Source organism: candidate division WOR-3 bacterium, from assembly GCA_039803925.1.
Classification (GTDB): domain Bacteria; phylum Hydrothermota; class Hydrothermia; order Hydrothermales; family JAJRUZ01; genus JBCNVI01.
This window is the reverse complement of record JBDRZL010000019.1, coordinates 1-41,748: the sequence shown is the minus strand read 5'-3', so window position 1 is coordinate 41,748 and position 41,748 is coordinate 1. Positions and strand designations below refer to the sequence as shown.

At 28.0% G+C, this 41,748-nt stretch carries 36 protein-coding genes and 1 tRNA gene; 17 read left to right on the top strand and 20 right to left on the bottom strand.

Going from position 1 to position 41,748, the window contains the following annotated elements:
* The 4 genes from ABIN17_07915 to ABIN17_07900 form a co-directional block, all read right to left on the bottom strand.
* On the bottom strand, positions 1-223 hold a 223-nt coding region (locus ABIN17_07915), incomplete at its 3' end, for a dCTP deaminase (GenBank protein ID MEO0284974.1).
* Positions 224-301: 78 nt separating this feature from the next.
* The gene (locus ABIN17_07910; protein MEO0284973.1) at positions 302-1,441 is read right to left on the bottom strand and encodes a hypothetical protein; all 1,140 of its coding nucleotides are present in this window, start codon (positions 1,439-1,441) and stop codon (positions 302-304) included.
* Between the two features lie 31 nt (positions 1,442-1,472).
* Positions 1,473-1,546, bottom strand: a tRNA-Ile gene (locus tag ABIN17_07905).
* Positions 1,546-3,756, bottom strand: coding sequence for a hypothetical protein (locus ABIN17_07900; protein MEO0284972.1), 2,211 nt, complete (start codon positions 3,754-3,756; stop codon positions 1,546-1,548). The genes ABIN17_07905 and ABIN17_07900 overlap by 1 nt, the downstream gene beginning before the upstream one ends.
* A gap of 64 nt (positions 3,757-3,820) precedes the next feature.
* Here ABIN17_07900 and cysS point away from each other — a divergent pair, with 64 nt between their 5' ends.
* Positions 3,821-5,191: a cysteine--tRNA ligase gene (gene cysS, locus ABIN17_07895; GenBank protein ID MEO0284971.1), complete on the top strand. Its 1,371-nt coding sequence runs from the start codon at positions 3,821-3,823 to the stop codon at positions 5,189-5,191.
* A gap of 1 nt (position 5,192) precedes the next feature.
* Here the strand turns inward: cysS and ABIN17_07890 are convergent, their stop codons facing one another.
* Positions 5,193-6,335: a glycosyltransferase family 4 protein gene (locus ABIN17_07890; GenBank protein MEO0284970.1), complete on the bottom strand. Its 1,143-nt coding sequence runs from the start codon at positions 6,333-6,335 to the stop codon at positions 5,193-5,195.
* 26 nt (positions 6,336-6,361) lie between these two features.
* Between ABIN17_07890 and ABIN17_07885 the strand changes: the two genes are divergently transcribed.
* From ABIN17_07885 to ABIN17_07855, 7 genes are read left to right on the top strand one after another with little or no spacing between them, the layout of a single operon-like run.
* Complete coding sequence (locus ABIN17_07885) at positions 6,362-7,198, top strand: hypothetical protein (GenBank protein MEO0284969.1); 837 nt, start codon at positions 6,362-6,364, stop codon at positions 7,196-7,198.
* On the top strand, positions 7,195-8,505 hold the full coding sequence (locus ABIN17_07880; GenBank protein MEO0284968.1) for a hypothetical protein: 1,311 nt from the start codon (positions 7,195-7,197) through the stop codon (positions 8,503-8,505). Before ABIN17_07885 ends, ABIN17_07880 begins: the two co-directional genes overlap by 4 nt.
* Positions 8,490-12,806, top strand: coding sequence for a C25 family cysteine peptidase (locus ABIN17_07875; GenBank protein ID MEO0284967.1), 4,317 nt, complete (start codon positions 8,490-8,492; stop codon positions 12,804-12,806). Before ABIN17_07880 ends, ABIN17_07875 begins: the two co-directional genes overlap by 16 nt.
* On the top strand, positions 12,806-13,603 hold the full coding sequence (mazG, locus tag ABIN17_07870; GenBank protein MEO0284966.1) for a nucleoside triphosphate pyrophosphohydrolase: 798 nt from the start codon (positions 12,806-12,808) through the stop codon (positions 13,601-13,603). Before ABIN17_07875 ends, mazG begins: the two co-directional genes overlap by 1 nt.
* Positions 13,596-14,123, top strand: coding sequence for an NYN domain-containing protein (locus ABIN17_07865; GenBank protein ID MEO0284965.1), 528 nt, complete (start codon positions 13,596-13,598; stop codon positions 14,121-14,123). The genes mazG and ABIN17_07865 overlap by 8 nt, the downstream gene beginning before the upstream one ends.
* Positions 14,120-15,073: a DUF4837 family protein gene (locus tag ABIN17_07860; GenBank protein MEO0284964.1), complete on the top strand. Its 954-nt coding sequence runs from the start codon at positions 14,120-14,122 to the stop codon at positions 15,071-15,073. Before ABIN17_07865 ends, ABIN17_07860 begins: the two co-directional genes overlap by 4 nt.
* Entirely contained in the window at positions 15,057-16,058 is a 1,002-nt protein-coding gene (locus ABIN17_07855) for a gluconokinase (GenBank protein MEO0284963.1), read from the top strand. Before ABIN17_07860 ends, ABIN17_07855 begins: the two co-directional genes overlap by 17 nt.
* On the opposite strand, the gene ABIN17_07850 is transcribed toward ABIN17_07855, so the two are convergent.
* Both ABIN17_07850 and purH read right to left on the bottom strand, forming a co-directional pair.
* Positions 16,055-16,666, bottom strand: coding sequence for an MBL fold metallo-hydrolase (locus tag ABIN17_07850; GenBank protein MEO0284962.1), 612 nt, complete (start codon positions 16,664-16,666; stop codon positions 16,055-16,057). The two genes, ABIN17_07855 and ABIN17_07850, sit on opposite strands and share 4 nt — an antisense overlap.
* Before the next feature lie 13 nt (positions 16,667-16,679).
* Positions 16,680-18,143 carry a bifunctional phosphoribosylaminoimidazolecarboxamide formyltransferase/IMP cyclohydrolase gene (gene purH, locus ABIN17_07845; protein ID MEO0284961.1) on the bottom strand — a complete coding sequence of 488 codons (1,464 nt, stop codon included), beginning with the start codon at positions 18,141-18,143 and terminating at the stop codon, positions 16,680-16,682.
* Between the two features lie 22 nt (positions 18,144-18,165).
* On the opposite strand from purH, the gene ABIN17_07840 reads away from it, so the two are divergent.
* The 3 genes from ABIN17_07840 to ABIN17_07830 all read left to right on the top strand — a co-directional run bounded on the left by ABIN17_07840 (position 18,166) and on the right by ABIN17_07830 (position 21,519).
* Entirely contained in the window at positions 18,166-20,229 is a 2,064-nt protein-coding gene (locus ABIN17_07840) for a VacB/RNase II family 3'-5' exoribonuclease (protein ID MEO0284960.1), read from the top strand.
* Positions 20,230-20,313: 84 nt separating this feature from the next.
* Positions 20,314-20,763 carry an Hsp20/alpha crystallin family protein gene (locus tag ABIN17_07835; GenBank protein ID MEO0284959.1) on the top strand — a complete coding sequence of 150 codons (450 nt, stop codon included), beginning with the start codon at positions 20,314-20,316 and terminating at the stop codon, positions 20,761-20,763.
* 63 nt (positions 20,764-20,826) lie between these two features.
* On the top strand, positions 20,827-21,519 hold the full coding sequence (locus tag ABIN17_07830; protein ID MEO0284958.1) for a gamma-glutamyl-gamma-aminobutyrate hydrolase family protein: 693 nt from the start codon (positions 20,827-20,829) through the stop codon (positions 21,517-21,519).
* 3 nt (positions 21,520-21,522) lie between these two features.
* On the opposite strand, the gene ABIN17_07825 is transcribed toward ABIN17_07830, so the two are convergent.
* From ABIN17_07825 to ABIN17_07805, 5 genes are read right to left on the bottom strand one after another with little or no spacing between them, the layout of a single operon-like run.
* Entirely contained in the window at positions 21,523-21,894 is a 372-nt protein-coding gene (locus tag ABIN17_07825) for a helix-hairpin-helix domain-containing protein (protein ID MEO0284957.1), read from the bottom strand.
* A complete protein-coding gene (gene hemB, locus ABIN17_07820) occupies positions 21,887-22,867 on the bottom strand; it encodes a porphobilinogen synthase (GenBank protein ID MEO0284956.1) in 981 nt (326 codons plus the stop codon). The genes ABIN17_07825 and hemB overlap by 8 nt, the downstream gene beginning before the upstream one ends.
* 4 nt (positions 22,868-22,871) lie before the next feature.
* Positions 22,872-23,891: a uroporphyrinogen-III synthase gene (locus ABIN17_07815; GenBank protein MEO0284955.1), complete on the bottom strand. Its 1,020-nt coding sequence runs from the start codon at positions 23,889-23,891 to the stop codon at positions 22,872-22,874.
* Positions 23,872-24,732, bottom strand: a complete 861-nt coding sequence (gene hemC, locus ABIN17_07810) for a hydroxymethylbilane synthase (protein MEO0284954.1) — start codon at positions 24,730-24,732, stop codon at positions 23,872-23,874. The genes ABIN17_07815 and hemC overlap by 20 nt, the downstream gene beginning before the upstream one ends.
* Entirely contained in the window at positions 24,720-25,841 is a 1,122-nt protein-coding gene (locus ABIN17_07805; protein ID MEO0284953.1) for a hypothetical protein, read from the bottom strand. The genes hemC and ABIN17_07805 overlap by 13 nt, the downstream gene beginning before the upstream one ends.
* 44 nt (positions 25,842-25,885) lie before the next feature.
* On the opposite strand from ABIN17_07805, the gene ABIN17_07800 reads away from it, so the two are divergent.
* Positions 25,886-28,042, top strand: a complete 2,157-nt coding sequence (locus tag ABIN17_07800; protein ID MEO0284952.1) for a 2Fe-2S iron-sulfur cluster-binding protein — start codon at positions 25,886-25,888, stop codon at positions 28,040-28,042.
* A gap of 14 nt (positions 28,043-28,056) precedes the next feature.
* The gene (locus tag ABIN17_07795; GenBank protein ID MEO0284951.1) at positions 28,057-28,644 is read left to right on the top strand and encodes a DUF429 domain-containing protein; all 588 of its coding nucleotides are present in this window, start codon (positions 28,057-28,059) and stop codon (positions 28,642-28,644) included.
* A gap of 1 nt (position 28,645) precedes the next feature.
* Here ABIN17_07795 and ABIN17_07790 read toward each other — a convergent pair whose 3' ends face one another.
* Positions 28,646-29,350 (bottom strand): metal-dependent hydrolase, encoded by a 705-nt coding sequence (locus ABIN17_07790; GenBank protein MEO0284950.1) that lies wholly within the window; start codon positions 29,348-29,350, stop codon positions 28,646-28,648.
* 23 nt (positions 29,351-29,373) lie between these two features.
* Positions 29,374-30,591, bottom strand: a complete 1,218-nt coding sequence (locus ABIN17_07785; GenBank protein MEO0284949.1) for a glycosyltransferase family 4 protein — start codon at positions 30,589-30,591, stop codon at positions 29,374-29,376.
* Between the two features lie 77 nt (positions 30,592-30,668).
* Between ABIN17_07785 and ABIN17_07780 the strand changes: the two genes are divergently transcribed.
* Positions 30,669-32,129, top strand: a complete 1,461-nt coding sequence (locus ABIN17_07780; GenBank protein ID MEO0284948.1) for an O-antigen ligase family protein — start codon at positions 30,669-30,671, stop codon at positions 32,127-32,129.
* Positions 32,116-33,567 carry an oligosaccharide flippase family protein gene (locus ABIN17_07775; GenBank protein MEO0284947.1) on the top strand — a complete coding sequence of 484 codons (1,452 nt, stop codon included), beginning with the start codon at positions 32,116-32,118 and terminating at the stop codon, positions 33,565-33,567. Before ABIN17_07780 ends, ABIN17_07775 begins: the two co-directional genes overlap by 14 nt.
* Here the strand turns inward: ABIN17_07775 and ABIN17_07770 are convergent.
* Positions 33,546-34,745, bottom strand: coding sequence for a glycosyltransferase (locus ABIN17_07770; GenBank protein MEO0284946.1), 1,200 nt, complete (start codon positions 34,743-34,745; stop codon positions 33,546-33,548). The two genes, ABIN17_07775 and ABIN17_07770, sit on opposite strands and share 22 nt — an antisense overlap.
* Positions 34,746-34,782: 37 nt before the next feature.
* On the opposite strand from ABIN17_07770, the gene ABIN17_07765 reads away from it, so the two are divergent.
* Positions 34,783-36,387 carry an alkaline phosphatase family protein gene (locus ABIN17_07765; protein MEO0284945.1) on the top strand — a complete coding sequence of 535 codons (1,605 nt, stop codon included), beginning with the start codon at positions 34,783-34,785 and terminating at the stop codon, positions 36,385-36,387.
* 14 nt (positions 36,388-36,401) lie between these two features.
* On the opposite strand, the gene ABIN17_07760 is transcribed toward ABIN17_07765, so the two are convergent.
* From ABIN17_07760 to ABIN17_07740, 5 genes are read right to left on the bottom strand one after another with little or no spacing between them, the layout of a single operon-like run.
* Positions 36,402-36,833, bottom strand: coding sequence for a cyclic nucleotide-binding domain-containing protein (locus ABIN17_07760; GenBank protein ID MEO0284944.1), 432 nt, complete (start codon positions 36,831-36,833; stop codon positions 36,402-36,404).
* The gene (gene lgt / locus ABIN17_07755; GenBank protein ID MEO0284943.1) at positions 36,815-37,612 is read right to left on the bottom strand and encodes a prolipoprotein diacylglyceryl transferase; all 798 of its coding nucleotides are present in this window, start codon (positions 37,610-37,612) and stop codon (positions 36,815-36,817) included. Before lgt ends, ABIN17_07760 begins: the two co-directional genes overlap by 19 nt.
* Positions 37,602-39,221, bottom strand: coding sequence for a CTP synthase (locus ABIN17_07750; GenBank protein ID MEO0284942.1), 1,620 nt, complete (start codon positions 39,219-39,221; stop codon positions 37,602-37,604). Before ABIN17_07750 ends, lgt begins: the two co-directional genes overlap by 11 nt.
* A gap of 41 nt (positions 39,222-39,262) precedes the next feature.
* Positions 39,263-40,273: a ThiF family adenylyltransferase gene (locus tag ABIN17_07745; protein MEO0284941.1), complete on the bottom strand. Its 1,011-nt coding sequence runs from the start codon at positions 40,271-40,273 to the stop codon at positions 39,263-39,265.
* Entirely contained in the window at positions 40,270-41,091 is an 822-nt protein-coding gene (locus tag ABIN17_07740) for a hypothetical protein (protein MEO0284940.1), read from the bottom strand. The genes ABIN17_07745 and ABIN17_07740 overlap by 4 nt, the downstream gene beginning before the upstream one ends.
* A 31-nt stretch (positions 41,092-41,122) precedes the next feature.
* On the opposite strand from ABIN17_07740, the gene ABIN17_07735 reads away from it, so the two are divergent.
* On the top strand, positions 41,123-41,748 hold a 626-nt coding region (locus ABIN17_07735; GenBank protein MEO0284939.1), incomplete at its 3' end, for a metallophosphoesterase.

The window sequence follows — 41,748 nt, the reverse complement described above, 5'->3', positions numbered from 1 at the left end:
CTTTAAATTCTACAAAGGACTTTGGATCAAAATTCTTAGGATCTACAAATGTTGAAAAAACATTTGTAAAAATTTTAAATTCATCAGCAATTCTTATATCGTATCCATAAGAAGAGGTTCCGTATGAAATCACATTTTTTGTAACAAGAGTTTCAGAAAAAGGCTCTATCATCCTTGCCTCAAAAGCCATTTTCTTAATCCACTTATCGTTTTTTATTCCCATTTATTAAATTTAATTAAAATAAAAAGGGGAAGGGGAAATTTTTTATAATCCCCTTCCCCCACAAATTTACTTTCTTTCTCAGTAACTTGAAAAGGAATAAAGAATACTTATTGAGGTAAAGAAATTACTTTGTTTTCCTGTAATGAAATAGGGACCATTATATAAAATATCAGGAGAAGCCTGAGCATCTACTCTTAAATTACCCCTCTTATAAGCAAAACCAAGGGCAAGTGGAAGTAGATCCTGTGTTGTAAGACTTAACTTTCCAGTTGGAAAAGAGAAGTAATCATCAGTATAACTTCCCCAGAGATCTTTTCTTGCTGCAAGTCTCAAAAGAAAGTATTTTCCAAGGTCTGCTTCAAGTCCTGTAACTGCTCCAAAAGAAAATCTTCCCTGTTTACCAGCATCACCATAATCCCAGGAGGCACTTGTAATCTGAAATCCTAAAATAAAGTTTAAGACATCTATAGGCTGGGTGTTAATTCCAATATTGAGTCCAAAACTTGAAAATTTATCAGTAAATTCAGAAGTCTGCCCACCCGCTCTTTCTTCTGTGGAATTATCAGAGGTTAAAAAGTGAAAACCAACTACAAGTGAAGTGTATTCTGAAAGGGACCTCATATATCTTGCATCAAAAGAAATATCAGAAGTTCCTTTTGCTTTTGTTGTATCACTAGGTATGGCGCTCTTTACATCAAAAGAGTGAATGTTAAATTTAAAAGCTGCATCAATAAAGTCGGTTTCGGAGAGATAAAAGGTAATGCCTGGATTTAAGGAAATTATGTTTGCACTTTCCTTATTTTTAAAACCAGCACCTGTTGTATCTTCATAGGTTCTACTGTAATTTCCAAATCCAAAATTGAGTCCAAAACCAAGCTTTTCACCTAAATATTTTCCATAAGAGAGCATAAAACCTTTTATAGTTCTGTAAGGATATGTATATACTGGAATATTTAAATAAACTCCAAACACACCCTTTGAATGGTTTTCTCCAAGACCAAAATAACCTTTTAAGTAAGCATTACCTGATATAAGTGTATTTTCATCATAAGCCTCAAGAACAAGATAACCAGGAAAAGAAAGAATCTGGGAAGGATATGTAAGAGCAAGAGCATCATCCTTTAAAAAATCAGCCACTCCACCAAATGTAGTCACTCTTGTCTCTGTAGCAAAAAGCACTCCTAAGAGGAGTGCAAGAGCTCCTAATATTTTCCTCATATATTACCTCCTTTTATTTTTTTATTAATTATGGCCCCGGGTGGACTTGAACCACCGACCTTACGCTTATCAGGCGTACGCTCTAACCACCTGAGCTACGGGGCCTAAAATTTTATAAACTTGTAAATTTTATTGTTTAATTTTATATAATAAGTTCCTGACTTAAAATTATTCAAATTCAAAACCCTTTCTTTAGAAGAAATATTTCCAGAAAGCAATCTCTTTCCAGTTATATCGTAAATTCCATAATTTATAGAACCTCTAAATCCTTTTATTTCAAGATTATTCCTTACAAGTGGAGTTACGTATAACAATTTTACATCCTCACTATTTCTTTCAGCTACAGAAGTTACACCTATAATATAAAGTCCCCTTCCCATCTCATATATAAGAACATAACCACCTTCAAGAGCAAAGATGCCAACAGGTGCTTCAAGATTAATAGGAACCGAATTTATATTTCCATCTGGAATTTTTCTGTAATAAATATTTTTTTCTCCAGTTTGATTGTTAAGGAAAAGAGAATAGATGAATCCATCATAGGATAGTGAAGAATGAATAAGAATTGATGAGTTATTCGGTCTTTTAATAGCCGTATCTATTGTTGAGTTATTTAAATCATAAGACATAAGATAGTTTTTAAAGGTATTAGAATAAAATACAAAGGGAGAACCTTTTACATAGTATAACTCACCTGCATCAGGTAAATATGTTAAAGCTGAAAAATTTAATCCATTAAAACTTGCATATAGAGTGTCACTTTCTTTCAAAACAAAAATTGTATCACCTTCACCAGCTACACTTCTTATAGTACCAGAATAAATTGTGTCAAAAGTAATTCCACCATCTGATGATTTTATGAGAGTTGAATCATTCCATAGATAAAGAGTATTTGTATTTGAACCAGGTAATATATCGTAATAACTTAAAAGAGAACCATTAGAATTTTTTAAAGTAAAACTTTCACCCGCATTATTTGAGAAAAACAAAACTCTCTGGAAAGGAGAAGCAAATATTCTGAATTTAGATGTTAGAAGATAAAGGCTTTTTGAAGAAAAATAAAAATTTTCAACAAGATTGTTACCAAAGAAAATTAAATTACCCTTAAAAGGAAGCTCAGAAAAACTACTATTTATAAGGTCAAAACTTCTATAAACAATTCCTCCATCTGTAATTAAAAAAGTTGTGTCTTTCTTTGATGTAACCTGTCCTGGTCCCAAAAGTAAAACTGCCTTTAAACGATTCTTATACCTTGTCCATGTATTTCCCCTGTTAACAGTGTAATAAACCCCATCATTTGAACCAATATAAAAAGTATCATTCAATTTTGAATTTCTATAGGTGGGTTCAAAGAAAAAGGGAACTAAAGTGGTATCAAGATAGGAATAAGAAAAATTATTACCAAAGGTTCTATAAGCTTTAAAAATACCTCTATCAATTACAGAAGATATTAAAAAGGTATCTGAATTTAAAGGTAAAATATCTATGATAAAACCAGGATAAAGAGGAAAATTTGGTATTAAATTTACATTATTCCAGGTAACACCAGCATCTGTAGTGTATAGAACACCGCCTGATGCAGGATCTAAAAATATAACATTTTGATTCTGAGGAGCAAATCTCAAGGAATAAATATCTCCAGAAAAGGGTAAATTGTAAGCAGAAAAATTGTTTCCACCATCAGTTGAAATCAAAAATTTAGTCTCTTGACCATAAGCTGCAATTGCAACCACCTGTTGGTTAAAGGGGAAAATATCCATAACATAGTTATAATTACCCTGAATCAAATAATTTTCAAGATCTCTAATAAAATTAAAATTATAACCGCCATTATCTGACCTTAAAAGAGAATCACCGGAAATCATATAAATTGTTGAACCAAGCGCATCTAAAGCTCCAATTTTTGAATTTAAACTCACTATATTTAACGTGGCAAAATTATCATCAGTAAAGTAAAAGGACAAGGTATCCCTCAAAAGAAGAAATGTGTTAGATGAAATCATTACCCCGCTTTTACCGAACCTAAAATTTAATCCTGAATACGGTATAGCAATCTCAAAAGTATCACCAGCAAAAACATTCTCACTTTTATGATACTCTAAAAAAGAAGGCAAAACCACCTTTTTTAAATTAACTTCAGAAGTTATAGGATATAAAATTATTCCACCCTCAGGTCCTATGTAAGTAAGAGGATAGAAAGAATTTATTTTTAAATTTGAAAAATTTCGCAAATCCCATTTCCATAAAATCTGCTCTCTCCTGAAATTTAAATCTACATTTATTATATTAAAAGCTAAAAAAATAAAAAAATTCATAATTTTAAAGTTGTTTTTTTTGGGGATTGAACCCTTAATAAACTTTTATATTATAATAAGAACAATGAAAATTTTCAATACTATAAGTAAAAAAATTGAAGATTTTATTCCCTTGGAGGAGGGGAAAGTTAAATTTTATTTCTGTGGAATGACTGTTCAGGATTCACCACACCTTGGCCATTTGAGAGCATTTCTATGTGCTGATATTCTTGTAAGGTTCTTAGAATACAAAGGTTATAAAGTTAAATTTGTTTTAAATATTACAGATATTGATGATAAGATTATTCAGAAGGCAATTAAAGAGGGAAAAGATTTTAGGGAAATAGCAGAAAGATATGAAAGTGAATTTTTTGAAGTAAGTGAAAAGATGAATTTAAGAAAAGCTGATATTTACCCAAGAGCAACTCAACATATAACTGAAATTTCCGAAATTATAAAAAAATTGCTGAATAAGAATCTTGCCTACGAATCTGAGGGAAATATATGGTATGATGTTTCAGAATTTGATGAATATGGAAAATTGTCGGGTAAACCCTTAGAGGAACTTGAAAAAGGAGCGAGGGTTGAACCAGACCCAACAAAGAAAGATCCCCTTGATTTTTCTTTATGGAAAAAGAAAAAAGAAAATGAACCTTTTTTTTATTCACCCTTTGGAGAAGGTAGACCCGGATGGCATATAGAGTGTTCTGCAATGAGTATGAAACACCTTGGTGAAACAATTGATATTCATGGAGGAGGTGAAGATTTAATATTTCCACATCATGAAAATGAAATTGCTCAAAGTAAAGGAGCAACCGGTAAGGAATTTGCAAAATACTGGTTTCACACAGGACTATTAAGAATGAAAGGTGAAAAAATGAGTAAATCAACTGGACTTTTTTTCAGGGCACTTGATGCACTTAAAAGTTATCACCCTGATGTTTTGAGATATTTTTTATTAAAAGCTCACTACAGATCACCACTTGAATATGATGAAAATTCCCTTGAAGAAGCAAAGAAATCATGGGATAAAATAAAAGATATTATTTTTAAAGGGGAAAATAAAGAATTAGAGGGGTTTTCACCTCCAATTAGGGAATATTTAAAAAAATTTGAATCAGCACTTGAAGAGGATTTAAATACACCTAAAGTTTTTGCAATTTTACATGAGTTAAAAAATTTAGCTAATAAACTCTATGAGGATGGTAAAGAAGAATTTTTCGAAGTAAAAAATTTAATGATTTTTATACTTAAAATTTTAGGTTTTAAACTGGATGAGGAAAAAATTAATTCTTCTCTTTTAAATAACCTTCTTTCAACAATAATTGAAATAAGACAACTGCTAAGGGAGGAAAAAATTTTTCATTTAAGTGATAAAATCAGAGAAAAATTAAAAAATTTTGGAATAGAACTTTTAGATACAAAAAAGGGAACAGAATATAAAATTTTAAAATAATTTAGAGAAGTTCTCTTAAATATAAACCGAGATCTTTTCTATTTACACTCTCTGCCCATCTTTTTCCCTCTTCTCCCATCTTCTTTGCAACAGAAGGATTTCTGAGTAAATAAATAATTTTCTCTGCAAGCTCATCTTCATCTCTTGGGTTAACTAAAAAACCTGTAACTCCATTAATTATTGCATCCTTACATCCACCCTCCCCTCCTATAACAGGTTTACCAAAAAAACCAGCCTCTAAAAAAACAAGTCCAAAACCCTCACCCAAAATACCCTTAGATTTTTTTTCAACCCTTGAAGGCATTACAAATAAATCACATATTGAATACCATGCATAAAGCTCATCATCAGAAATTTCTCCTTTAAAAATAACACTTTCTCCCAAGCCTAAAGATTTAGCCATCTCTTCATAATAACTTTTTAAACCCCCAACACCAATTACTATATAAACAGATTCTGGAATTTCTTCCTTAACTTTTTTAAAACTTCTTATTGTTAGATCTACACCCTTATACCTGTTAAACTTTTCTAACCTTGCAACAGTTAAAATAACCTTTTTCCCGCTAACTTCCCTCGAAACTTTTTCAACAATTTCTCTTGAGGGATACCTAATCTCGGGTAATGGATGCCTGATTTTTTTTATCTTTTCTTCAGAAACAAATCTCTTTAAATAATCTTCTGAAAATTTGCTTATTGTTATAACATAATTTGCAAAATTCAAAATATTCTTTATTAACCAGAATCTTCTTTTATCCATAACTTCAATTGCATGTGTCCATTGTATGTATGGAACTTTTAAAATTTTTTTTAAAATAAATGCAGTAATACCACTTAAAACATGCCCTGAATGTATAACTATTTTTTTCTCTTTATTTTTTAAAACTTCTAAAAAAAGAGAAAAGGTTAAAGAAAAAATAAATAAAAAAAGACTTAATTTTTTTGGTAAAAAATAAAAAAATTTATTCAACCTTTTAATTTTATAATTTTGATTAAAATCAAATACTTCTGAACCTTTAAAATAAGGGGCAATTACAGTAAGTGAGTCTGAAGGAAATGTCCCATATATTGAAGAAAGACACCTCGAAATTCCTCCTTTGAAAGGTGGATATTCAGTTGTTATCAATATATAGTGTTTTTTTTCCATTTTTTTAATTATAATATATAAGTCTTATGGTTTTAATAATAATTTTTACCTACTATGCTCTTGAATTTCTAAAGGAATTACCCGATGCAAAAGGAGTATCACTTGGTTTCTCTGATATCTCAGAAAATAATATAAATCTAACACCATTAAATCCCTCCTTAATACCCGATTTTATAAGCTTAAATTTTGGAACCCAAAACTTTGCACTTTTAGCAAATTACTATCTTTTTGGATTTTCTCTTCCCTTTAAAAATATTAAAACGGGTTTCTTATGGATAAGAACCCAGATTGATGAAATCCCAGAATACCCTTTCTTAGAAGAAAATGATACTATCCCTAAATTAAAAACAGGTGAATTTTCAAGTATTGAAGAAGCCTTTTTAATTCCTTTTAAGTTTAAAAAATTAAATCTTGCTTTCCAGTTTAAACTTATTAATAAAAGATTTAAGGATTTAAAAGGAAAGGGAATAGGTTTTGACCTTGGCTTTAAAAAAGATTTTAAATTAAAAGGAATAAACACTTATCTTGGAATTTCTTTAATTGACCCCTTTGGAACTAAAATTTTATGGAACAGAGGAAGTGAAGATAAAGAAAATATTAAAATCTTAACTTTCTTAACCTTTAAAAAAAATTTAAAATTTATAAGTCTCGCATTATCTGGTAAAATCGGATATGATATAGAACTTCTTTATTCATCAGGAATGGAAATAAAAATTAAGGATATTTTTTCAATACTTGCAGGTTATGATAGAGAACCAAGATTCGGAGCTGGTTTTGTCTTTAAAAATTTTGAAATATACTATTCCTTGAGAATTCATGAACTTGGTCTCATAGAAGTAATAAACCTTTCTATAAAAAAATGATTTTATTTTTATTTTTAAACTTTTCCTCAGATTCCCTTTTATATTCAAAGTATGTAAGTGGACACTATTTTTTAACTGATAACAAAAATTTTAGTGTTGCTGAAAAAAATGGATATGCCTTTTTAGTTTTTACAGGATACCCCCATTACCTAAACTCTGATATTTATTATATTTTAAGAACACCAACTACAACCTTTACAGATACACCAATTAAAATTTTTGAAGACCCTCCTTCAACAAGACCGCCTTACGATGGTTCCCCTGTTCTTGTTATAGATTCTTCTTACAATTTCAAACTACATATTTTCTGGAATTCAGAAAGAAATTTAGGAGGATACCCCTTCTGGTGGCAGACTGATATATTTTATTCTTACTCCTCTCCCCCTTATATATATTTCCCTGGTATTGAAAATGTATCAAGGGATACAAATTCCTTTGATCTTTTTCCCAGTGCCACCTGTGACCTTGATAACAGAATCTATGTTGTATACTGGAAAATAAAGCAATGGGAAGAAAGCATTTATTTATCAGAGAGAGATAATTTTGGTAACTGGACCAATAAGAAAATAACTGAAGAAAATGAGATAGCAGAAAATCCCCTTATAATAACTTTAAAGAATAATGATAAGGTGATATTTTACTATGAAGCAATATCAAAAAAAATTTTAGCAAGGAAATTTAAAAATAACATTTTTCAGGGACCCTTTGAAGTTGCAAGAGGATATGACTACTCTGTGAATTTTACCGGTATTGAATTATATATAACTTACATAAGGAATGATTCCCTTTTTTTAAAAATAACAGATTACAGTTTCAATACAAAAAATAATTTATTTTTAGATGAAGGAGAAGGTTTTTACCTTAAAAATCCAACTTCGATTTTCTTCTTTGACACCCTTTTTATTTTTTATGAAAAGGGAAATAACATAAATAGTGATATTTACCTTATAAAATACAAAAATCCTTTAATAGAAAAAAAATTATTTGTCACTTCTCTTGGAAAAAATGAAATTCCGATACCCCTTATCACCTCAGAAAATGAATTTTTTGTTTTTTTTCAAAGCGATAGAAGTAAATATACAGAAACACTTCCCTATGGCTTGAGTCATATCTACTTTAAAAAGAAAACATTTACCTATACGAGTAAAAAAGATAAAGAAAAATTTTTAACTTTTTCATTACCCACTGATAAAAAAGAAATAGAAATCTATAATATTTCAGGGAGAAAAATTAAAGGAAAATTTAAAGATGGAATTTATCTTTTAAAAAATAAAAAAGGAGAAAATTTTAAATGTATCTTGTTTTAATAATTTTCTTAAAAACAGGAATTTTTCTTATTAATGATAACATAAGGGATAAAATTAAGATATATAGAGAGGGATACTTTGGACCTTATAGAATAGCAATTGGAGAATCTAATTTTAATTTTGAAAAAAATTTAACTAATTCAAAAAATCTTGATTTCTATGGAAATATTTTAAAAAAATTAGCCTTAAATCCTTCATATATTGAAGAGTTTAAAAATGTAAATCTGACAAGTTTTTTAGAAACTGACACACCCTTAAATTTACCTAAAAATTTAGTTTTAATTTATACAAAAGATGAAGGACTTTACTCAATAAAGGGATATATGTTATCTTCAAAAGGAATAAATCTTGATACAGTTAATCCAAATTACATAACAATTTTAGGAAAAGAGGGAAAATTACCTATTATAACAAAAGGTTTAAATGATGGTAAATTTGATCCTTTTGATGAAATAATTTTTTATGCAAAAAAGCTAAGTGGTAAAAATTCTTTTTATGACCTTTATTCCTTTGAAAATATCTATATTCTTTTCTTTAACAGAAATCCGAAAGTGGAAATACCAGAAGAAGATGCAAAACCAGATAATGACACTTCATATATAAATAGTGGATTTTTCAAATTCCATTTTGAAGAGGAAAGATATTTTCCTGATCTTGACCCCGCTCATTCTGATACAGAGGATATATGGTTTTTTAGATATTTAACAAAGTTAAAAGAAGAAACTTTAAAAATAAAAATCCCTTTAGCAATTGATTCTAATCTTTATAAACTAAGATTAAATTTTGATTCAGAAGAAACTCAAAGTATAGACTGGATTCATAAAATTTATTTAAAAATTGGAAAATATTTTATTGACAGCTTCATTTATAACTCAAGGAATCCGTATACCATAGAAGTAAATGTAAAAGGATTTATTTTAAATTCTGATTCTTTATTTTTTATATGGGAAAAATCAGATATACCAAATTATTTGAATTATATAGAAATTGAGGGAGAATTTTTGCTTAATTCAAATAAATTAGATAATTTAAAATTTGAATTAAAGAATATAAATAAAAATATTGTTATAAAAGGTTTTAAAAATAAACCTTTATTCTTTATAAATATAAACAAAAAAAATTACAAAAATTTTGAAATCATAAGTTATATTGAAAATGGTAAAACCTATTATGGGTTAAAGGCAAAAATAGATGAAAATTTACCCTCTTTATTTTTTGTAACAGATAAAACTTTATCACCTGATTCTATTATTTTATACAGGATAGAAAAAGATGTTAGAAAGGTAAGTGGTGCCAATGCAATAATTTTATATCATCCTGAATTTAAAGAGTTTGCTGACTCATTAGTACTATTCCACTCATCTCCTAAGGGTGGTAACTATAATATAAAAGCCTTTTCAGTCAAAGATATTTATGTTCAATTTAACTATGGGATAAAAAGTCCCTTTGCAATAAGAAAATTTCTTAAATACTTTTATATAACAAAAGAGCCAAAATTTAATTATTTAATAATCATAGGTGATGCAAGCAAAGACCCAAGAGATATTTTAAAGGGTATTATGAAAGATAAAGTTCCAACCTTTCTATTTCCTTCTACTTTTCAACAATTCCAATCTAACGCTATATTTACAGGATTTTTCTCCTCTGATTTTTACTATTCAAACATAATAGGTGATGACCCATTTCCTGATATAGTTGTTTCAAGAATTCCAGTTCAGAATAAAATTGAAATGAAAATTGTTTTAAGAAAAATAAAAGACTATGCAGATAAAAATTTAGGTATATGGAGAAGGCATTTTATTTTAGCAACAGAAAGAAAAACAGGTCAAGGAAGTGATATATACACACAGATAAATAACTTTCTAAAATCCTTGATGAAAAAAGGAATGACTTATGTTGAACCTGATGAAAACGAAACACCTGAGAATTTAATTAATTACCTTTCTGATGGGGCATCAATTTTTAATTTTATAGGGCATGGAGGAATACACACTTTATGGGTAAAAGGTGCATTCAGACAGGAAGACCTCTGGGAAACAACTAATTATAAAAAATGTTATTTCTTTACAGCCCTATCATGCTGGACAGGAGAATTCGGTATGACAGATGCAAGAGCTTTTGGTGAAGAAATTCTCCTTTTACCTGAAAGGGGAGCTATTGGATCAATTTCCCTTTCTGGAAGTGGAAAAGAACCTGGTAATTTAAACTTTGATATAAGTTCCGATTATACAAAATCAATTTTTATAGGTTATTTAAGAAATTCAATAAATAAAATCGGGGACCTTGTTCTTTACTCAAGAATGTATTTACTGTCAAGATTCTCAATTCTTGATAAATTTGTTGAAACAACTTTAAAAACATCAAATTTACTCGGAGACCCGCTTTTAGATTTACCTGAATTAGAAGAGGTAAATGTTAAATCCGATAAAAATTACTATAATCCTTTAGACAGTGCTTTGATTTATGTTCAAAATCCACAAATTGTTTCAGGAAGTTCAGCTTGGGAAATAATCTATAAAAATTTAAAGGATAAAATAATTTTAAGAGAATTGTATACAAAAGCATTTGATAATGGGGAGATAAAAATTAAATTCCAGATTCCTCAAACAATTACAAGGGCAAAAGCAGAAATATACCTTTATGCCTTTGGTTTAAATCCCTTTAAAGAAATAATTTCAAAGGGGAACCTCAGTGTAAAAATTTTAAATGTTGATTCAATATATTTTAAACCGGACATTTACTCAGAAGATACCTTTAGAGTTTATGCAAAATTAAGTGCTTCTTATCCTCTTAAATCCTGTGAATTATGGTATTCTATGAATGATACCTTAAATCCACAAAATTTAATCAGAGTTACAATGTCAAGAACAAGTAGAAATACTTTCAAAACAAATATAACTCTTCCGCCTTTTGATAGAAAATATTTCCACTATGCATTTATTGCAACTGACACCTTCTTTAATAGCTACTTTTCCGATACCCTTTATTTAAAAAATAAAACTTTAGCTGACCTTGTTTTAAAAAAGAACTTAATAAATATAACACCTTCTTTAAAATTTCCTGAAATAAATTTTCCTTTCACAAATTCAGGTGGAAGGGATGCAAATAATTTTTACATTTTTTATATAATAAAAACAGGAAGCTTCTTAAAAAAAGACTCTGTTTTTATAAATACCTTTAAATCACAAGAAACACAACTTCTAAAAATTCCCCTTCCCTGCAGTACTTATTACAGCTATAAAATAATTCTTGATTATAAAAATAGTGTAAAAGAAATAAGTGAATTCAATAATTCAGATTCGGGTATAATAAGGAATCCTTACATATATGTGGATACCTCAGGTTTTAAAGGTAAAATAAATTTTAAAAATTTAAAATTCAATATGGAATTTTATCCATCTAATAATTTATCAATATATGAGTTAAAAAAATTAAAAAATACTTCAATAGAAGATTCTACAATAAAAATTATAGGAATAAAAGAGAATAACAAAGAGGATACAATCGGTAAATTTATTTTTGAAAATATTAATGAAAAAAAAGATGTTATAATAAAAATAGATAAGGACTCCTTATGGCACAAAATTGATTATGTTTATGATAGTTTAAATAATAAAATTGAGTTCTATTTAAATCAAAAAGGTGAAATTGCCCTTTTTAATACAAATGATAATAAAGGTCCTTTAATTGAAGTTTACTATAAAAACAGAAAAATTGAGGAAGAAAAATTCATGATATCAAAAAATCTTGATTTAAAAATTCTTTTAAGGGATTCTTCAGGAATAGACCTTATCTTTAAAAAACCAGAAATAATATTTAATAATTCAAAAATCAATTATGAAAATTCGATGATAAAAAAGGAAAAGGGAGTTATAATAAATTTAAAAGAAGGACCACTTAAAGAAGGCATATACCCGTTAAAACTTTTAGTTTTTGATGCAATGGGAAATAAAAGTGAAAAGGACTTTTTGGTGGAAGTTTTTGTGCCTTTTGATATATTATATTACGGGAACTATCCAAATCCGGCAAAAGAAGGAAAAACAGTTATATTTTATGAATTAACAAAGGAAGCAGAAAAAATGGAAATAAAAATTTATACAGTTTCAGGAAGACTTATAAAGGAATTTATAACCGATGATGAGGGAAGCCCCCTTAATCTAAAGGGAAAACATAAAGTTACATGGAATTTGAGAGACTTTTATGGAAATAAAGTATCAAAGGGAATATATTTTTTACTTTTAAAGGGTAAAAGGGGAAAAGAGAATAAGAAAATCAAGGCAAAAATTGCAGTGGGTGAGTAATGAAGGATTTAAAAGAATTAATTGAAAAAGAAAAAGAGCCTTTAAAAAAACTCTTAATACTTGTAAAGATTTTAAGAGAAAACTGTCCCTGGGATAAAAAACAGAATTTATACACATATAAAAGAGAACTTCTTGAAGAATGTTATGAGGTGATAAGTGCAATAAATTTCAATGATAGGGAAAAAATAAAGGAGGAGATGGGGGACCTTGTTTTAACAGTTTTCATGATGCTTGATGCCATTGAAAGGGAAAACATAGAGAAAAAGGAAAATATTATACTTAATGTTGTAAAAAAAATGATTGAAAAACATCCTCATGTTTTTGAAGGAGAAAATCTTTCAGAAAAGGAATTTTTAAAGAAATGGGAAATTGAGAAAAATAAAAAGGGTCTTGATATAGAGGATAAAGTTTTCCCAGCACTCTTAATGGCAGAAAAATTATCAAAAAGAGCAGGTAGAATAGGATTTGATTGGAGTAATGCTGATGAAGTTTTTAGTAAATTAAAAGAAGAAATTGAAGAATTAAGAAATGCCATAAAAGAAAAAGATAAGGAAGAGATAGAAGAAGAACTGGGGGATATACTTTTTGTATTAACTAATATAGGAAGACACCTCGGAATCTCAGCAGAGATAGCACTTTCAAAGGTAAACGAAAAGTTTATCAAGAGATTTAATGAAATGCTTTCAATTTCTGAAAAAGAGGGAAAAAACTTTTATAATTTAAGTATAAAGGAAATGGATGAATTATGGGAAAAAGCAAAAAATAATTTAAAAAACAAGGAGAAAAAATATGAATAAAAAATATGGAATTTATATAGATGTTCAAAATTTACAGGCAACCTTTGAAAAATTTAACCAGAGCGTAAGATATGATAAATTCCTTGAATTCATAAAAAATAAATATGGCGAACCCTTCAAAGCAGTCTGTTTTGTCCCCTATAATCCAGAGGATCAGCACAGAAAGAGATTGATAGATGCTCTCTCCTTAATGGGTTATAGAGTTGTGACAAAACAGATAAAACATTTACCTGACGGCTCTTTAAAAGCAAACATGGACCTTGAAATTTGTCTTGAAATTGTTAAAGCCTCTGATTATTTAGAACAAATTATCCTTGTTACAGGTGATGGAGATTTTGTTCCCCTTATTGAAGAACTAAACAGAAAAGGTTGTAGAGTTATAACTATAGGACCAATGAAAGGTGCAACTTCCCTTGAACTTATAAGAGTTTCTGATGAATACTACAATTTAAATGAAATAGAAGAAATAGTTATTCCAAGGGGTTCATCTCAGGAAGAACTAAAAGAAGAAATATATTGAAAAAATTTATATTTTTAATTTTATTAATATCCTGTTCAGATAACATTATAATTTTCAAAGGAGAATTCAATACTCTTTTAATTTCAGCCGGTTCTTTAAAAAATGCAAAAAGATTTCTTAAAAAAAATTTTGAAATTATACAGTTTACACCAAGAGAAGAAAAAATTTTAGAGATCTTGGATATTGATTCTCTTGAAAAGGAGGAAAGATTTCTTTATCGCTATTACATCATAATCTCTACCCCAAACTCAAAAAATTTTGATTTATTTAAAAGCATATTCGGTGAAGTTAAAAGAAGTGGAATTTATATAAGAGAAAACCCTTTTTTGAACGGTTCATCGGCATTGGGTATATATGGACAGAAAGAAGAGGAAATTTTGAAAATTATATCAGAAAAAAAGGACACAATTTTCAATATATTTTATAACAGAATTCTAAAAAACTTAAGAGAACTCTCTTATTTTCCTGGTAAAAGAAAAGACCTTTCTGAAAAAATTTTTGAAAAAACAGGAATTAAAATAGAAGTTCCAGTTGGTTTTAACATATTTAAGGAAGGAGAAAACTTCATAATTATAAATGCCCATTATCCTGATAGATTTATTTTATTCTGGAAAATAAATAAAAAAATAAACCTATTACCTGAAAAGATTATAAGACTAAGGGATAGCTTTGCTAAAGATGTTTATGCTGGTGATAGTGTCATAAGAAAATTTGTTAATTACCAGTATAAAAATATAAATGGTAAAAGGGCAATATATATATACGGTGTATGGGGAAATTATAATTTAAAAGTTGGTGGAGGATTTGAATCCCTTGTCTTTGAAAATAATGGAAATACAATTTTTATTGATATTGGTGTTCATGAGCCAAGAAAATGGAAATTGAAATATTTAAAAATGATGGAGTCCTGGGCTTTTTATCCAGATCTTGAAAATGGAAAGAATAATTGAATTCCTTCTTAACCCATTAAATTATGAGGAAAAACCTGAAAAAATAGAGAGAATTGAAACTCATATATCAATTGTTTTTTTAACTGATAAATATGCCTATAAGTTAAAAAAACCTTTAAATTTTGGATTCCTTGATTATACAAGTCTTGAAAAAAGAAAATATTTTTGTGAAAAGGAAGTAGATCTGAATAAAAGAATGGCTGAAGGTATCTATGAGGGAGTTATTTTTATAGGTAAGGAAAAGGGTAAATTATTTTTCAATAAGGGAGAACCAGTTGAATATCTTGTAAAAATGAAAAGGATTCCTCAAGATACACTTTTATCTTATATGATAGAAAAAAATTTAGCAAAAAAAGAGGATTTATATAAAGTAGGAGAATTTCTCGGAGAATTTCATTTAAAGGCAGAAACAAATGAAAAAATAAGTGAATTCGGAAAACCAGAGGTATTCAGGATTAACACCGATGAAAATTTTACTCAAACAGAAGATTTTGAAGAGGATATTTTAAAGAAAAAAGATTTTGAATTTTTAAAAAATAAAACAGAAGAATTTTACAGAAATTATTATGATTTAATGTTAAAAAGAGTAAGAGAAGGTAAAATAAAGGATTGTCATGGAGATATAAGGCTTGAACATGTCACTTTTTTTGAAAATAAAATAAGGATAATAGATTGTATTGAATTTAACGAAAGATTTAGATTCGGTGATATTTTACTTGATGCAGTTTTTTTAAAAATGGAACTTGATATAATGGGAAAAGAAAAACTCGGTGATTATTTTATAAAAGGGTGGTTAAATAAAGTAGGTGAGAACTTTAAAGAAATTAAACCCCTTTATTATTTTTATTTATCTTACAGAGCATATGTTAGAGGAAAAGTAACAGGTTTTCTTTTAAGAGATAAAAATATAAAGGAAAAGGAAAAAATAAAGGAAAAAACTAAAAAATTTTTTATGATGGCTAAAAGTTATATGAAAAAAATTTAAAAAAGGTTCTTTAAAAATGGATTTTCCAGTTTTTCTTTCTCAATATCTGTTTTAGGTCCATGCCCAGGGTAAAGTTCATAATTTGAAGGGAAGTTATTAATTAAGTATAAAAGGGAATTTTTCATGTCTTTCCATGAGCTTTCAGGAAAATCTGTTCTACCTATACTTCCTGAGAAAATTAAGTCTCCACAAAAAATCTTTTCATCTATTTCATAAAGAAGATGACCCATAGTGTGTCCGGGCACATGATGAACCTTAATTTTTATTTCTCCTATATTAATTTCCTCACCACCCTTGAGTAAAAAATCAGGTTTTTTAAAATCTCCAGGATCAAAACCTAAAAAATTTTTTGTAAAATTTCTTGCAGAATTATAAAGATTTAAATCCTTTTCAGGAATATAAACTGGAATTGAATCAATACATTCTATCATAGGAATACCAAGAACATGGTCAAAATGGGAATGGGTAACAAAAACTGCCTTCAAATTTAAATTCCCTTTTATAAGAATTTCTTTAACACTCTCATAACTTCCACCAGGATCAATGATAATAGCATTCTTCTTTTGATCCCAAACAATATAGGTATTTACATAAAGAGGAGGATAAATTACTTTTTCTAAATTAATGTCTGAAATACCTTTCTTTTATAAAATAAAGGGAAATATCATTTTCATCTGCAGCCTTTACGATTTCCTCATCCCTTATTGAGCCTGAAGGAGCAACTATAGCCACAATTCCCTCTTCACTTGCTTTATCAATTGAATCCCGGAAAGGGAAAAAACCATCAGAGGCTAAAACTGCTTCGAAAGTAGAAAGTCCAAAGCTTTTAGCTTTTGAAAGGGCAATTTCAAGAGCCCTTATTCTTGAAGGTTGTCCTGAACCAATTCCAAGTGTCCTTTTCGCTTTAACAATGCAAACCGCATTAGATTTTACATATTTAACAACCTTTAAAGCAAAAAATAAATCCTCAAGTTCTGACTCCTTTGCTTTTCTTTTGGTCATAATTTCCCATTCTGAAGGTGGTAAAGTTTTTTTCATTCTTTCCTGATAAAGTATCATATCAAAACAGGTTCTTACTTCATATTCAGGAACAAAAAGTTTACTTGAATCTATAACCCTTAAATTTTTTTTATTTTTAAACATATCTAAAACATTTTCTTCAAAGGAAGGAGCAATCACAATTTCAAAAAAATGTGATAAAACTCTTTCAGCAGTTATTTTATCAAGAGTTTTATTAAAAGCTAAAATTCCACCAAAAGAAGATTCGGGATCAGAAAGATATGCCCTTTCAAAGGCTTCATCAAGAGTCTCACCTGAGGCACAAGCACAGGGAGAAGTATGTTTTACAATCACACAGGTAGGTTCATCAAATTCACTTACACATAAAAAAGCAGTTTCAATATCAAGAAGGTTATTGTAAGAAAGTTTTTTTCCCTGAAGGGGCTCTATAAAATCAATTCCATAAACAAAACCCTTTTGCTGAGGATTTTCCCCATATCTTAAATCAAAAACTTTTTTACCACTTAGTGTTAAATATAAAGGGGCACCAAATGCTTTTTTTCTAAAAAACTGAGAAATTACAGAATCATAAAAGGTGACATATTCAAAGGCTTTTGCTGCAAAATAAAATCTTTCTTTTTCCTTTAAACCTTTTTCATAAGATTCAATAAAAAACTCATAGTCAAGGGGATCAACAATTGGTATAACCCTCATAATATTTTTACATGCAGCTCTTATTAAACTAACTCCTCCTATATCTATAAACTCATAAATTTCCTCACCTTCCTTTCCTTCTTTAATTTTTTCATGAAAGGGATAAAGATTAACTATTACTACATCAAAAACATCTCCCTCCTTTGAGAGTATCTTTTCAAAAATAAGTGGATGAAGTGTTTTAATTCTTCCCTGAGCCAGACCCTCTGATTCAACCCCCAAATCAACAAGACCCTTGACTTTTATATTCTTTTTTTCAAGGTATTCCTTTGTTCCTGAGGTGGCATAAATTTCAAAACCCTTTTTTAGCAAATAATCTGACAGAATTTCAATTTTTGTTTTATCAAAAACTGAAATGAGTGCTTTTTTCATAAATTTAATTATAAAATAAAGAATGGAAAAATTAAAAGAAAAAATTTTAAATTACCTTCAAAGAAAAAACAAAAAAGAAGTAAAATTAAAAAAATTAATAAAAATTTTGAACTTACAAAAAGAAAATAAAAATAAGATAATTGAAATTTTAAAAGAATTAGAAAAAAAAGGCACTCTCAAACTTATAGAAAATAAAAAAATAATAATAACTCAAAACAAAATTATTGAAGGAAAAATAGAGGTAAAGCAAGGAGGTTTTGGATTTTTAATTGTTGATAAGGGAAAGGATATATTTATACCCAAAAGATTTTTAAAAGGTGCAAGAGATGGTGATTATGTTAAGGTAGTTATAACTAAATTTAAAGAAAAAGGACCTGAAGGAAAAGTTTTAGAAATTTTAAAAAAATCTTTAAGGAGATTTTCAGGAACCTTGTGGAAAAGATACAGGGATAATTTCATTGAGCCTGATCAAGATTTTCTTCCAAAGAAAATATACCCCCTTGAGAGTGTAGAAGAAATTCCATCAGGAAATAAAGTTGGATTTATACTTATAAACGGGAATAAAGCCAAAGGTATAAAAAATCTCGGTAATCCTTTAGACCCAGAAACCCCCTTTAATCTTATAAAATATATTTATAATCTTCCCGAGGACTATAAGGAAAAATATTTTGATGAAGAGGTTTTAAAAAGAAAAATTAGAGAGGAAATAAAAAGAAGGAAAGATTTAAGGGATTTAGTAACTTTTACAATTGACCCTTATAATGCAAAGGATTTTGATGATGCTATAAGCGCCTTTAAAAATAAAGATGGATATGAATTATTTGTCCATATAGCAGATGTTTCCTTTTTTGTCCCAATGAATTCAAGAATTTTTAGAGAGGTTTACACAAGAGGAACAAGTTACTATCTTTTAGATAAAGTTATCCACATGTTACCAAAAGAATTATCTGAAAAGTTCTGTTCTCTTCAGCCCGGTAAAATTCGTCTTGCTAAAACAGTTCACATTATCCTTGATTTTAAAGGTAATGTAAAAAAATTTGAAATTTATAACTCAATTATAAAATCAAATAAGAGACTTAATTATGAAGAAGCTCAGGATATAATTGATGGTAAAATTAAAATTAAAGAAAAAGAAATCTATAATTCTCTTAAAATAGCAGAAGAAATTTCAAAAATTTTAAAGGAAAGGAGAAGGAAAAGGTTTTCCCTTGATTTTGATTTACCTGAACCAGAAATACTTTTTACAGAGGAAGGAAAAGTTAAACTTATTCAACTTGAAAAAGCAGTATTTACCCATTCCCTTATAGAAGAATGTATGATACTTGCAAATAGGATGATTGCTAAATTTTTTGCTAAAAAAAATTTACCTTTTATTTACAGAATACATGAAGAACCAGATAATAAAAAACTTGAAGAACTTAAAAAAATTTTATCAAAACTTTTAAAAGAAGAAAAACTTAAAAAAATTCTATTAAAAGATGAATTAACTTCCCATGATTTATTTGAAATAATTGAGGGTATCAAAGGTAAAAGGGAAGAATTGATAGTTATAAAAAGTATTCTTAAAGCAATGAAACAGGCAAAGTATTCTGTGGAAAATAAAGGTCATTATGGACTTAAATTAAACTTTTATACTCATTTTACTTCACCAATAAGAAGATTAGCAGATTTAATAGTTCATAACCTTTTAAATTTTGTTATGGAAAACAAAATGAATAAATATCCTGATGAAGAGGAATTGAGGGATATAGCAGAAAGGGCATCAGAAACAGAAAGAACAGCACAAAAAGCTGAATGGGATATTGTTGATATGAAAATTCTTGAACATCTTAAAGGAAGAATAGGTGAAAGGGGAGAAGGTTTTGTAACAAATATAAAAAGTGATGGATTTTTTGTATATGTTCCTGAATTTTACTTTGAAGGATTTGTAAGTATGGATTCCTTACCTTTTAGAGCAACTTTTAATGTTGAAGAAAAAAGAATCTATCTTAAAAACAGAAAAAAAATTGATATTGGTGACAATTTAAATGTTTTTATTAATAGAGTTGATATATATGGAAAAAAACTTATATTAAATCTTGCTTGAAAAATTTAAAAAAAAAATTTATATATAAAATACCTCTCTTTAAAGGGTTCAAATCCCAAAGAGAGGCAAATAAAAGGGGGAAATATGAAGGAAATTATCAAATGGGATCCCTTTAAAGAAATTTCTTCATTAAGGGAGGAAATTGATAAACTATTTGATTCTTTCTTTGGTAGGAGAAGTTTTCTTTTCGGTGAAACAGAAACCTTTGTTCCTGCCTGTGATCTTGAGGAAACAGAAGAATCTTTTATAGTAACTGCAGAACTACCAGGAATGAAAAAAGATGAGATAAAGATTACAGTTGATGAGGATGGTATTACAATTTCCGGTGAAAGAAAAAGAGAAAAAGAGGAAAAAGGAAAATCCTATCATAGAATTGAAAGGAGTTACGGAAAATTCCATAGATATATACCTTTTCCCAAAGAAGTTCAACCTGAAAAAGCAAAAGCTTCTTATAAAGATGGGATTTTAAGAATTGAAATACCAAAGAGTGAAAAGGTAAAACCAAAAGAAATAAAGATTGAAATAGAGGAGTGAATCGAACCTTTTTAAAGAATGATTTCCCCGGGGGTAATTCCCCGGGGATTTTTTTAATATAAATTGAATAAAAAACCTTTAATCGGTGTTACCCCTTCTTTTGATATTCAATCTAACAGATTTTACTTAAATATTAAATATACAAAAGCAATACAGGAAGCAGGGGGAATTCCTCTAATTATTCCGTATACTGATTTTAAAAATGAAATAAAAACTCTTTTAGAAAAATTTGATGGATTTTTGTTAACAGGTGGAGGAGATGTGCATCCTTTATATTATAAAGAGGAGCCTAAAAAAACAAGAGGAGTTGTTCCTGAAAGAGATATTCTTGAAATAGAACTTGTTAAAGCTTGTTTTTTAAATAAAAAACCGATTTTTGCCATTTGCAGGGGCTCACAGGTAATGAATGTGGCAATGGGAGGTAATTTAATTCAGCATATTAATTCAGATATAGAACATGAACAATCAGCAAGTTGCAGTAAGTTAACTCATACAATAATAATAGAGAAAGAAACACTTTTATATGAAATTTTTAAAAAAGAAAGAATAAGAGTAAACAGCTTCCATCATCAAGCTGTAAATAAATTGGGTAAAGATTTAAAAATATCAGCAAGAGCAAAGGATGGAATTGTTGAAGCAATCGAAAGTGATAAACACCCCTTCTTTTTAGGAGTGCAGTTTCACCCTGAACATCTATTTGAGGAAGATAAAATTTTTTTAAAATTGTTTAAAAAATTTGTAGATTCATGCAAATAAATTTTATTTCAAATCTTCTTCTGGAAACTTAAAATATTTTTTTATAATCTCAAGCCTTTTTTCACCCAAACCTTTAATTTCAAGAAGCTCTTCTGGTTTTTTAATTTCTCCCTTCTTATTTCTAAAATCAATAATTTTTGCAGAAAGACGAGGTCCTATAGAAGGAAGATTTACAAGATCTTCAAGTTCAGCAAGATTAAAATCTATTTTCTCAATTTTTTGATTTTGTAAATTAATTCTTTTTTCATAAAAAAATCTTTTAGCCACATCACCCAAAAGAATAATAAATATCAAAAGATAAATTACCTTTTTCTCAGAGTCTGAAGGATATAGGTAATAATAAAAAAAATCTTTTAATTTTTTTAACTTATCCACCTTTCAACCACTTTACTACATCCCTTGCATGATAAGTCAAAATTATATCAGCCCCTGCCCTTTTAATTGAAGTCAAAATTTCAAGAACAATTTCCCTTTCATTTATATAACCTTTCATTGAAGCAGCCTTCACCATAGCATATTCACCTGAAACATTATAGGCTGCAATTGGTCTATTAAACCTTTCTCTAATAGTTTTTATAACATCAAGATAGGCTAAAGCAGGCTTAACCATTAAAATATCTGCACCCTCTTCATAATCAAGCTCTGCTTCAAGTATTGCTTCTCTTAAATTTGCAGGATCCATCTGATAGGTCTTTCTATTACCAAACTGTGGAGCTGATTCAGCAGCCTCCCTGAAAGGTCCATAAAAACTTGATGCATACTTAATAGCATAGGAAAGAATAGGAGTATCTTTAAAACCATTTTCGTCAAGAGCCTTTCTAATTGCCTTTACCATACCATCCATCATTCCTGAAGGTGCTACAATATCAGCACCCGCAACAACCTGTGAAACTGCTATTTTTCCGAGATATAAAAGCGTCATATCATTATCAACATCACCATTTTTAATAATTCCACAATGACCATGCGAAGTGTATTCACACATACAAAGATCAGTAATCAATATAAGATCCTTTTCAAATTTTCTTATTTCCCTTAATGCCCTTTGAATTATACCATCATCAGAATAGGCATCACTTCCCATTTCATCCTTTTTTTCTGGAATACCAAACAGAATAACTGCCTTTATACCTTCTTCTTTTATTTTTTGAATCTCCTCACATAGAACATCAATTGAATATCTATATTGACCTGGCATAGAAGATATTTCTTCTTTTTTCCCCTCCCCTTTAATTACAAAAAGTGGATAAACAAGATCATCTGGAGTTAAAATTGTTTCCCTTACAAGGTCTCTTAAAAATTCCTTTTTTCTTAATCTTCTCATTCTTATAAAAGGAAATTCCTTCATATTTTTAACTCCTTTTTAAAATTTCTTTTAAAAGGTATTTACCTGTAAATTTTTGAGGAGCAAAATTCACATTAAAACCTTTTTTCTCAATATGACTCTTTGTTACTCTTCCTATTGCTAAAATTTCTTTATTTTCTAAAAATTTTTTGTCCTTAAAAATCTTTATAAATGTATCAAAAAGTTTAGGACTTGTAAAAATAAGATGTGTAGCCATATTTAAATATATTTCAAAGATTTTTAATCTTTCTATTTTTTCCTTTACCATATCATAAATTTTAACCTCTTCAACATAATTTTTGTTATTTAAAAGAAAATTTTTTAAATCCTCTCTACCCTCTGTTTTTAACATTAAAATTCTTTTATATTTTTCTTCTTTTAAAATTTCCATTATACCTTCTTGAGAAAATTCTTCAGGTAAAATCGCATCTAAACCAACTTCCTCTAAATTCTTTTTTGTTTCAGGTCCAATTGCTATTATTTTCTTATCAATCAAAAGTTCCCTTAACAAAAAAACATCTTTTATATTTTCTCTTAAAGCATCTATTCCCCTTTTGGAAGTAAAAATTACATAATCCCACTTATCCTTTAAAATTTCTTTTAAATTTTTAACTTTTATAACCTTAAATTTTAAAACAGGAAGAGGAAAGGCTTTTAATTTTTCTTTCTCAAGTTCATTAGCAAAATAAAGAGCTTCAGGCATCGGCCTTACAACACAGAATATTTTTTTTCCAAAATTCTTATCCCTTACATAATAACTTAATTTCAAAATATTATTAAAATTAAATTTACTTAAGATATTTTTCAAACCCTTAAAACCATCAAGAATAAAAAGTGAGTTCTCTTTATTTAAATTTCCTTGAATTTTTTCCCATTTGGAAAAAGGTGAAGCCCATAATATAAAAGGTGGTTTTTTTTCCTCATAATAAATATTTTTATAGTTCTTTAAAAATTGCCATATTTCAGGAAAAAGAGTAAAGGTATTTGTATTCAAGACTAAAAGGGTGCTATGAGAAGATTTTTTCATAAACTTTTTTAACAAGTTCTTCCTTTGTTTTTCCCCTTTCTTTAATTTTTATAAATTCATTACCCTTTTTATATTTAAGAATTAAATTGATTTCTCCATTATCAATAAAGGCATAAGCTCCAAAAGGGACTGAACACCCTATGGAAAGTTTTGAAAGAATTTCCCTTTCTGTTTCTACTTCAATAAAAGTTTTTTCATCATTTATTTCTTTTAAAACATCTCTGTAAATAAAATCTTTTTTAGATTCAATACATATTGCACCCTGCCCTGGTGAAGGCGGAAATTCCTCAATATCAAGCCTTACATACGGGACATTAAGCTTTAATCTTTTTATAGACACTTCAGATATAACTATTGCATCATATTCACCCCTTTCCCATTTTTTTATTCTTGTATCAATATTTCCTCGCAAATCCTTAATAATTAAATCATTTCTTTTTTCAAGTAAAAATTCCCTTCTCCTTATACTACTTGTTCCTACAACTGCTCCCTCCTTCAACTCATATATTGAACTCACATAGGAAACAAGGACATCAAAAGGACTTTCCCTTTTTAAATAACAAGAAATCTCTAAACCCTCTTCTATTTGAGTAGGCACATCTTTGGCACTGTGAACACCAATATCAATCTCTCCTTCTAAAATTTTTCTTTCAATTTCCTTAACAAAAATACCTACTCCGCTTATTTTAAAAAGTGGTTTATCCCTTTCTTTATCTCCTTTTGTTGTAATAGGGACAAACTCTGTTTTAAATCCCTTTTTATTTAAAATTTCCAAAACTTTTTTTGCCTGATTAAAACTGAGCTTTGACCCTCTTGCACCAACCCTTATTACTTTATCCAACTTTCTATTATCTCCTCAATATCCTTCCCACTTCTTAAAGACTTTAATACAGGGTATAAAAGGAATTTTTTAATTTTTGTCTTATCCTCTATATTACTTATTCTCTTATCAACATAATTAAATAATTTTAAAATCTTTTCCTCCCTTATTAACCACTTTTCAAATCTTTCACTTTCCTTTTTTGCTCTGAAAATTATATAGGAAAGCATCTCTTTTTTTTCCTTTACTTTCTCTTCTATTATCTTTTTAAACTCATCTATCTGATGGAATTCAATACCCTTTATATTTTTAATTTCAGGGTCCACATTCCTCGGAAAGCCAAGATCTATTATAAGTTTTGGTCTTTCTTTACTTTTTTCTAAAAAGTCTCTATCAAGTAAATATCCATCGCTTTCAGTTGCAAATATAACAGCATCGTAATGTTTTACATAAAAGGGTAGAGTTTCCCTTGAATATAAAATTGCATCAATATTCGCATGTTCCTTTAAAAATTTTGCTCTCTCTATACTTTTAGTAGCAACATGAAAGGGAATCCCTTCTTTTCTCAAATACATTGCAATTCCTGCTCCCATTTCACCTGTTCCAACAATTAAAATCTTTAAATCCTTTTCTTCTCCATTTAAGTCCTTTAAATACAAGGAAACAATTCTTGGTATTGAAAGGGAACCTTTTTGAATTTCAGATTCTTCCCTTATCTTTTTTGAAACAAAAATTGCTCTTTCAAAAGCCTTACCGAGAAACTTTTTAACCCATCCTTTTTTCTTTGCCTCTTCTAAAGCCCTTTTAACCTGTCCCTGAACCTCAGGTTCACCAATTGCAGGAGAATCTGCCCCACTTGAAACAATAACAATATGCTCAAAGATATCCTTTGGCGAATCAAGTATTTCTGCGTAATTTTTAAACTCAGAAGGCAAAAGTTCTTTTAATAACTTTGCCTTTTTAGATTTATCTATTCTTAAATAAAGTTCTACCCTGTAACAGGTGGCAAGTAATAACTTTTCAAGAATATCATTCCTTGTTTCATTGAGTTTATTTTCAAAAAATTTAAAAACTTCTTCCCTTACTTCACTGGGTGCCTTTTTATGAGTAAATAAAAGGGCAATTATCATTTTATATAGAAATTTTAAAATAAAAAGAGTTAAAATTCAAAAGAATGAAAATTTTTATTGATAATAAACAATTTGAAGTTAACCCTCAAAAAACTGTCTTACAGATTTTAAAGGAAAATGGATTTTATATTCCCTATTATTGCTTTCACCCTAACTTAAGAATAACTGCTTCCTGCAGAGTCTGTATAGTAGAAATTGAAATAAAAGGGAAAAGATTTCTTGTAACAAGCTGCTCCACCTATCCACAGGAAGAAATGAAAATTTTTCCCTATTCAGAAAAATCAAAAGAAGCAAGAGCTAATATCTTAGAGTTTATGCTTATACACCACCCCATAGATTGTCCCTTATGCGAAAAAGGGGGTAAATGCGATTTACAGGATTTTACCTATAAATTTGGAAGAAGTTTTCCTTTTTCAAATTATAAAAAGATACTGCCCCCCAAACAGAAATTAAATGGACTCTTAAGATTCTATGAAACAAGATGCATATTGTGTTATAGATGCTCAAACTTCTGGAGAGAGGAAGTTTATTCAGATGAGTGGCTATCCTTTAAAAGGGGAAAGGAAAGTTTTGTAGGACCCTTTGAAAGGGAACTTAAAGACGATGTTCCCTTCTTAGGATATTTAACCCATATATGTCCTGTTGGTGCTATTCTTGATGATAAAGACTACAGGTTCGGTCCAAGACCATGGGACCTTTATGAAATAGAAAGTTCCTGCATTCTTTGCTCAACTGGCTGTGAACTTAAATTCTGGGTTAAAAATCCAAGAAGAGAAAAAGTATTAAAATCAGGAATAAAAAAGAAACCCGATAAAATATATAAGGTTATTGCAAAGGATGACTTTGAAAATCCCACAATATTCTGTGACAGAATATTTTATGGTAAGGATTTTATTTCAAATGAAAAAAGAATTTTTAAAGGACTTATCTTGGAGGAGTTTAAGGATAAATTAAAAAAAGTATTAAAAAGTTTTGATCCTGATGAAATATGTTTTTTTATTTCTCCAAGGGAAACAGATTCTGTTTTAAAGAAAATTAAAAATTTCCTTTTAAAAAATAAATTAAAAAATATAGTGATTTTACCTTCAGAAATACATAGGGGTGCAGAAAAAATTCTTTCTGATGTAAATTATATAGATTTTGAAAATTCTTTTACACTTATTTATTATTCCCTTTTAGATTATTCACATCCTGTTATAGGACTTGAACTCTTTAGGATAATGAAAGAAGGTAAAAGGAGAAAAAAAGTAAAATTCTTCTTTTTTGGAAATAGAGAAAGAAAAAATAACTTTTTTATGGTTTTATCAGGCTTTGAGGATAGATTTTTCAAAAATGCAGATCTTTCATTAAAAATGGAACTTAAGAAATCCTATGAATTTCTTTTAGACCTTTTAACACTATTTTACAGGGAAAAGGGGGAAATCCCTGAAATTAAAGATTTTAAGTTTTTAAACAAATTCTTTTTTGAAGAGGAAATTAAAAAAAGAAAACTATTCTTTCAGGAATCTAAGGAAATTTTTGAAAAAATAAAGAAATATGAGAATTTTATTTTAGTTTTTAATGATATGTTACCACCTAAAATTCAGGTTCTTTTTTATTTATTATCAAAATTTCATGAAAAATCTAAAATTTTAAACCTAAGGGCTTTATTTAATACAGAAGGATTTTTAAGGATTTTTAATGGAATAGAGTTTAAAAGTTTAAAGGAAATAAAGGAAAAAATAGAAAAAAAGGAAATTAAGTGTCTCATTTTTTATAGAATTGAACCCTTTTATGAAATTAAAGATGATGATTTTTTAAACTCATTAAAGGAGCTCGTAGTATTTTATATAAATTCATTAAAACCAAAAGAAGACAATAACTTTTATTCTCTTTTCGTTCAAACACCTTTTGAATACGGTGGAGAATTTATCAATAATTTAGGAGAGAAAAGAAAAATAGCAAAAATTTTTGATTCACTTTTTGATGCTTATGACCCTTCAAATCTATTTGATGAGGAAGAAATCGAAGTTGAAATTCCTTTTCAAAACAAATTAGACCTTACTTATTTTCTTAAAAATGACATAGAAGAAATTGAATTTTTAGTTGAAAAACCAAATTTATGGGATATAAATCTTCTATTTTCAGAGAATATTAATAGGGATTTTGAAATTGAAAATTTAAAACCAATTGTAAAATTAAAAAGGTTATTTCATAAATAAAATAAATTTATAAAATGTTTTTTGGAGGAATTGATTTATCAATAGGTGATAAAAATACTTCCTTATGTTTTATTGAAGATTCAAAAAAAATAAAAATTGTTTTTTTAAAAGATAAAATATCAGAAAAAGAAATTATAGAGGAAGTTAAAAAATATGAACCCCTTTACATTGCAATAGATGCACCTATTACATGGAGAAAAATTAAAGATAGAAAAGAGGATAAAATTTTAAGGAGATACTTCATTGAAAGAAAAATTAAGGTTCCTGGAATATTGCCCTTTTATGTTAAAAGTATGTATAAACTTTCTAAAAGGGGGAAAAGAATTTATTTAAAATTGAGGAAAATAACAGAAGTTTTAGAAACCCATCCCACCGCATCTTTAAGAGCAATTGGATTTAAAGAAAATTATAAAAAAAATAAAAAAGAACTAAAAAAAATTTTAAATAAATTGAAAGAAAAAATAGACAAAATTAGTTTAATAAAAAATCACAACCATCTTGATTCACTTTTCTGTGCTTTATTTTCCCTTTATTATTACAAAAAAGAAAAAATATTTTTAGCAAGAAAAAAAGTTCCTTATGGAATCATAAGAGAACTTTGAATTATTCTGCTTCTTCTCCTGGTTTTAAAACAATAACTTCAATATTAAGTGCTGGATCAAGATTCTTTTTTAACTCTTCAGGGCTTCCTGTTAAAACAGGGAAGGTCCCGTAGTGCATTGGAATTACATATTTCGGTTTTAAAAGTTTACAGGCATAACTTGCATCAAAAGGATCCATAGTGTAGTGAGAACCTATTGGTAAAAGGGCAAGATGGGGTTTATAAAGTTCTCCAATAATCTGCATACCTGCAAAAACACCAGTATCACCAGCATGATAAACTGTAAAACCATTTTCAAATTTTATAACAAAGCCTGATGCCAAACCTCCAGGAATAAGTTTATCACCTTCCTGAATTGTTGAGGAGTGTGTTGCCTCTGTTTGAATAATCTCAATTTCTCCATCTTTAATATGACCACCTATATTCATACCAATTGCGTTTTTAATACCCTTTGAGGATAAATACACTGATATCTCATGAATGGCATAGACCTTAGCACCAGTTTTTTTAGCAATTTCTATTGTATCTCCAAGGTGATCACCGTGAGCATGAGTTAAAAGTATAAAATCCACTTTATCATAATCCTTGGAAGGAGAAGATGGATTACTCAGCCAGGGGTCAAGGAAAATCACCCTTCCTTTGGGTGATATTAATTTAAAAGCAGCATGTCCGTAATACTTTATCTTTACACCATTAAATCTTTTCATAGTCTTATTATAAAACAAAATCTTTAAAAGTTAAAAATTTTTTTAGTCCATTTTTTTATATCGTAATTTTCCCTAACAAACTTAAAAGCATTTTTTACGATATTTTCACATAAAGATTTATTTTCAATTAATTCTATAACCTTTAAGGCAAAATCCTTTTCATCTTCTGCAATCAAAAGATGCTTTCTATTTAAAACTTTCATACCCTCAGCACCTATTTTTGTAGTTACAACAGGAGCTCCATAACTCATTGCTTCAAGTATTTTTACCTTTATTCCTGTTCCAAATCTTAAGGGCGAGATAAAAACTTTTGCTTTTTTATAAAAAAATTCAACATCAGGAACTTTCCCTATGACTTTTACATTTTTTTCCTTTTTCCATTTTTCTTCTAACTCTTTATTTATATTTGAACCTATAATATAAAACCATATTTCAGGATGAACTTCCCTTACATAGGGAAATATTTTTTTTAAAAAATAATTTACAGCATCTGGATTTGGTGCATAATCCATTTTACCGACAAAGAGAATATAGTTTTCCTTTTCCTCCATTTTTAAATCTTTATCAATTTTTACAAGTGGTGGTAAGATACTTACATTTTTTATTCCAATAGAATTTAGATACATTTTATCCTTTTCAGAGTTAGTTAGAACTAAATTGTAACTTTCTGTCCATTTTTTTTCATACTTTTGCATCATTTTTATCTCATAGGACAAAATTAATTTTTTTACAAAATTATTTTTTAAAATTTTCTTTACTAAAATTGGTAAATATTCAAGGGCTTCACCAAAGGGATTTTCTATTTCTTTTATTAAACTTTTCATTTTTATGTATTTAAGAGATTGAGGGTCATCCATATTTAAGATTAGTCTTTTGTTTTTAAAATTTATATAGGGGAAAATATGGGCAATCCTTATGTAATCAACAAAGATTATATCAGGATCAACCTCTTTAACAAAATTTTTTATTCTTTTAAAACTTTTTGGATTTATATAAAAAACAATTTCAAAGGGATTTTTTAAAAAGGAGAAAAAAAGATTTTTAAAAAAGGTAAATTTTGATAAAGGAGAGGAAAATTCTACTCTTTCAAAATAACTATCAGGAATTTCAAATTCAGGAAAGGAAAAAAGGTAAATTTTATTATTTTTCTCCTTTAATTCTTTTAAAAGTAAAAAAATTTTTTTTCTCAATCCTGATAGGGGCGGGAAAAAAACCTGAGATGTTATAAAAAGGATTTTCATTTAAAAAATTTTATTATTTAAATTTTAGAAAATTCCAAGTTTTTTTAAATTTTAAAAAAGCTGTTTTATAATAAGATATGCTAAATGCACTGAAATTCAGAATAAATCAGATGCTTTTTTTAACAAATTTTCTTTTATTTCTTCTTTTTTATTTTCTTTATATTTATCTTTTATCAGAAACACAAATTAAAATCATTTATCTTGCAAAAATTCTTATTTTTCTATTTTTTTTATTGATTCTTTTAAATGGAAATTTTTTAAAAAATTTATTTTATTTACTCCCTTTTTCTTTAATATTTAGATTAACAGTGTATATTAACTATGAAGTCAACCCTACTGTTTTAAAACACGATTTATCTAAAATAACAGTTCCCTTTAAAATTTTTAACATTTTTATTCTGATATTTGGTTTTTTGCTTATTTTATCTTTCCTAAGTGGTAACAGGTTAAAGGAAAAAATTCCCTTGTTAAAAACTCTTTTTTTCTATAATCTTTGGGCCTTTCTTTCAATAATATGGTCCTATAAAAAAGATTACGCCTTTTTAGTTTCTTTTCTTTTATTGATTAACTTACTTTATTATATTGCAGGATATATTTATTTAAAAGAGGAAAAAGATTTAAATAGATTTCTTTTAAGTCTGCTTGTATTTCTTTCTTTTAATATTATAATTTCTCTATTACAATACTTTTTTCCTGAATTTCCTTTATCTGAATTTTTTAAAATAGAAAAGATTGGTTATTATTGGTCTCAGAGAGCGAGAGGAATTTTTTACAACAGTAATAGTTATTCTGGTTTCCTTATCATTTCTATAATCTTTATTTTCGGTTTTGCTCTTTTTAAAAAAAATAAAAAACTCAGATTTTTCTTATTCTTTATTATATTAATTTCTGTTTTATCTCTTGTTTTAACTCTTTCTCGTTCTGGATATTTATCTTTATTTTTAGCATTTATTCTTTATTATATTTTATATCTAATAAAAAAAAGAAAATATCAAAAAATTTTTCTCTTTGCAACATTTGTAATTCCTTTAATTTTTTTATTATTTCTTTTAATAAAAACTTTATTACCACAAATTTATTTAAGGATCATATCTATTTTTTGGGGAAAAAGAGATATAAGCATACTGGTCAGGATTCTTTTTTGGAAAACAAGTATAAAACTCTTTTTTCAGAATCCATTAACAGGTATTGGATTAGGGCAATTTGCCTTTCAAAAAGTTTCTCATATTCATTTACATGCTCACAATGCATTTTTAAATATTTTAGCAGAACTTGGTTTACCTGGATTATTAATATTTTTAAGTATTATTTTAAGTATATTTAAATTTCTTTTTAAACTTTATTTAAATATAGAAAGTGATAAAATACATTTAATAATAGGATTATTGGTGGGATGGGTTATTATCATTTTTCAGCTAATTTTTGACTTCTACTGGCTTAATCCAATTATGGACATGGAGATAAAATTTTTCATTATTTATCTTTTCTTAACTTTTTTATTGCCCCAAATATACTTAAAAGAGTATGTTAAAAGGTGAAGGATTTATAAAGGGCTCTATATGGAATTTTTTGGGTACAGCTACTGAAAAAATTTTAAATTATATTTTAAATATAGCTATAATAAGGCTTTTTGGAAAAGAAATTTATGGTATTTTTTCTTTAACAACAGGAATATTCAGAATTTTAACAAGGTTTGGTCTTTCGGGTATTGAAGCTGGATCTTCCTACTTTATTCCTCAGTTTATATCAGAAAAAAAAGAAGAAAATGTTAATTCTTTTTTAAAATTTGTTTTATTTTACTTTATATTTATTGGAATAATTTTTTCATTATTATTAATCACCCTATCAGATTTTCTTGAAAAAATAATATTCAGGAAAAATTACCTTTCACTATTTATATTTGGTTTTTCCTTAGGATTTCCCTTTTCCTTGCTTACCCTTGCCGGGGCTTGGACAATAAGAGCTTTTTCTATTATGAAAGTATATGTTTTGATTGTTCAGTTTTTAAGACCTTTCCTGAATTTAATCTTTTTATTTATTCTGGTTTATTCTTTAAAAAATTTCCTCTCCGTTCCTCTTTCCTATTCAATTTCTTTTATAATCACAGGAATAATAATAATTATCTTTTACCAATTAAAATTTAAGGGAATAAAAAAATCAATAATTAGAAAAAATATTGTAATTTCTTTCTTTTCTTTTACAATTCCGATTATGGTAATGGAACTTGTAAGGGAATCTTCTCATTGGGTAGATGTCATAATGTTGGGTCTTTTAAAAAGCTCCCAAGAAGTTGGTCTTTATAATGCTGCATTAAGAACCTCAGAATTTATACTTTTAATTATATGGATATTTTCACCAATTTTTAACCCAGTGTGTTCAAGAGATATAAGGGAAAAGAATTTTGAATCTCTTAAAAAAAATTTTCACAAAACTCTTATTTTTTCTTTAATTCTTTCTTTTCCTTTTATTCACACCTTTTTATTAAAAGGTAGTGAAATTCTAAATTTTATGTTTGGTAAGGATTTTAAAGAAATGGCAGTTGTCCTCAACATAGTTGGGTGTTCAAACTTGCTTGTTTCTCTTCAAAGCCCTTTTGTGGCAATTATAATTATGTCTTATGAGCAAAAAAAATGGGCTAATCTTAACATAATAGCACTTATTATCAATATATTTTTAAATTTTTTCTTAATAAAAAAATATGGAGTTTTAGGAGCAAGTATATCTACCTCTTTTTCCATAATTTTTTTGACATTCTCTGCTTTTTTTATATTTAAATCTAAAAAGTATTTTCAACTGGATTTGAATTTAATTTTAGAATTTATTTTATGGCAAATGATTATCTTAATAGCATTAAATTATTTATCTAAAATACAAAAAAATTCTTTAATCTCTATATTTTTGATTTTTACATTAGGATTTTTATTATCACTTCTATTTATATTTTCCCCAAAATTTTATAAAAAATATTTAAAGTAATCTAAAATTTTTTCTTCATAAGAAGTTTCACTATAATATTTTTTAAAAGTAAGAAAAGCATTCTGTCTTATATTCTCATAAATTTTCTCATCTTTTAAAAGAAAAACTATTTTATTTCTAAAATCTAAAGGCTCATTAGCTATCATTATATTCTCTCCATCTTTTACTTTTAATCCTTCACAACCAATTGAAGTTGAAACAACAGGTATTCCCCTTGCAAAAGCTTCTATTATTTTAACCCTTACACCACTACCTGAAAAAAGAGGAACAATCAGAATATAAGAATTTCTCCATACCTCGTCTATATCTTTTCTAAAACCTAAAAAATTTATTCTCTTATCTTTAATCTTAATTCCTAAGGAACCGTCACCCACTATGTTCAAATTGAAATCTAAATTTTCCTTCTCCAATAAAGGATAAACATTTTTTAAAAACCAGAGAACACCATGTTTATTTGGTAACCATTTTAGATCTCCTAAACAAAGCAAATTTGATTTTTTAGGTTTTTCTATATATTTAATAGTTCCTGAATTTAAAAAAATCGGTAAACTTTTTATCTTTTCTTTATTTTTATTCAACTTTAACAATAAATTTCTATCAAACTCTGACACACATAATACTAATTCAAAATTTTCAGATAACTTACTTTCAATTTTCTTTAACTTAAAAGATTCAATCTTAAAAAAATACTTTTTAAAATCTAAAAAAGAGAGAGTATTTTTAATTCTATCAGTAAGTTTAAAATGGACATTATGATTATCTAAAACTTTTTTAATTTTTATTCCTCTTCCATAATTAATTAAGTTAAGTTGTGCCAAATAAAGAACATCTATCTTCTCTCTTTTTACAAATTCCTTTATTTTTTTATGAAAATCTTTAAAAAATAATCTTTCAATAAAATAAGACTTACCTAAAATTAAAGATTTTAAAAATTTAATCAAAAAAATGAAAAGATTTCTTTTAAACCTATAAATATAAATTTCCCTGGTATAATTTCTTAGATCTTCTAAGAGTTGTTCTTCCAGACTCTCCTCAACACTTTGTTTTCTTTTAATGCAGAAAAGATAAACCTCAAAAATTTTTGATAATTTTTGCAAAATAAAATAATTTCTAATCCTAGCTCCACTTATACTTTTAGAGGGGATCATATCAGTTAAAAACAAAAGCTTTTTTTTCATTCCTCTAAATTTATATTTTATAATAAAATTAATTAAAATGAAAATATTTGTTATCGGGATTGACGGTGGTTCCTTTGATCTGATTGAAAAATTTTTAAAAGAAGATAAATTAAAAAATCTAAAAAAATTCTTTGAAAAAGGTTTTATAGGTGAGATAGAATCAACCTATCCATCTATTTCTGCCTGTGCATGGACAAGTTTTTTAACTTCAAAAAATCCAGGTGCTCACGGGGTTTTTGATTTCAGAAATTTGAATATAAAACTTTATGAAATGAGGGAAGCAGAAATAATACATTCAGGATTTTTTAAAGGGATTACTTTTCTTGACTATTTTAATGAAAAGGGGTTAAATGTTGGAGCAATTACAATTCCTATAACTTATCCACCTTGGAAAATCAAAGATTTTCTGGTTTCAGGATTTCCAACACCTGATACAAAGGAGGTTTTTGCCTATCCTTCTGAATTAAAAAAGGAAATTGAACCTCTTACAGAAAATACCTCAATTTTTAAGGGTGGTTCGGAAAAAAGGGTTTTTGATGAACTTATAAGGCTTCTTGAAATTAGAAAAAAAGCAGGGATTTATCTTTATAAAAAATATAAACCCTTTTTCTTCATAATTGTTTTAGGATCAGCTGATAGAGCACAACATAATTTTTATAAATACATAGAAGAGAAAGATAACTACATAGAAAAAGTCTATATTAAAACCGATGAAGTAATAGGGGAATTCTTAAAAATTTTAGATGAAGATACACTTGTTTTCATTATGTCAGATCACGGTGCAAGAAAAAGACCCCTAAAAAAATTCAATCTCAATTTCTTCTTAAAAGAAAGAGGATTTTTAAAAGAAAAGAAAACTAAAAGTTTATACGAACCTTTTAAAGAAATTTACAGAAAATTAAAGGGGAAATTTCCTTACCAGGAAATTGTTTTTAAAAAATTACCTTTAAATTTAAGGAAAATTTTAACAAAAATTGACACTTTCTCTGAAACTTCTCTTTTTAATATTGATTTCAACAAAACAAAGGCATATAGATTCCCCCTTTATCCTCCTGTTGATGGAATTGTAATAAATCTCAAAGAAAGGCAGCCAAAAGGGATTGTAAAAGCAGAAGATTATGAAAAAGTAAGAATCAAGATAAAGGAAGAATTAGAAGAATTTAGCATTAATGGAATAAAACCCATTCAAAAAGTTTTCTTAAGAGAAGAACTTTACAAGGGTAAATATTCTGAAAAACTTCCAGACCTTATCCTTCTATACTCAGATGATTTTGAAGGTGGTTCTTCTTTAAATGAATATATAAGTGAAATAGATAAAAAGGATTACGAAAAACTGAACGGTATTCACTCAACAAAGGGGATATTTTTTGGAATGGGAAAAATTTTAAAAGAAAAATACAAAATAAAAGGAAAATACACTCTTTTAGATCTTGCTCCTACATTTTTATTTCTCTCAGGACTCCCTGTCCCAGAAGAATTTGAAGGGAAAGTAATAGAGGAGATTGTAAAGGAAGAATACCTATCAAAAATAAAGTTAAAAAGGGAAAAATGGGGAAAGGAATTAATTTTTGAAGAACACATATTTATAGATAAAGAGAAAAAGGAAATAGAAGAAAAATTAAAAGGATGGGGTTATATGTGAAAAATAGATTTCTTTTAAGAGCTCCTCAATCTCTTTGATAAAACTTTTGCAATTTCAAGAATAAGCTTTGCTGCTGCCTTTGGTCTTTCTTCAATTAAATCAAGGAAAGCCCGATGAGAAAAAAGCAAAAGCTCTGAATCCTCAACTGCCCTGCATGTAGCACTTCTTGTGCTTTCCTCAATAAGAGCCATTTCCCCTAAAAAATCACCTGGACCAAAACTTGCAAGTATAACTTCTTCACCCTCATTATTTCTTTTAAAAACCTCCACTTTTCCATTTTTAACAAGATACAAAACTCTTCCCGTATCACCTTCAAAGAAAATAGTTCTACCCTTTTTATATTCTCTGCAATTTATATAAGGGGCTATTTCTCTTAAAATATCATCAGTTAAATTTTTAAAAAGTTTATTCTTCTTTAAACTTTTAACTATTTCTTCAATATCCATATTGTGATCCCGAGAATTAATAAAAAAATGGATATAATCTGAGCAACTGTTAAAAAGGGTATAAAGGAAGGTGTTGTGAGTCTAAAAAATTCAACAAAAAACCTTTCAAGACTTGCAAGAATTAAATACAAAGCAAAAACTCTTCCTTCTTTCAATTTTTTTCTTAAAGAAAAAATTAAAATAAAAACTATTAACATAATAAAAACTTCGTAAAGCTGAGTAGGATGAACTTTAATAAGCTGATCTGGAGGACCTTCAATCTTTAAAAAAGGAAAATATTCTCTCATAGTTCCAATATATGTGGGAGGAGTACCCTTTGAAAAAGCCATTGCCCAAGGCAAATTAGAAGGTTTTCCATAATCATCTCCTACAAGAAAACAACCAATCCTTCCTATTGCATAACCAATTGCAAGGGAAGGGGATATTGCATCCCCAACTTTTAAAATAGGATGTTTAATTAAAATTAAATATAACCAAATCAAAAAAAAGGCTAAAAGAAATCCACCGTAAAAGGTAAATCCTCCTCTTTCTAAAAGATATTTAAATGGATTTGATATAAAATCTTGAAAAGGAATGTTTTCAAAAATGAATAAAAGCTTTGAGCCTAAAATAGCACCAATTAAAGCAAGAATAAAAATATTATTAAAAACTTTTATATCCAGATTTAATCTTTTCCATTCTCTTTCAGCAAGATAAGTTCCTGTAAAAAATGCAAGGGCAACCATTACACCGTAAGAAGAAATTACAAATCCTCCGATTCTTAAAAAATCAGGACACATATAGATAAATTCTTTCCAGAGCTTTTTTTACAAATTCTCTGAAAATTGGGTGAACTTTTAAGGGTCTTGATTTAAACTCAGGATGAAACTGAACACCAATAAAAAAGGGATGATCCTTTAATTCCATTATTTCAGCAAGGTATCCATCTGGTGATTCTCCACTTATTATCATACCGTTTTCTTCAAAAATTTTCCTGTATTTAGGATTAAATTCGTATCTATGTCTGTGTCTTTCATAAATTAAATCAGTATTATAAATTCTGTAAGCAAGGGTATCCCTTTTAATCTTACAGGGATAAGCACCCTTTCTAAGTGTTCCACCAAAATAATTGATATCTTTTTTTTCAGGTAAAATTGTTATAACAGGATGAATTGTTTTGGGATTAAATTCTGTGCTGTTTGCATCCTTTAATCCAAGAACATTCCTTGCAAATTCAATCGCAGCCACTTGCATTCCAAGGCATATGCCAAAAAAGGGAATTTTATTTTCCCTTGCATATTTACATGCTTTAATTTTACCCTCTATTCCCCTTTCTCCAAAACCTCCAGGAACAAGAATACCATTCACACCACTTAATAAATCTTGAGCCTTTGCTTTCTCCAGATCACTTGCTTCTACCCATCTTATGTTAACCTTTACCCTGTGAAAGGAACCGGAGTGAGTAAGCGACTCTATAATACTTTTATAAGCATCCTTTAAATGTGTATATTTACCACATATTGCTATTTCAACTTCATTTTCAGGATTTAAAATCCCATCAAGAAATTTTTCCCATTCTTTTAAATCAGGTTCAGAATCAGGAATTTTAAAATGATTTAAAATCTTCTCATCAAGCTTCTGTTTTCTAAAATTTATGGGAACCTCATAAACTGTTTTCACATCTATTGCCTCAATCACATTCTCAGGGGGAAGGTTTGAAAATAAAGCGATTTTTGCCCTTGAACTTTCATTAAGTGGTCTATCAACCCTTGCTATAACAAAATCTGGCTGAATTCCTATTTCTCTCAATTTCATAACAGAATGCTGTGTTGGTTTTGTTTTTAATTCACCTGCACTTTCTATAAAGGGAACAAGTGTCAGATGAATAAAAATTGTATTTTCAAATCCCTCTTCAAGCCTTATCTGTCTTATTGCCTCAAGAAAAGGGAGACTTTCTATATCACCTACAGTTCCACCAACTTCAACAATTACAATTTCAGCACCATACTTTTCTCCAACATCCCTTATTCTTCTTTTTATCTCATCAGTAATATGGGGAATTATCTGAACTGTAGCACCAAGGTAATCACCTCTTCTTTCCTTTTCAATAACAGTTCCGTAAACCTGTCCTGTTGTCACATTATTTATTTGACTCATATTTTGGTCCAAAAATCTTTCATAGTGCCCAAGATCAAGGTCAGTTTCAGCTCCATCTTCAGTAACATAAACCTCTCCATGCTGATAGGGATTCATTGTTCCAGGGTCAACATTTATGTAAGGATCAAGTTTTAAAGCGGTAACTTTAAAACCCCTTGATTTTAACAAAAAGGCAATTGAAGAGGTTGCGACCCCTTTTCCAAGGGATGAAACTACTCCGCCTGTTACAAAAATAAATTTCCTTTTTCCCATTATTTTTTATTATAAAACTTAATTTTCAAAATTATCAAAAACTAATTACCAATATATTTTGAGATAATAGTTTTTACTTTTTTCTTTTCAAGAGGTTCTTCTGAAATTATGAAGAGTTTTCCTTCTTTAAAAAACTTGAGTTCAAAACCTTTTGGATTAATCCTTATAAAGTATATGTTTTCAGAAAAATTTTCCAATACCTTCCACTTTTCTTTAATTTTTTCAAAATCAAAATTTTCTAATTTTATAAATACATTTTTTTCAGAACAGAAAGTTATTATCTTTTCCTCTTTTCTATCAATAAACTCAAAAATTCCCTTTATGCATAAGGGACAATCTTTTCTTTTTTTAATTTCAAATTCCCTTAAAGAGTAACCTTCTGAGTAATCAATATAAATTATTTTATTAACAAAAGATTTATTCACTGTAAGGTATTTAATTGCAATATCAGATTCAATTCCTGCAACTATTTTGCTAACAGAGGGATTTATTCCATGTGTTTCACAGGTTTCAAGCCTTCCCCTTTCTGGAATTTTATTAAATAAACATCTGTAACAGGCAGCTTCCCAGGGCTTAAAAAAAGAAACCTCTCCCCTTTCAGCCACACAGGCTCCATGAATCCAGGGAATTTTATATTTAAGAGAAACTTCATTTATTAAAAACCTTGTTTCAAGATTATCAACAGCATCTATTAAAAGGTCAATTCCATAAAAATTAAAATTTTTAACAAATTGAGGAGAAAAATTTTCAAAAAAAATTTCAGCATTTATATCTTTATCAATAGATTTTATTCTTTCAAGAGCTGCGATAACCTTTGGTTTTGAAACTTGTGCATCATCTCTTGTATAAAAGGGACTTGTTAATAAATCTGAAAATTCAACATAATCCCTGTCCATAAGCACTATATTTTTAACACCAACCCTTACAAGTAAATCAAGTATATTTGAACCAAGGGCACCAAGACCAATGAGAAAAATTTTTTTATTTTTTAAATTTTCTATTTTTTTCCCAAAGTAAAGGGGGAAAATTCTCTTTAATCTCTCCTCTATCATTTAAATATGACAACTGGAATCTGTGCCCAGGTCTCATTTCCCTTCATAACAACTATTAAATAAACTCCTGACCTTTGAATTTTACCAGATTCATCCCTTCCATCCCATATAATTATAACCTTTTTACCGGATTTTAAAACATCAATATCTCTTATTTTTTTACCTGTTAAACTGTAAACTGATGCAAAGATATTATTTAAATCTCTTTCTCCTTCAAGAACTATTTCAAGATTTTCTTTTTCAGGATTAAAAAACTTTTTTAATTCTTTTAAAGTTAATTCTTCCTCTTCCTCTCCCTTGAAAATTACTCTTGTTATTGCTTTGATATTAACACCCTTATCCCATTTTCCATCAAAATCCTTATCAGGGGAAAAAGAAAAAACAGGGAAAATATTTTCTTTTTTTTCAGGAATTGAATAAAAATCCCCTTTGATTTCTAAACCTATCCAGAAATAAACATATTGGCTTTTATCATAAATTTTAATGGGTAATTTGAAATTAATCATAAAATTATTTTCAAGAGTATCAAGTTTATATATTATTCTTTTATCAGTGATATAACTTTTATTTTCCTTTATATCAAACATTAAAAAATTATTAAGCTTAACAGGAAATTTATTAACTTTTCTTAATTCAGGGAAAAAGTATTCACCCTCTTCTCCGTTTCCTGTGGCTAAATAAACTCTATTAAATTCTTTTACTTTTATTTTTATATAAAAATTTATTGAATCCCAGTTTGCATATATTTCATAAAAATTTGAATAATATAATGGCTCCTCCTCGGAAAGAAAAATTAATAAGAGCACAAATATTTTCATAGAATCTATTATAGAGTATATAATATTTAAAGTGCAATACTATATTTTTGCAGATTTTCACCTCGGCTACTCTGAAGAGAGGGATAAAAAGATATTTGATAAATTTTTTAAATTACTTGAGAAAATTCCTGATAAAAGTAAAATTGTTTTCTTAGGGGATATATTTGATTTCTGGTTTGAATACAAAACAGTTATACCAAAGGAAAACTTTCTTTTTGTTTCAGAACTTTATAAATTTAAAGATAAATTTGAATTCCTTTATTTCACAGGTAATCATGATTTTTTTGTTAAAGAATTTGTAAAAGGTTTCAATATAAGAATTTTTCAAAGGGAAAGGGTATTTCAAATTGGAGGTAAAAGGGTTTTACTTGCCCATGGTGATTTTTATTACAATAAAGATATTATTGGAACCTATTTCAATTTCTTTATAAGAACTGACTTTGTAAAATTTTTATTCTATCTATTTCACCCCGATATAGGAATAAAACTTGCGAAAACCTTTTCAAAAATTTCAAGAAATTCTTCTGAAAAAAAGGAAGTAAAAGAAGAGATTCCTCCGAGAGCAGAAAAATTTTTTAAAAAGGGAGGGGATATATGTATTTTAGGTCACTTTCACAAACCGATGTTTATTGAAAAAGAAGGAAAAATTTATGTGAA

Excerpts from the sequence above, each read along its gene's own strand:
- ABIN17_07760 (MEO0284944.1), bottom strand. The coding sequence starts at position 36,833 with ATGGATATTGAAGAAATAGTTAAAAGTTTAAAGAAGAATAAACTTTTT.
- ABIN17_07775 (MEO0284947.1), top strand. The coding sequence starts at position 32,116 with ATGTTAAAAGGTGAAGGATTTATAAAGGGCTCTATATGGAATTTTTTG.
- ABIN17_07910 (MEO0284973.1), bottom strand. The coding sequence starts at position 1,441 with ATGAGGAAAATATTAGGAGCTCTTGCACTCCTCTTAGGAGTGCTTTTT.
- mazG (MEO0284966.1), top strand. The coding sequence starts at position 12,806 with ATGAAGGATTTAAAAGAATTAATTGAAAAAGAAAAAGAGCCTTTAAAA.
- lgt (MEO0284943.1), bottom strand. The coding sequence starts at position 37,612 with ATGTGTCCTGATTTTTTAAGAATCGGAGGATTTGTAATTTCTTCTTAC.
- ABIN17_07835 (MEO0284959.1), top strand. The coding sequence starts at position 20,314 with ATGAAGGAAATTATCAAATGGGATCCCTTTAAAGAAATTTCTTCATTA.
- ABIN17_07785 (MEO0284949.1), bottom strand. The coding sequence starts at position 30,591 with ATGAAAATCCTTTTTATAACATCTCAGGTTTTTTTCCCGCCCCTATCA.
- ABIN17_07740 (MEO0284940.1), bottom strand. The coding sequence starts at position 41,091 with ATGAAAATATTTGTGCTCTTATTAATTTTTCTTTCCGAGGAGGAGCCA.
- purH (MEO0284961.1), bottom strand. The coding sequence starts at position 18,143 with ATGAAAAAAGCACTCATTTCAGTTTTTGATAAAACAAAAATTGAAATT.
- hemB (MEO0284956.1), bottom strand. The coding sequence starts at position 22,867 with ATGAAGGAATTTCCTTTTATAAGAATGAGAAGATTAAGAAAAAAGGAA.
- ABIN17_07770 (MEO0284946.1), bottom strand. The coding sequence starts at position 34,745 with ATGAAAAAAAAGCTTTTGTTTTTAACTGATATGATCCCCTCTAAAAGT.
- ABIN17_07875 (MEO0284967.1), top strand. The coding sequence starts at position 8,490 with ATGTATCTTGTTTTAATAATTTTCTTAAAAACAGGAATTTTTCTTATT.
- cysS (MEO0284971.1), top strand. The coding sequence starts at position 3,821 with ATGAAAATTTTCAATACTATAAGTAAAAAAATTGAAGATTTTATTCCC.
- ABIN17_07840 (MEO0284960.1), top strand. The coding sequence starts at position 18,166 with ATGGAAAAATTAAAAGAAAAAATTTTAAATTACCTTCAAAGAAAAAAC.
- ABIN17_07780 (MEO0284948.1), top strand. The coding sequence starts at position 30,669 with ATGCTAAATGCACTGAAATTCAGAATAAATCAGATGCTTTTTTTAACA.
- ABIN17_07765 (MEO0284945.1), top strand. The coding sequence starts at position 34,783 with ATGAAAATATTTGTTATCGGGATTGACGGTGGTTCCTTTGATCTGATT.
- ABIN17_07750 (MEO0284942.1), bottom strand. The coding sequence starts at position 39,221 with ATGGGAAAAAGGAAATTTATTTTTGTAACAGGCGGAGTAGTTTCATCC.
- ABIN17_07890 (MEO0284970.1), bottom strand. The coding sequence starts at position 6,335 with ATGGAAAAAAAACACTATATATTGATAACAACTGAATATCCACCTTTC.
- ABIN17_07795 (MEO0284951.1), top strand. The coding sequence starts at position 28,057 with ATGTTTTTTGGAGGAATTGATTTATCAATAGGTGATAAAAATACTTCC.
- ABIN17_07900 (MEO0284972.1), bottom strand. The coding sequence starts at position 3,756 with ATGAATTTTTTTATTTTTTTAGCTTTTAATATAATAAATGTAGATTTA.
- ABIN17_07745 (MEO0284941.1), bottom strand. The coding sequence starts at position 40,273 with ATGATAGAGGAGAGATTAAAGAGAATTTTCCCCCTTTACTTTGGGAAA.
- ABIN17_07805 (MEO0284953.1), bottom strand. The coding sequence starts at position 25,841 with ATGATAATTGCCCTTTTATTTACTCATAAAAAGGCACCCAGTGAAGTA.
- ABIN17_07865 (MEO0284965.1), top strand. The coding sequence starts at position 13,596 with ATGAATAAAAAATATGGAATTTATATAGATGTTCAAAATTTACAGGCA.
- ABIN17_07790 (MEO0284950.1), bottom strand. The coding sequence starts at position 29,350 with ATGAAAAGATTTAATGGTGTAAAGATAAAGTATTACGGACATGCTGCT.
- ABIN17_07800 (MEO0284952.1), top strand. The coding sequence starts at position 25,886 with ATGAAAATTTTTATTGATAATAAACAATTTGAAGTTAACCCTCAAAAA.
- ABIN17_07855 (MEO0284963.1), top strand. The coding sequence starts at position 15,057 with ATGGAAAGAATAATTGAATTCCTTCTTAACCCATTAAATTATGAGGAA.
- ABIN17_07815 (MEO0284955.1), bottom strand. The coding sequence starts at position 23,891 with ATGAAAAAATCTTCTCATAGCACCCTTTTAGTCTTGAATACAAATACC.
- ABIN17_07885 (MEO0284969.1), top strand. The coding sequence starts at position 6,362 with ATGGTTTTAATAATAATTTTTACCTACTATGCTCTTGAATTTCTAAAG.
- ABIN17_07880 (MEO0284968.1), top strand. The coding sequence starts at position 7,195 with ATGATTTTATTTTTATTTTTAAACTTTTCCTCAGATTCCCTTTTATAT.